The following is a 54983-nucleotide window of genomic DNA, read 5'->3' as shown; positions in this document are numbered from 1 at the left end:
CTGCTCGCGCCCAGCTAGTACGCGTCCGTGCTTCGCCCGCCCCCAGGCCCGTCGAACAGGTACGGGTAGTGCACGTTCGGGTCATTCGCGGGACGGAAGCTCGGCGGGGGTGGGCCAGTGCGCCAGGCCGCGGGCAGATGGCAGCCGGTGTCGTAGGAGTAGTCGAGCGGGCTGCCGTCTCGGCCGTTCACCAAGCTGATCGTGACACCGTCGTCGCGACCCTGCGAATAGTTGGCCGAACCCATTGGCAGCGGCGGACTTCCGGGTGCGGCGTTGTTGGGTGTGAAACCTGCTGCCGCGAAACGCGGTGCGAGCTCGGTGACGATCTGCAGCCACTCGGCGGGTGTGGGCGCGGGCTCGGCGAAGAACATGTCGCTGTTTGTCTGCCGACCGATGCTGCGGGTGAACGGGTGCTGGCAGCCGTTGGTGGAGTGGCCGGCGGGCATGGCCGAAAAGCGGCTCGGCGGTGAGTGTTTCGTGATCGCCGCCCGGATCGCGCCGTCGAGGTCGGCCAGCTGTTGCTCAACCCTCTCCAGGTCGGGACGCCCGTTCACGATCTCCTGCAGCCGGTCCAACTCGGAACGGCCGGGGTTGGCATAAGGGTCGAAGGTGTTCGGTTTGACACAGCCGCTGAGCGCAACAGCGACACCGAGCAGCGTCACTGCAATACGGTTCACGGCCGGTCGGGACAATTGTCGGTCATCCAGGGGGTAATGAGGTCGGCGGGCAGTCCTGCCAGGACTACCGCCAGGTTATAGGCACTCATACGTAGGTTGCCGTTGCTGCCCATCCGGGTGTACTCGGAATGCCCGTAGGCCCGCTCGTGCAGTTGACCGTCGCCGTACGGCCCGTCGAACGCGTACCCGGTTTCGGTGGACAGTTCCGCCATGCCCGGCACGTCTTGCGGCGGGGCGCCGAACGCACCGAACGCTGGAATCAGCTCTGAGACAACGTCGTCGGCGCCGATCATGTAGTACGCGTGTCCGGGCAGCACGCCCAGTTGCGCGGCTTCGGTGAGTTCCGTGCCAGGCGAGCCGTAGAGCACGACGTCGCTGACCGGTGCGCCCTGTTGCACGGCGAGACTGGTGGTCAGTGACCCGTAGGAATGCCCGAACGCGGCGATGTGTTGGTCCGGGAGGTTGCTGGCTGCGGCCAATCCCCGGTAGAAGTTGTTCAGGGAACGCGCGCCGTCACGGGCCAGCCAATCGTGGCTGACATCCTTGAGGCTGTCCGGCGCGTCGTAGCCGAGCCATGCGATGGAGGCGACGGCGTCGGGATGCTCGACGCCGGCGTTGCGGCGCAATAGTGCCGCCTCGTTGCGCTGAAAACCCGCCTCCCGCACCATGTTCGCTACGCTGGCGCTCACTCGGCTGTTCAAGCCGCTCACCGACACGGCGACGCGTTCTGCGTTGTCGACGTCGCCAACGCCTACCGCCGCCAGCACCTTTCCGGGTTTGCTTGTGGTGTCCAGCAGGATCAGGCCGGCACCGGGATTGTCGGTCAAAGTCTGTTGCAGCGCCTGCAAGTCGGCCAACTTGCCTGGGTTGGTGTGCCAGCCATAGGCATCGAGCCAGCCCTGCTGTAGCCGATCGATTTCGCGTTGCAGCGCAGGAACATTGAGTTGGTTGCGGACGACGACTGGGATGCCGTCCAGGTTGCGGACGGCATCGGGGAACCGTTGCTTGACCTGATCCTGTTCGTTGGGGGTCAGCGACCGCCACCACAAGTTCACTTCTTGCGCAGTGCTGTTCGCCGGCGGCAACGCCGGCAGGTGAGGTGGTTGATGGGCGAGTTGGAGCTCGACTTGCGCAGCGGAGAGGTCGCCGTCGGCACCGCGAATCGCCGCCGCCAGATCCTCGTCGGCGATCTCGGCCGATAACAACAATTGCCGCATGCTTTCAGTCAGTCGCATTGCGGCTTCGAAGATGGTCTGTTGATCGGCGACCGACCGGGAGACCAGGTCGGACGGCAGCACGACCGCGCCGGTGCGGTCGTCGATGATCAGCTGGTTCTCTCGTGCCAGTCCGCGTAGCGCCTGAAGGCGCGATTTGATGGTGGCGACCTCGTCGGCCGATTGTTCGGCCGCGTGCGCGACGGCGTCGCAGGCGTCGGCGTGTTCGTCCAACACCGTCGTGGTGTGGTGGGCCGCCGCCTGCGCGGCGTCGGCGGCGTCGCCACCGAAACTCAGCAGACGCATCGTCTCGCTGAGCGCCGCCGACGCGGTGCGGGTGCCGTGTGCGCGCCTGATCGCGGCGTCGAATACCGTGCGGATCGCCGCGGGATCCCAGCGCTCGATGTCCGCCGGACTCAGCGTCATCCAAGATCGCCGACGCCGTACCGGTCCATCATCAAGAAGGCGACGGCGGCCACCTTCAAGCCGTCGGCATGGTCGCCGAAGCGGGCCAGGTGGCTCGCGCTGCTAGCCGTCCAGCAGTCCAGCAACTGCAACAACGTTCCCGCGGAGGAACCGACCCAGCCCGGGTGGGCGCCGTCGGCGTCGCGATGACTGGACTGCTGCAAGTTCAGCAGTGAGCGGCCGTGGTCGGCCAACTGATCGCCAATCCGGGCCAGCACTTCGGGACTGACCCGTACCTCTTCTGCCATGACTACCCCTCGCCGAGAACAACTTTCGGCAAAGTGTGATCGCAGACAGCGGGGCGGGCGACTCACCATGGTCAGCGCCTGTGCATGACTTGCGGCGCTTGGCGTCAAAGCGTATTACGTATCGGGTGGTGAAGGCATATCGAGCACGGGTTCGGTTTCACTCGCGCCCGTGCATGCCGGCGACAGCGCCGTGCGTGGCGTGGTGGCCGAACACCCGAGCGGGTTGCTCCGCACCGGGTCGGCCTACGTTCCGCACGGTGCGTGAACGCCCCCCGGTCGGGCGTCGTTACTTACGGAACTTGCGCGCCTTGCGCCTGATGCCCACGCCGCCCCACAGCGAGAATCCGTGGATCCGCACGTTCGGGGCGCCCGGACTGCCCCCGTCGACTACGGCGTGGTCGAAGTTGCCCATGATCCCGCGACCCTCGATCTCGACGTTGACCTCCGGCGGCAGCAGGATGGTCTGGGCGCCCATGATCGAGTACGCCTTGATGTCGACTTCGGTCGAGGTGAAGTCGGCGTAGCGCAGGTCCACCACGCCGCTACCCCAGAACGTGAACGTCGTCAGCTTCCTCGGCACGTTCCAGCGACCGCGACGCTCGAAACCGCTCATGATGGCCAGCAGCAACGTGGACGGCGCCGGATTGCACTTACCGCCGCGACGCGCGCTCACGGCTGTGCCGGGCAGATCGGCACGCAGCTGGTCGAGCTCCCGATAGGTCGTCGCCGCGTACGCTTTCGTTAGCCGCTCTTCGTATTCGTTGGGTTGCAGGCGACCCTGCTCGGCCGCGTAGGCCAGCAACTGCGCAATCTGAATGCGATCGGTGTCGGCGGCGCGCGCCAAATCCTCGCGCGTGGCGTTCACATCACGCCGGGCTGGGTTGGTCATCTCACCCGCGAGCTTACGACGTAACAGATTTGCTGCAAGAGGTGTTGGCTAAACTGCAATCTTCGTCCGGCCCAGGCGTCCCGCTCAGGACGAAGAAGCCCAGCTCGGAGGCCTTTTTTCCAGGAACGCGAGCATGCCTTCGCGCGCTTCGCCAGAAACGAACAAGCGGGCGGACTCCTCGGCGAGCCGCTGCGCGTCGCGGTCGAATCCCTCAAGCACGGCGGCGGTCGTCAGCGCCTTGGACGCCGCCAGACCCTGCGGCGATCCGCGGCCGACGTCGGCGACCACCCCGGCCACCGCGGCTTCGACGTCCTCGGCGGCCAGGGTGATCAACCCGATCTCGGCGGCTTCGCTGGCGCCGAACGTTTCACCGGTGAGGTAGTAGCGCGCCGAGGCCCGCGCGGAGAGCTTCGGCAGCAGTGTCAGGGAGATGATCGCCGGCGCGACCCCGATCCTGGCTTCGGTCAGGGCAAAGGTGCTGCGCGGTCCGGCGACCACGATGTCGCACGCTCCCACCAGACCGAATCCGCCCGCCCGCACGTGCCCGTTGATAGCCCCGATCACCGGTCGCGGCGACGCGACGATCGCGCGCAGCAACGCCGTCATCTCCTGTGCACGCGCCACCGCCAGGTCGTACGGGCTGCCTTCGCCGGCCTCACTCAGGTCGGCGCCGGCGCAGAACGTGCCGCCGGTGTGGCCGAGCACCACCACCCGCACCGCCGGGTCGTCAGCGGCGGCCCGCAGCCCGTCGTGCAGTTGGGTGACCAGAGTGGTCGACAGCGCGTTGCGGTTGTGCGGCGAGTTCAGCGTCAGCCTGGCTACCGCGCCGTCGCGCGCGTACTCGACGAGGGTGCCCATCAGTACGAGCGGGGCAGGCCGAGCGAGGTCTGCGCGACGAAGTTCAGCACCATCTCGCGGCTGATCGGCGCGATCCGCGCCAGCCGGGACGCGGTCAGCATCGCGGCCACGCCGTACTCCTTGGTCAGCCCGTTGCCGCCCATGGACTGCACGGCCTGGTCGACCGCCCGGGTGGACGCCTCACCGGCGGCGTACTTGGCCATATTCGCGGCCTGGGCCGCGGCGCCGTCGTCGCCGCTGTCGTACAACGCGGCGGCCTTCTGCATCATCAGCTTGGCCAGTTCGACCTCGATGTGGCACTGCGCCAGCGGATGCGCCAGACCCTGGTGCGCGCCGATCGGGGTGGACCAGACTTGGCGCGTCTTGACGTAATCGACGGCTTTATTCAGCGCGAACCGGCCCATGCCGACGGCGCTGGCCGCGCCCATGATGCGCTCGGGGTTCAGGCCGGCGAACAGCTGCGCGATGGCGGCGTCCTGGGCGCCGACGAGTGCGTCGCTGGGCAGCCGGACGTCGTCGAGGAACACCTGGAACTGCCGCTCGGGGCTGATCAGCTCCATCTCGATCGGCGTGTAGGTGAAGCCGGGGGCGTCGGTGGGCACGACGAACAGCGCCGGCCGCAGCTTGCCGGTTTTCGCCTCTTCGGTGCGGCCCACCACCAGCACCGCCTGCGCCTGGTCGATCCCGGAGATATAGACCTTCTGGCCCTTGAGGATCCAGTCGCTGCCGTCGCGGCGGGCGGTCGTGGTGATCTTGTGGGAGTTGGATCCGGCGTCGGGCTCGGTGATGGCGAACGCCATCGTCAGCGAGCCGTCAGCGATGGACGGGATCCAGCGCTTCTTCTGCTCTTCGGTACCGAACTTGCTGATGATGGTGCCGTTGATGGCAGGTGAGACCACCATCAGTAGCAGCGCGCTGCCCGCGGCCGCCATCTCCTCCATCACGAGCGCCAGTTCGTACATGCCGGCGCCGCCGCCGCCGTACTCCTCGGGCAGGTTCACTCCGAGGAAGCCGAGTTTGCCTGCCTCGTGCCACAATTCGTCGGTGTGCTCCTGGGCGCGCGCCTTCTTCAGGTAGTACTCGGCGCCGTAGCCCGCCGCCCACTCCGACACGGCTTTGCGCAGCGCCTGGCGGTCTTCGTTCTCGATGAAACTGGTATCAATCATTGTGGATCTCCTTCTGATTCGGGCGCTTCCACGCGTGCCAGCACGGCGCCCACTTCGACTTGTTGACCGGTGGAGACATTGAGTTCGGCAAGCACGCCGTCGTTCGGCGCGGTGATCGTGTGTTCCATCTTCATCGCCTCCAGCCAGATGAGCGGCTGTCCGGCGGTGACGGTGTCGCCGACGTCAGCACCGACGCGGATCACGTTGCCGGGCATGGGTGCGACCAAGGAGCCTTGCGCGACGGCCGAGTCGGGCTCGGGGTACCGAGGCAACGCGACCAGGTGCACCGGACCGCGTGCGGAGTCGACGTAGACGTCGTTGTGGTAGCGCGCCACGGCGAAGCGGCGGCCAACCCCGTTTTCGGCCAGCACCACTTCGTCGGGTGTCGCCGAGACCAGCTGCACGGTCGGATCGTCGGGCAGCGCCAACGCCGTTCGGGTGTAACGGTATTGGACTCGCTGCTCGCTGTCGTCGTCGTCCCGGTAGGTCTTGACCTGGAAGCCCGACGCGAGATTGCGCCAGCCGCTGGGCAGCGATCCGAACACCTTGGCGGTGGCGCGGTTGTGGGCGGCGTCGGCCAGCGCGGCGGCGATCGCCGACAACCGAACCGTCGCCGCGTCGGCCAGTGGCGCCGACAGCTCGGCCAACCCGTGGGTGTCGAAAAACGCTGTGTCGGTGGCACCGTCGAGGAATGCCGGGTGGCGCAGCACGTTCACCAGCAGCTCACGGTTGGTGCGCAGACCGTGCACCTGGGCGCGGGCCAGCGCGTCGGCGAGCACCAGCGCCGACTGGCGCCGAGTCGGCGCATACGAGATGACCTTGGCCAACATCGGGTCGTAGAAAATCGACACGGCCGAACCGTCGACGATGCCGGAGTCGAGCCGGATCCCGGTCCGGTGGCCCAGGGTTTCGAACTGGGTGCGTACCGAGGGCACGTGGATCCTGTGCACGGTGCCGGCCTGCGGCTGCCAGCCGCGCGCCGGATCCTCGGCATAGAGCCGGACTTCGATCGAATGCCCGTGCGCAACAGACGGTTCGGCGTCCAAGCGACCGCCGTCGGCCACGTCAATCTGCAGCTCGACCAGGTCGAGCCCGGTGGTCTCCTCGGTGACCGGGTGCTCGACCTGAAGGCGGGTGTTCATCTCCAGGAAGAAGAACTCGCCCTCGTCGTCGGCGAGGAACTCCACGGTGCCGGCCCCGGTGTAGTTGATCGCGGACGCGGCCAACCGGGCCGCTTCGAACAGCTTGGCCCGCATGCCCGGTGTCCGCTCCACCAGCGGCGAGGGTGCCTCTTCAATGACTTTCTGGTGGCGACGCTGAATGGAGCATTCGCGCTCACCGACAGCCCACACGGTGCCGTGCGCGTCGGCCATCACCTGCACCTCGATGTGATGCCCGGTGGGCAGGTAGCGCTCGCAGAACACCGTCGGATCACCGAACGCGGATTGGGCTTCGCGTTGCGCGGCCTCCACTTCACCTGCCAAGGCGGACAATTCGTGCACCACCCGCATGCCGCGGCCGCCGCCGCCCGCGGACGCTTTGACGAGCACCGGCAACTGGTCCTGGGTGACGGTGTCGGGGTCGAGTTCGTCGAGCACCGGAACCCCGGCGGCGGACATCAGCTTCTTGGATTCGATCTTGGAACCCATCGCCCGCACGGCGTCCACCGGCGGTCCGATCCAGGTCAGGCCTGCCTGTTGGACGGCGGCGGCGAATTCGGCGTTCTCCGAGAGGAATCCGTAGCCGGGGTGGATGGCGTCGGCGCCGGCGGCGTGTGCGGCCGCGATCAGAGCTTCGGCGTTGAGGTAGTCGTTGGTCTGCGGCAGCCGGACCCGGGCGTCGGCCTCGGCGACATGCGGCGCGGCGACGTCTGGGTCGGTGTAGACGGCAACGGTCCCCAGGCCCAGCCTCCGGCAGCTGGCGAAGACCCGACGGGCGATCTCGCCGCGGTTGGCGACCAGCACTCGAGTGATCATGGGACTCACATCCGGAAGACGCCGAAGTTCGACGTCCCCTTGATCGGGCCATTGGCGATGGCGGACAAGCAGATTCCCAACACGGTGCGGGTGTCGCGCGGGTCGATCACCCCGTCGTCGTAGAGCATCCCGGACAGGACCAGCGGCAGCGACTCCGCCTCGATCTGGCCCTCGACCGCGGCCCGCATCGCCGCGTCGGCGTCCTCGTCGACCTGCTGGCCGCGGGCTTCGGCCGCCGCGCGGGCCACGATGGACAACACCCCGGACAGCTGGGCGCCGCCCATCACCGCCGACTTCGCGCTCGGCCAGGCGAACAGGAACCGCGGGTCGTACGCGCGCCCACACATGCCGTAGTGCCCCGCTCCGTACGACGCGCCGAGCAGCAGCGAGATGTGCGGGACCTTCGAATTGGACACGGCGTTGATCATCATCGAGCCGTGCTTGATCATCCCGCCTTCTTCGTAGTCCTTGCCCACCATGTAGCCGGTGGTGTTGTGCAAGAACAACAGTGGCGTGTCAGACCGGTTGGCCAGCTGGATGAACTGGGTGGCCTTCTGGGATTCCTCGCTGAACAGCACGCCCCGGGCGTTGGCCAGGATTCCGACCGGGTAACCATGCAGCTGGGCCCAACCGGTGACCAACGAAGAGCCGTACAGCGGCTTGAATTCGTCGAATTCGGAGCCGTCGACGATGCGGGCGATCACCTCGCGCGGATCGAATGGGATGCGCAGGTCTGCCGGCACGATGCCGATGAGTTCATCGGTGTCGAACAGCGGCTCGGTGACCTCCCGCGGCTCCGGTCCCTGCTTCTTCCAGTTCAACCGCGCCACGATGCGACGCCCGATGCGGATGGCGTCGGGCTCGTCGATCGCGAAGTAGTCGGCCAGACCCGAAATACGGGCGTGCATTTCGGCACCGCCGAGAGATTCGTCGTCGGACTCCTCGCCGGTGGCCATCTTCACCAGTGGGGGACCGGCCAGGAACACCTTGGAGCGTTCCTTGATCATCACCACGTGGTCGGACATGCCCGGCACGTACGCACCGCCCGCGGTGGAGTTGCCGAATACCAGTGCGATGGTGGGGATTCCGGCCGCCGACAGCCGGGTCAGGTCACGGAACATCCGTCCACCCGGGATGAAGATCTCTTTCTGGGTGGGCAGATCCGCGCCACCGGACTCGACCAGTGAGATCACCGGCAGCCGGTTCTCGAAGGCAATCTGATTGGCGCGCAGGATCTTCTTCAGCGTCCAGGGATTGCTGGTGCCACCTTTGACCGTGGGGTCGTTGGCGACGATCATGCACTCCACGCCTTCGACGACACCGATTCCGGTGACCGTGCTGGCACCCACCTTGAACGCACTGCCCCAGGCCGCCAGCGGGCTCAACTCCAGGAACGCCGAGTCCGGGTCGACGAGCAGCTCGACGCGCTCGCGCGCCGTCAGCTTGCCCCGGGCATGATGGCGCTCAACGTATTTCGGTCCGCCGCCCTCGACGGCGTTGGCGAATTCTGCTGCGATCTCGTCGAGTTTGGTCGTGGTGGCCGCGGCGGCGTCGTTGAAGGCCTCGGCGGACGGGTCGAGGGTGGACCTCAGCACGGTCATGATTGGTATCCCAGGAGTTTGGCGGCCAGGGCGGTGAGGATCTCGGTGGTTCCGCCGCCGATGCCGATGATTCTCATGTCGCGGTACTGGCGTTCGATCTCTGACTCCGCCATGTACCCCATGCCGCCGAACAACTGGACGCCTTGATTGGCCACCCACTCGCCGGCCTCGACGGCCGTGTTCTTGGCGAAGCACACCTCGGCGATCAGGTTGTCCTCTCCGGCCAACTGGCGTTCCACGACATGCCGGGCGTAGACACGGGCGACGTCGATGCGCCGCGCCATCTCGGCGAGCGTGTTCTGCACCGCCTGCCGCGAAATCAACGGCCGGCCAAAGGTTTCCCGGTCGCGGCACCATTGCGCGGTGATGTCCAGGCAGCGCTGCGCACTCGAATACGCTTGCGCGGCAAGGCCGATGCGTTCGGAGACGAAGGCCTGTGCGATCTGCAGGAAGCCGCTGTTCTCCGCCCCGACGAGGTTCGCGATGGGCACCCGGACGTCGGTGTACGAGAGCTCGGCGGTATCGGAGGACCGCCATCCCATCTTGTCCAGCTTTCGGCTCACCTCGAAGCCGGGCGTGTCTTTGTCGACGACGACCAGCGAAACTCCGCCCGCGCCGGGCCCGCCGGTGCGTACCGCGGTCACGACGAAGTCGGCGCGCACCCCCGAAGTGATGTAGGTCTTGGCCCCGTTGATCACGTAGTGGTCGCCTTCCCGTACGGCCGATGTCCGCAGATGCCCGACGTCGGATCCGCCGCCGGGTTCGGTGATGGCCAATGAGCCGATCTTCTCGCCGGCCAACGTCGGGCGCACGTAGGTGTCGATCAGCCGCTCATCACCGGATGCGATCATGTGCGGCACCGCGATCCCGCAGGTGAACAGCGAGGCGAACACCCCGCCCGGCGCGCCGGACTGGTGCATTTCCTCGCAGATGATCACCGCGTCGACGCCGTCCCCGCCGCCACCCCCGACCGCCTCGGGGAAGTTCGCCCCCAGCAGGCCCGCCTCACCCGCACGCCGGTGCAGGTCGCGGGGCAGTTCGCCGCTACGTTCCCACTCGTCGATGTTGGGCAGGATTTCCCGTTCGGCGAACGACCGCACGGTCTTTCGCAACTGTTCGCGTTCGGGGGTGGTCCAGATGCTCACAACAACCTCTCCGGAATGTCGACGTGGCGGCTGCGCAACCATTCACCCAGCCCCTTCGCCTGCGGGTCGAAGCGCGCCTGGTAGGCGACGCCTTGCCCGAGGATTCCCTCGATCACGAAATTCACCGCCCGCAGATTGGGCAATACGTGCCGGGTCACTTCCAGGCCGCCCGCTTCGGGAAGAAGTTCCTTGAGCAGTTCGACGGTCAAGGTGTTGGCCAGCCACCGCCACTGCTCGTCGGTGCGGACCCACACCCCCACATTGGCCGAGCCGCCCTTGTCACCACTGCGCGCGCCCGCGATCAGTCCCAGCGGCACCCGCCGGGTCGGTCCGGCCGGCAACGGCTCCGGCAGGGCCGGCGCAGCCGCCGGTTCCAGCACCAAAGTGTCTGCGGCAGGCTCGATCTCGATACGCGTACCGTCAGCGTGCACCGCGACGTGCGGCACCAGGCCGGCGTCGACATAGCCGGGAGTGAACACCCCGTACACCTGACCGTCGCCGGGCGGGGCGGTGGCGGTGAACCCCGGGTAGCTGGCCAGCGCCAATTCGACTGCGGCACCGGAGAATTTGCGTCCCACGTTGGCGGGGTCGGGATCACGCACGACGCAGCTGAGCAGCGCGCTGGCGGTTTGTTCGGTGTCCGCGTCGGGGCGGTCGGTGCGCGACAGCGTCCACTCCAACTCGGCGGGCTGCACCGTCATCGTGGCCTCGAGCTGACGTCGCACCAACTCCGCTTTCGCCTCGATGTCCAGTCCGGTCAGCACGAACGTCATGGAGTTGCGGAATCCGCCGATGCTGTTCAGCGACACCTTCAGCGTCGGCGGGGGCGGTTCGCCGACGACGCCGCTGATGCGGACCCGGTCAGGTCCGTCCTGGGCGAGCTGGACGCTGTCCATCCGGGCCGTCACGTCCGGGTTGGCGTAGCGGGCGCCGGTGATCTCGTAGAGCAGTTGGGCGGTGACGGTGTCGACGCTGACCAGGCCGCCGGTGCCGGCATGCTTGGTGATCACCGCCGATCCGTCGGCGTCGACCTCGGCCAGCGGGAAGCCGGGGTAGGTCAGGTCCGGTATGTCGGTGAAGAAGGAGAAGTTGCCGCCCGTGGCCTGGGTGCCGCACTCGATGACGTGGCCGGCGACGACGGCGCCGGCGAGCCGGTCGTAGTCGGTGCGGCCCCAACCGAAGTGCGCGGCGGCCGACCCGACGATCACCGAAGCGTCGGTGACCCGGCCGGTGACCACCACGTCGGCGCCGACGGCCAGGCAGTCCGCGATGCCCCATCCGCCCAGGTAGGCGTTGGCCGTCAGGGGTGAACCCAGTCCCAGTTCGGCGGCGCGGGGTTGCAGGTCGTCGCCCTCGACGTGGGCCACCCGGACCGGGACACCCAGCCGCTCGGCCAGGGCGCGCACCGCGTCGGCCAGTCCGGCGGGGTTGAGGCCGCCGGCGTTGGCGACGATGCGCACCCCACGCTCGTGGGCCAGGCCCAGACACTCCTCGAGCTGGGTCAGGAAGGTCTTCGCGTAGCCGCGGTCGGGATTTTTCATCCGGTCGCGGCCCAGAATCAGCATGGTCAGCTCGGCCAGATAGTCGCCGGTGAGATAGTCCACCTCACCGCCGGTGAGCATTTCGCGCATGGCTGAAAGCCGGTCACCGTAGAAACCGGAGCAGTTCGCGATACGCACGGCACCAGAACGGGCCAATGCGCGTCCTCCCTCCGTCGGGATCGATCAACCAACCAACCGGTAGGTTAGCGGGTACCGCCGGTGTCGCGTCAACCGGCTCGGACCCCCGCAAAGCCTCCGACCCGGCCCGATTTTGGCGACCAGCAGGTCCACCGACTATCCTGATCGGCAACTGTCGCCACGCGGGCGAAGGATGCCGCGCGACACACCCGACCGAAACCCCGAACGAGGAGTCAGGCCCGACCATGGCCACACCCAAGCGCAGGATGTCGCGCTCGAATACCCGCAGCCGGCGCTCGCAGTGGAAGGCCACCGCCACCGAGCTGGTGGGCGTCAACGTTGCCGGTCAAAAACACAAGGTGCCGCGGCGGCTGCTCAAGGCCGCTCGCCTGGGCCTGATCGACCTCGACAAGCGCTGACAAAGCGGCTGACAAAGGCTGGATTGACCGACCCCTCAGCGGACCACCGGGTGGCCCGCTTTGTCGTCCGGTCGGCGCGCCTCTCAGCCCGCTCTCAGGCCTTCGTACGACACTGAGCCCCGTGCGAATACTTGTCGTCGACGACGACCGTGCGGTGCGCGAGTCGCTGCGCAGGTCGCTTGCCTTCAACGGCTACTCGGTCGAACTGGCCCATGACGGCGTGGAGGCGCTCGAGCGAATTGCCAGCGACCGGCCCGATGCGGTCGTTCTGGATGTGATGATGCCGCGGCTGGACGGCCTGGAGGTGTGCCGTCAGCTCCGCAGCACCGGCGACGACCTGCCCATCCTGGTGCTGACGGCGCGCGATTCCGTCTCCGAGCGCGTGGCAGGTCTGGACGCCGGAGCCGACGACTACCTGCCCAAGCCGTTCGCCCTGGAAGAACTGCTGGCCCGGATGCGGGCGCTGCTGCGCCGCACCAAGCCCGAGGACGTCGCGGAATCGGTGGCGATGCGGTTCTCCGATCTGACCCTGGACCCGGTGACCCGCGAGGTCACCCGCGGCCAGCGCCGAATCAGCCTCACCCGAACCGAGTTCGCGTTGCTGGAGATGCTGATCGCCAATCCGCGCCGGGTGCTGACCCGCAGCCGCATCCTGGAAGAGGTATGGGGATTCGATTTCCCCACCTCAGGCAATGCTCTGGAGGTGTACGTCGGGTACCTACGGCGTAAGACCGAGGCCGACGGCGAGCCGCGGCTGATCCACACCGTGCGCGGTGTGGGTTACGTGCTACGCGAAACACCGCCCTGATGCTCGGTTTCCGCCGCAAACGGCGCGCGCCGCTGCGAGCGACGAGCTCCCTGTCGCTGCGGTGGCGGGTGATGCTGCTGGCGATGTCCATGGTGGCGATGGTGGTCGTGCTCATCTCCTTCGCCGTCTACGCGGTGATCTCGGCCGCGCTGTACACCGACCTCGACAACCAGCTGCAGAGCCGTGCCCAGCTGCTCATCGCCAGTGGTTCGCTGGCGGCCGATCCGGGCAAGGCCATCGAGGGCACCGCCTATTCGGACGTCAACGCGATGCTGGTGAACCCGGGCCGGTCCATCTACACCGCCAACCAGCCGGGCCAGACCCTGCCCGTCGGAACCCCGGAGAAGGCGGTCATCCGCGGAGACCTGTTCATGTCCCGGCGCACCGCCGCCGGCCAGCGGGTGCTTGCCATCCATCTGCCCAACGGCAGCTCGCTGCTCATCTCCAAGAGCCTCGAGCCCACCGAACACGTGATGAGCAGACTGCGTTTCGTGCTGGTGATGGTCGGCGGCGTCGGCGTGGCGGTGGCTGCGGTGGCCGGCGGGATGGTCACCCGGGCCGGCCTGCGTCCGGTCGGCCGGCTCACCGAGGCGGCCGAGCGGGTGGCCCGCACCGACGACCTGCGTCCGATCCCGGTATTCGGCAGCGACGAGCTGGCCCGGCTCACCGAAGCGTTCAACCTGATGCTGCGTGCGCTGGCCGAATCGCGGGAACGCCAGGCGCGGCTGGTCACCGATGCCGGACACGAATTGCGTACACCGCTCACGTCGTTGCGGACCAACGTCGAACTGCTGATGGCCTCGATGGCCCCCGGTGCCCCGCGGCTGCCCGAACAGGAGATGGTCGACCTGCGCGCCGACGTCCTGGGTCAGATCGAGGAATTGTCGACGCTGGTCGGCGATCTGGTCGACCTGACCCGCGGCGATGCCGGCCAAGCCGTGCACGAGCCGGTCGACATGACCGACGTCATCGACCGCAGTCTGGAACGAGTTCGTCGGCGTCGCAACGACATTCACTTCGACGTCGAGGTCGTTCCGTGGCAGGTCTACGGTGATCCGGCTGGGCTGTCGCGGGCTGCGTTGAACCTGATGGACAACGCCGCCAAGTGGAGTCCGCCGGGTGGTCGGGTGGGAGTGCGGCTGCGTCAACTCGACCCTTCCCACGCCGAACTGGTGGTCTCCGACCACGGTCCCGGCATCCCGCCGCAGGAACGGCGCCTGGTGTTCGAGCGGTTCTACCGGTCCGCCTCCGCGCGCGCGATGCCCGGCTCGGGTCTGGGACTGGCGATCGTCAAGCAGGTGGTGCTCAACCATGGTGGATCGCTGCGTGTCGAGGACACCGAACCGGGCGCCCAGCCGCCCGGGACTTCGATCTACGTGCTGCTACCCGGCCGCCCGATGCCCAGTGCGGTGTATCCGCCGACCGACAGTGACACAAATCACGGCGACCCGGAGAGCTCACGGGGTTCGGCGAATGTCATCTCAGTGGATTCTTAGTCCGCGCGCGCAGGGTGGTTGTGCAGTTAGTGTTGAAAACCAAGCCATGCAAGCAACGCATGCTCGAGTAGGCCTTGAAGCCCCAAGTAGTAGAGGAAGAGCGTCTTAGCGACATGACGAATCACCCGAGGTATTCGCCACCGCCGCAGCAGCCGGGTTACAGCGCCACGCCTAATCAGCCTGTGCCTCCCGCCTATGCCCAGGGGCAGCAAAGCTACAACCAGCAGTTCGACTGGCGCTATCAGCCGTCGCCGCAGCAGCCGTTTCGTTCCTTCGATCCGCTCAGCGGCACCGGCGCGGGCCCGATACCCCACAACACGGGTTCCGGGCCGCTGCCCGGCGCGACGGGTTCGCGCCCGATACCGACCGTCACGGGGCCCGGACCGCTCCCCGGTCCGACCATGTCGGGTCCGATCCCGGGGATGCTGCCGCCGATGGCACCGCCGCCGCGGCGGCGTCGGTCCGGAGGCCTGATCTTCGGTGCGCTGGCCATCGCGGTGGTATCGGCCGGCATCGGCGGCGCGGCCGCGACCGTCGTCGAATTGGGCCACCAATCCGGGTCCGGCAGAGGCACTTCGGCGTCGCCGGGGGCGGCGCCGAGTGTTCCGGCCGCCAACATGCCCGCAGGCTCGGTCGAGCAGGTCGCAGCCAAGGTGGTGCCCAGCGTCGTCATGCTCGAGACCGACCTGGGCCGCGCGTCCGAGGAAGGCTCCGGGGTCATCCTGTCGGCTGACGGGCTGATCCTGACCAACAACCACGTCGTCGCGGCAGCGGCCAAACCGCCCGCCAACAGTCCGCCGCCGAAGACCACCGTGACCTTCTCCGACGGCCGTACCGCGTCGTTCAGCGTGGTCGGTGCCGATCCGACCAGTGACATCGCCGTCATCCGGGTGCAGGGCGTCTCCGGCTTGACCCCGATCTCGATGGGCTCTTCGTCGGGACTGCGGGTCGGCCAACCGGTGTTGGCGATCGGGTCGCCGCTGGGACTGGCCGGCACGGTCACCACCGGCATCGTCAGCGCGCTCAACCGGCCGGTGTCCACCACGGGCGAGGCCGGCAACCAGAACACCGTGCTGGATGCGATTCAGACCGACGCCGCGATCAACCCGGGCAACTCCGGCGGGGCCCTGGTCAACATGAGCAGCCAGCTGGTCGGCATCAACTCGGCCATCGCCACGCTGGGCGCCGATTCCGGCGACGCGCAGAGCGGCTCGATCGGGCTCGGCTTCGCGATCCCGGTCGACCAGGCCAAACGGATCGCCGACGAGTTGATCAGCACCGGCAAGGCGTCGCACGCCTCGCTGGGCGTTCAGGTCACCACCGACAAGGACGCCCCGGGTGCCAAGGTGATGGAGGTGGTGGCCAACGGCGCCGCGGCCAACGCCGGTGTGCCCAAGGGTGTCATCGTCACCAAGGTCGACGACCGGCCGATCAACAGCGCCGACGCGTTGGTTGCCGCGGTGCGTTCCAAAGCGCCCGGCGACAAAGTGTCGCTGACCTATCAAGATCCCGCGGGTGGCAGCCGCACGGTGCAAGTCACGCTCGGAAAGGCGGACCAGTGATGAAGGTCGAGGGGCAGCTGTCAGACCTCGGATATACGGTGGCACCCATGGAACAGGGCGCGGAGTTGGTTGTCGGGCGGGCGCTGGTCGTCGTCGTCGACGACCGCACCGCGCACGGCGACGAGGACCACAGCGGCCCGCTGGTCACCGAATTGCTGACCGAGGCCGGGTTCGTCGTCGACGGTGTGGTGGCGGTCGAGGCCGACGAGGTCGAGATCCGCAACGCGTTGAACACCGCCGTCATCGGCGGGGTGGACCTGGTGGTGTCTGTCGGCGGGACGGGAGTCACGCCGCGCGACGTCGCACCCGAGGCCACCCGCGAGATCCTGGACCGGGAAATCCTGGGCATCGCCGAGGCCATCCGCGCCTCGGGTCTGTCGGCCGGCATCACCGATGCCGGGCTGTCACGCGGGCTGGCCGGGGTCTCCGGCAGCACGTTGGTGGTCAACCTGGCCGGGTCGCGATACGCGGTGCGCGACGGGATGGCAACGCTGAATCCGCTCGCGGCCTACATCATCGGCCAGCTGTCCAGCCTGGAGATCTGAGTCCGGCTCAAGCGTCGGCGCGGGGCCCGTGCTCGGGCCGTGGTGACAACTCGAAAGCTCCCTGAGCCCCGCCGTGCCGACCCGAGCTGCTGCCGCCGGTCTGGCTCGCGAGCAGGTCGCGGATCTCCTGGAGCAGGACGACCTGCGCGTCGTCGGCCTGCTCGACCTCGCCCTGCTTGCGCAGCTTGCTGTAGGGCAGCACCACCAGGAAATACACGACCGCCGCGAGCAGGAAGAAGTTGATCGCCGACGACAGCACGACGTTGAAGTCGATGTACTTGGCGGATTCTCCCTCGCCGGCGATGTGGATCTTCAGCAGCCCGACCTGTGACGTCTGACCGACGCCGATCGAGCTGACCAGCGGTTTGATGATGCTGTCGGTGAAGGCAGTGACCAGCGCCGTGAACGCAGTACCGATGACCACCGCGACCGACAGGTCGACGATATTGCCCCGCGACAGAAACTCCTTGAACCCTTTGAGCATCAGTACGTCCTTTCTGCAATGGGCCCACATTGATCCGGAATTCCAACCCCGAATGAAAACCTAGCTCAGTCGGCACCGTTTGCCATGATGCCGTGCTGGTCGCCACGCCCACGGATCGCGCAGTCGATCAGCGTCGAGAAGGCCTGCCGGCTCGCGGAATCGGGCAGGCCGACCAATTCCTCGCGCGCCTGATCGGCTGTCGCCGCTGCCTCGGCCGCGGCCAGGGCGTGCGAGAGGTGGGACGCCGTGCCGACCAACCTGCCCAACCGGGACAGACGCTGGACCACGTCGGCTGAGGCGCCGGCGCACAGCGCACCCAACTGACCGCACGCGGCGATGAGGGAACCGGTCCGCTCCCGCGCGACCCGCAGGTGGTGCTCGGCCGGGTCGGCGCCCGGCGAGACACCTCGCGTCTGGCGCATCTGCCCGGAGACCAACTCGGCGAAGGTCTCGGCGATCACCGCGAAGGCCTGCGGGCCCAGCCGGGAACCCAACCGCGACGCCACCGCGTACCGGTAGTCGCCTGCCAGGATTGCCAGGTTGGTGTTCCACCGGGCCGCCGCATCGTCGGCGACGGCAACGTCGTCGGCAACCGCGGAGTGACACAGCGTCGCCAGGTGGATCAACTCGAGAGCCGCGCCCACGACCGTGACCTGCCAGGAATCGGGTTCGGGACCTAGTTGCGCGGCAAGCACGGTGAAGAGCGGCCGCAGTTCGGTGTCCCCGGCGTCGAACGGATGCTGCATCGCTTCGCGGATCATCTCGTCACCGTCGCCGAGTTCGCTGCTGATCAGATCCTCGATCCGGGCGACACCGTCGCGGACGCCGGCGGCGAACCGCGTGTCGCCCAGCTGCAGACAGTCGAGCACGCTTTCTGAGGTAAGGCTCACCTGTCCAACATAGGGGCTACCGCGGCGCGGTGCCGAATTGCGTTGCCGCGGCGGGGATTCAGTGCAGGACGACGGTGACGGCCCGGCCCAGTGCCGCCGCGGCCACCCCGGCTGCGATCCGGCCCGGCAGCGCCACCAGCAGCACCCGATCGGATCCTGGGGATTTCTGCGGTGCCGAGATCAACACCACGACGGCATCAGTTGCCAGCATCCGCGAAGCGACGGGTGTGTCGGTGTCCGGCGCGGCGAGAACGTCGACGACGTCGCCGACCCGCAGCAGGTCGACCAGGGCGGTGTCCGACAGATGCAGCGGCACGATCCGGGCGCCCGGACCGGCAGTGGAATCGGCCAACCGGCTCCCCAGCAGCCGGACGTCGGTGAGGACTTCCCCGCGCCGGGCGGGACCGGCCAGCGTCACACCGAGCACGACCTCGAGGCTGGTCTGCGAGCCGTCCGGAATCGACGTCGGCGAGCGCTGTTCCAGCCGCACGTCGCCGGCGGTCAGCGCGGTGCCGGGTTTCAGATCGTGGACGGCGACCACCACGTCGACCCGGGTGCCGTCGGGGTCGGGGCGCACCGCAGCAACGCCGGCCAGCACGACGAGCCCGCCCGCGGCGATGCGCCGGGCCAGCACGGTTCGAGTCCAGTCCGGGCGGACGAATGCCGAGATCCGGCTGAGCAGTGTGGGATTGAGTGACGGTTCCCGCACGCCGTCACACGTTAAGCGGCGTTTCGCTATGACGCCGCCGGCTCAGAGGCCGACTGTGGATAACCGCGGAAGCGTCAGCTCGACGCGGCCGTTGCCGAGGCCGTGGAGGTGCTGGCTTTCTCGGTCGAACCCGACGATTTGCTGTCGCTGGAGGACTTGGTTTCTGAGGTCGAGGTCGAATCGCTCGTCGAGGAGCCGTTGGTCGCGCTCTTCTCTTTCTTGCCGGCCTCGCGGCTGTCGGTGCGGTAGAACCCGCTGCCCTTGAACACCACCCCGACCGAATTGAACAGTTTGCGCAGCCGGCCTGAGCACTTGTCGCAGGTGGTCAGCGCGTCCTCGGTGAAGGCCTGCACCTTGTCGAAGCGGTTGTCGCATTCGGTGCACGCGTAGCTGTACGTGGGCACAAAAACCTCCGGATGATAATAAGCCTGAGTTAGCACTCTACCGTCTCAAGTGCTAGAACCGCCACGTGATACCGATCATTCCCCGATCGGCAGAGCGACCATCCCCGATGCGGGTGTGAGCACGTGACTCATCGGGACATCGTGTCGTTCGGACGGCAACTCGTCGACCAGTTCCGCATCCCGCACCACCGCGACCAGCATCGCCTGCGGGTCGCGCACCGCCAGCGACCGGTCGTAGAAACCGCGGCCCCGGCCCAGCCGGGTACCGCGCCGGTCCACCGCCAGCGCCGGCAGCAGCACCACCGCGGCTTCTCCCAGGGCCGTCTCCGGTAGCCACGGCTCGGGCGGTTCGAGCAACCCCCAGCGTCCGGTCACCAGTCGGCCGGGGAAGTACTCACCCCAGCGCAGCGGCAGCGGCGTGTCGTCGGCGGCCGTTCGCGCTACCGGCAACAGCACGCGGCCCGCCCGGCGCAGCAACACGTCGAGCATGTCGACCGATCCGGGTTCCGATCCCACCGGCACATAGGCGCATACGGTGACACCGCTGCTCAGAGTGCGTTCCAGATGATCGCTGAGCATCCTGGCCTCGGCGGCGCGCACGTCGTCGGCAACGTGCCGCCGGGCCCGGGACAGTCGGTCCCGCAACGCAGCCTTGCTCGCGGTGGTCATCGCTCTAACGATGACAGACCGCCCGCGGCTGCGGCGTTCTCGCCGACCATGCGCCCGTGCCGGGCTATGGTTGTGAACGATGTCACGCCCTCAAGTCCCGGTCCCGTTCACGGCGATCGTCCCCGCTGCCGGCTTAGGAACTCGATTTCTGCCCGCGACCAAGACCGTTCCCAAGGAGCTGTTGCCCGTCGTCGACACCCCCGGCATCGAGCTGGTCGCCGCCGAGGCGGCCGACGCCGGCGCCGAACGTCTGGTGATCATCACCTCGGAAGGCAAGGACGGCGTCGTCGCCCACTTCGTCGAGGATCTGGTGCTGGAGGGGACCCTCGAGGCCCGCGGTAAGAAGGCCATGCTGGCCAAGGTTCGTCGTGCCCCGGCGCTGATCAAGGTCGAGTCCGTGGTGCAGGCCGAGCCGCTCGGGTTGGGGCATGCCATCAGTTGCGTGGAACCGACCCTGACCGCCGACGAAGACGCCGTCATGGTGCTGCTGCCCGACGACCTGGTACTGCCGACCGGGGTCTTGGAGACGATGTCGCAGGTGCGTGCGCAGTACGGCGGCACGGTGCTGTGCGCCATCGAGGTGTCGCCGGAAGAGATCAGCGCCTACGGCGTTTTCGACGTCGACCCGATACCCGAGGCCACCGACGTGTTGCGGGTCAAGGGCATGGTGGAAAAGCCCAAGACCGAACACGCGCCCTCGCTGTTCGCCGCCGCGGGCCGGTATGTGCTCGACCGCGCGATTTTCGACGCCCTGCGCCGCATCGACCGTGGGGCCGGCGGCGAAGTGCAGCTCACCGATGCCATTGCGCTTCTGATCGCCGAAGGCCACCCGGTACACGTGGTCGTGCACCGCGGATCCCGACACGACTTGGGAAATCCCGGCGGCTACCTCAAGGCTGCGGTTGACTTTGCTTTGGATCGTGACGACTACGGCCCGGAACTGCGGCGGTGGTTGGTGGCGCGATTGGGCCTGACCGAACAGTAGCCGGCAAGCCGGCGCGCGGGTTCAGGTCCGCACGGCAGGAAGGCGCGCACTGTGCGTTCTGTGGAAGAGCAACAGGCCCGGATATCGGCAGCCGCGGTGGCTCCGAGGCCGATCAGAGTTGCCATTGCCGAGGCGCAAGGACTGTTGTGCGCCGAAGAGGTCGTGACCGAGCGTCCGTTGCCCGGTTTCGACCAAGCCGCCATCGACGGGTACGCGGTGCGCAGCGTCGACGTGCTCGGTGTCGGTGATTCCGGACCGGTCGAGGCCGTCGGCGAGGACGGCAGCATCGAGGGTCGGGAAGTGGTGACCCTGCCGGTCATGGGCACCATCGAAGCCGGAGCGCGTACCCCCAGCCGGCTGCAACCACGCCAGGCTGCCCGGGTGCAGACCGGGGCGCCGCTGCCGACCCTGGCCGACGCGGTGTTGCCGCTGCGCTGGACCGACGGCGGGATGAACCGGGTACGGATTCTGCGTGGCGCGCCGTCGGGCGCCTATGTCCGTCGCACCGGCGACGACGTGCAGCCCGGCGACGTGGCGGTGCGGTCCGGGACGATCATCGGCGCTGCCCAGGTCGGCTTGCTGGCGGCCGTCGGTCGCGAACGGGTGCTGGTGCACCCGCGCCCGCGACTGTCGGTGATGGCCGTGGGCGGTGAACTCGTGGACATCTCGCGCAACCCGGGAAACGGGCAGGTCTACGACGTCAACTCCTACGCGCTGGCCGCCGCGGGCCGCGACGCCGGCGCCGAGGTGAATCGGGTCGGCATCGTCAGCAACAACCCCAAGGAACTCGGCGAGATCGTCGAAGGCCAGCTCAGTCGCGCCGAAGTGCTGGTGATCGCCGGCGGAGTGGGCGGCGCGGCGGCCGAGGCGGTGCGCTCGGTGCTGTCCGAGCTCGGTGACATGGAGGTCGTGCGGGTGGCCATGCATCCGGGCTCGGTCCAGGGGTTCGGGCAGCTCGGCCGCGACGGGGTGCCGACGTTTCTGCTGCCGGCCAATCCGGTCAGCGCGTTGGTGGTGTTCGAGGTGATGGTCCGCCCGCTGATCCGGCTGTCGCTGGGCAAGCGGCATCCGATGCGCCGGGTCGTACAGGCGCGCACGTTGTCGCCGATCACCTCGGTGGCCGGGCGCAAAGGTTATCTGCGCGGCCAACTAATGCGGGATCAGGAGAGCGGGGAGTATCTCGTCCAGGCCTTGGGCGGGGCGCCCGGCGCGTCGTCACACCTGTTGGCCACGCTTGCCGAGGCGAACTGTCTGGTGGTGGTTCCCAGCGGCGCCGAGCAGATCCGCACCGGGGAAATCGTCGACGTCGCCTTCCTGGCTCAGCACGGCTGAGCGTCGATCGGTCCCCGTGAACCTGCTGCGGTCCAGCTCCCGGCATCCTGGTTGGCCGATGAGTGTCGGTCCGCTGCGGGTGGCCGCTGGGGTGATCCGGTTACGAGCAGTGCGGATGCGCGACGGCGCGCAATGGAGCCGGATCCGGCTGGCCGACCGCGCGCAGCTCGAGCCGTGGGAACCCAGCGCCGACGGCGACTGGTCTATCCGGCACAACGTTGCGGCGTGGCCGACGGTGTGCTCGGGGCTGCGTGCCGAAGCGCGCAAGGGACGGATGCTGCCCTACGTCATCGAACTCGACGGGCAATTCTGCGGGCAGTTGACCATCGGCAACGTCACGCACGGGGCGTTGCGCTCGGCGTGGATCGGTTATTGGGTGTCCAGCGAATGCACCGGCGGCGGGGTGGCGACCGGGGCGGTGGCGCTGGGCGTCGACCACTGTTTCGGGCCGGTGATGTTGCATCGGGTAGAGGCGACCGTCCGTCCGGAAAACGGGGCGAGCCGCGCCGTGTTGGCCAAGGCCGGGTTCCGGGAAGAGGGGCTGCTGCGCCGTTATCTCGAGGTCGACCGCGCGTGGCGGGACCACATGTTGGTGGCGTTGACCGTCGAAGAGGTGTACGGATCGGTCGCATCGACGCTGGTCCGGGCCGGTCGCGCCAGCTGGGTCTAACGCCGAGCAGACGCAAAAGCACCTATTTCGTGCCGAAATCAGGGGCCTTTGCGTCTGTTCGCGAGCAATAGGTGCGCGCGATGGTGAGGCAACCGAAATAATTCTGTGGCTAACGTGACATATGTGGCGTGTGATGCTTGAAAGAGGCAAATTACAGGTGTGTAATTGCCCTGGTCACGACAGACCCGGCCGCGCAGGTCAACGAGTTGCCTCGCGGGGATCGGAACCGAAGAGAGCAGGTCAAGATGCCAAGCATCCCGCAGTCGTTGTTGTGGATCTCGCTTGTGGTGCTCTGGTTGTTCGTGCTGGTGCCGATGCTGATCAGCAAACGAGATGCGGTCCGCCGCACCAGCGACGTGGCCCTGGCGACCAGGGTGCTCAACGGCGGTGCCGGCGCGCGACTGCTCAGGCGTTCCGGGCCGGCCGCCGGTCACCGCAGCGACCCGGACTGGAAGCCCGAGGAAGAGTGGGAGACCGAGCCGATCGATGGCCCGTTCGCCGACGCCGACAAGGACCACGACCTGCCGGTACTCGAGGACGAAGACACCGACGTGGTGATGCGCCGTCGGTCCGTCGTCACGGCAATGGCCAGGGCGGACAAGGAGACCGGGGTTTCCGAGCCCGACTACCTGGACGTCGACGTGGTCGACGAGGATGCCGCCGCTCTGCCGGTGGGCGCCAGCGCAGCGGCGGCCGAGGGACCGGCGTTGCTCGCGGTCGACGGCACCGCGGACGATGAGGTCGAATCCGAGGACCACACCGAGGACACCGACGACGAACTCGCCGACGACGAGTACGAATATGTCGAGGACTCTTCGGGTTTGGAGCCCGAGGACGACGACATGGATGACGCACCGCCCGCCTACGCCGTGGGTGCGTCGCGCCGGCGTCGGTACGAGAACAAGACGGCCGCGGCCGTCAGCGCCCGCAAGTACGCCTTCCGCAAGAAGATGCTGGTGGCGATGGCGCTCGTGCTGATCGGCTCGGCCATCACCGCGTTCGAGGTGACCCCGGTGGCCTGGTGGCTGTGCGGTGCCGCCACCACGATCACGCTGAGTTACCTGTTCTATCTGCGCCGCCAGACCCGCATCGAGGAGCAGGTGCGCCGCCGCCGGATGCGCCGGATGGCGCGCGCACGCATGGGCGTGGAGAACACCGAAGACCGCGACTACGACCTGGTGCCGTCGCGGTTGCGGCGCCCGGGTGCGGTGGTCCTGGAGATCGACGACGAGGACCCCATCTTCGAACACCTGGAGTACGCCGTGTCCGCGCGCAACTACGGCTGGCCGCGGGATCTTCCGCGTGCCGTCGGCCAGTAGCCCGCGGTTCGGCTTGATGCTCTGGCGGCTGGTAGCCTGCTAGCGATCAGGGGCTATGGCGCAGTTGGTAGCGCGACTCGTTCGCATCGAGTAGGTCGGGAGTTCGAATCTCCCTAGCTCCACAGAGTTTGAGCAGCGGTTTCGTTTTTCGCGTCAGTTTGGGATTTGCGCCGGGGCCGCAGCGGGGCCGCAGGACTTCGCCGTCGCCTGTTGAATCGCAGCATCGAGGTTGACCGCACGGCGTCGAGGCCAAAGACCGGCGGTGAGCACAGCGGGCCAGCGCTGCGGGACGGGTTGCGGGCGGTTAGTCGATTCAGCGCCGAGCCGGCCGATCAGGTCATAAGGCTTCGCTGTAGTGCTGGGCGGCATGTCGCCGAACCGTTAGCCGTCCGGATTCAGGGATTCAGGTCGTCGCGCAGCTGCCCGAGCGGAATGGTTTCGCCCGCGCGCAGCAATACGCTCAGGTGGTCCTCGAGTCGCTCGATCGACACGTTGATCACGCGAGCCGGCACGCCGCGAGCCAACGCGTCCGCGACCGCAACGCGCAGCTGGCCGGCTGCCGCACTGATGGCCTGGACGTCGTACGCCCGAACCGTCGGGTCGTCAGGGTCCAATTGATCGAGCCAGCGTTCGGCCGCGTCGGTCTCGTCTGCGTCACTCACGCTGGCCAGTATCGCGGTCGCCTGCCGACCTGATCAAAGGCGCCAATAGAACGCCGACACATTCACAGTTGAGTGGCGGACGCGCCACGTGGGTTGTCAGTGCGCGTCGCTAAAGTTGCGCCATGCCTGGCCCGCGGCGTCGACCCAAGCCAAGGCGCCGCGTCGTTCGTCCGATTAATTTTGGGTACCCCGCCACCCCGACGCAGCCATACAGCCCGAGGGACTACCCAGAAAGTGAACTTCACCGCGACACCGTGGTGAGCGTGCTGGCACAACCTATCGACGGATGGTTATTCGAGTTGGTATACCGATTCGCGATCTGGAAGGGCTACAACATCGATTGGGCAATCGTGATCAACGCCCGTCGAGTCGAGGAGGGTCCAGAGGCGCAACGGCACCGGGTGCTACGCATCGACATATGCCACTCCGAGGTTCATCGTCATATCTTCAAGCAGAGCAGCGACCCTGCCGATGACCTGGGGATACGCGAGACGATCGTGTCGCTCTCTAGCGGCGACGGAGTTACAGTTAGTCAAGAGTGGGACCGCCAGTTGGCCCTGATAAGCCGTACTTGGCAACAGCGTGCGAGGGAGTGGATCGATGGTTGACCCGCACACCATCGCGACGTTTGCGTTCGCGCAAATGCGGCGTGACCCAGCCTTCGGGTCTAGATTTTCGTGGGTGCGCAACACGATTGTGTGCGTTGCATCCGACCTCATGAATGACGTGCTTAATGGCCAGATGGCGCACTATTTCGCTGAGACGGGCGGGACGATCGCGTGCTATTTTCCCGGCGACCAACGGTTCATGTTCGTCCAAGTCGGTCAGCCGGTATCACCCCCAGAGGGCGAAACGTCGCTACCGACTCCCGGTGTCAGACAGATGAGGGATAGTTACGAGAACCCGATGACAGTCGGGGAAGTCGTGAATGCGATCTATGAGCGCCAAAAGGGCGATTTCAGCCACTTGCCGGTCTGGAGCAAAGGCGCCGGATTTAAAGAACCGAGGGAGGGGCCTCTGTTCGGTGAAGCGTCAACGGTCGAGATTGAGAAGCAGCTCGCTCTCACCTAGTTGGTTGATAGGCAGCCCTCGCGGCAGCGCGTATTCGTCGTCGTCGACCGCGGTGTAGCGCTAGCGCTCGGTTGTGGCTGTCGAACTGTGGCCGAGCAGCACTTGGACGGAGCGTAGGTTGCGGCTGCCGCGGTAGGCGCGGTAGCGAAGCGATGGCACAGCTTGTGCATCGACCAGTCCCCTGAAAGTGCCGCGGAGACCAGGTCGCCGACGTGCTGCGGGGTCAGGTGCCCGCTCGGCGGGCCAGGCAGGAACAGCCAGCCGGACGCCGGCAGATACCGGGTGTGCCCGACAGCGCCTGCCCGCCTGCAGCGTTGCGGAAAGCGAGTTGCTGATCGGCACCACCCTGGTCTTGCCGCCCTTGCCGCGCACGACCAGCTGTGGCCCACCGACCCCTTCGACGACGTCGTCGGTCCGCACTTGAGCGACTCAGGCGCGTCGCAGCCCCGCCTCAGCCGCCAGCCGCATCATCGCCGTGAGAATAGGTCCCTGCGAGCACACAGGAAATGCGCAGGACGAAGGGCCTGATCGGCCCTCTGCGTTTAATGGATAATGAGACCGTCGTTCAGGACAGACGCGACGCCACTGGCCGTGTTCTGATACGGGGGCGCTCATGCCTGTGTTGCTTGATACCACCGACCTCGGCGAAGCTGAGGAGATTCTCAGTGCGAACTACACGAGACTGCACTTCGGAGCTGAGCCAGAGCGCATACCCGCACCTGGCTGAAACGCTCGCCGTTCGGTTCGATGGCTTTCGACGAGCTTCGCTACAACTACAGCTTCAGCTACGAAGGCGAACCGATGGATGGCTTCGTCTTGACCCGCGTTCGGTCAGGCACCTTCGTTCACCGGCCGCCTGGCGGCGACGTGGATGTGTGCTGCGCTGGGACGGCGACGGCCATCGCGTGGCGGGAAAGCACTCCGTTGAGGGGCGAGATTCAAAACGGCCACTTCGACACGGTCATCCTCGACAGGACCCTCCTGGATACCGTGGCTATGGCAGGACCGCGAGCGGGTAGCCCTGCGACGGTCCGACTCACCGGCTGCATGCCGGTATCGCCGATGGCCAACAAACAGATGACCGACACGATCGGCTACATCGTCGGGGATGTGGTGAATAATCCCGACGCCGCGCGAAGCCCGCTGCTAGTTGGCGCAGTGACGCACCTTCTCGCCGCGACCTTGCTGGCAACCTTCCCCAGCACCGCCCTGCTGGAACCCACGATCGAAGACCGCCGTGACACCACGCCCATCCTGCTGCGGCGCGCCATCGCCTTTATCGACGACAACGCCCACCTCGATATTTCCCTCAACGACATTGCACGCCACATCTATGTGACCCCACGTGCGTTGCAGGTGATGTTCCGCAAGCATCGCGACTGCACGCCAACGGAATACCTGCGGAGGGTGAGGCTGCACTACGCCCACCAAGACCTCGTAGTCGGCAACCACTTGAAGAACACGGTCACCCAGATCGCCACCCGCTGGGGCTTCCATCATGTCGGCCGGTTCTCGGTGTACTACCGCGAGCAATACGGCCAGAGCCCCCACCAAACTCTGCGCGGCTGAAGGTTCGGCGCCAGGGCAGAGCGCGGTGACGCGGACCCGGCGTTGGGTCACACCAGTGCGACGTGTCGTTTGAGGAAGTCGATCTGGTCGGTGACGATCCCGTCGAAGTGCGGGTCCAGGTACGGCTCGAAGTGCGCGCAGTCATAGGAGCGCACTTCACCGCGGGGGATGCGGGCCACGATCTTCTTGGCTTTGGCGTAGGGAGTGACGTCGTCACGTCTGGCTAGCTGCACCAGGGTCGGCGCGGTGATGTTTGCGACCTTGCGTCCCGGTGAGTAGAACGGGATCCGCAACACGATGCGGGCGGCGACGTCGTTCTCGGCGAGTAGTTCCTCGCGTTTGTCCCCGGCCATCCGTTCGACGAGCTCGGCGGCCCCCGCGGAGGTCATCATCGCGACGTCCCCTGGGTAGCCAATCGCTGCTGTTCGGTAGGGCGGTCGCCCGAGCCATGCGCCGACTTGATCGCGCAGGCCCGCGAGGATCAACCGCGCTACCAGTTTCGGGGATTGGGAAAAGGTCGAGGCTGGGCCGCTGACGTGGGGGACTTGGACGATGGCGGCCGCGAGATCGTGGTCGTGCGCAGCCAAGTTGAGAACGTGGCCACCGCCGAAGGAGGAACCCCATCCCACCACCCGGGCGGTGTCGACGTTGTCGAGGTTTCGGGCGTAGGCGATCGCGGCCCGCCAGTCGGCGTGCTGCTTCGCGATGTCCAGGATGCGGCGGGGTTGTCCTTCGCTGGCACCCCAGTGCCGGTAGTCGAACACCAGGGCGGCATAACCCGCCTGGGCGAATCGCGCGGCGTAGGCGTCCAGACGCAATTCGCGGAAGGCGGCAAACCCGTGGGCCAGTACGACGATGGGCGGATTCTCCACGCCTTCGGGTCGGTACAGCCACGCCGCGCAAGGCGTGCCTTCGGACATAAAGGTCACGTCGTGCCGGACGTAGCTAAGTGGTTGGTCCATGGTCCTGGCCTCCGTCGGGTATCTTGAATGCCGTTCAACAAAAACTAACAAGTTCTTGAATGGCGTTCAACATAGTGTGATCCAGTCGATGTAGAGGGAACGATGGCACGCAACAAACGCCCGCAGGCCGCCGACGAGAAGCGAGCAGAAATTGTCGCGGCAGCACGACGGCTGTTCATCGACGCTGGTTACGACGCCACCCCGATGAGTCGCCTGGCCAAGGAAGCCGGGGTGGCACCCAACACCATCTACTGGTACTTCGGGGATAAGGACGACGTGCTGATCGCTGTGCTCGACTCCGTCATGGCCGACATCTGGCCGCAGTACCAACAGGTGGCGACCGAACCGATCCCCGCTCGAGTGCTGTGGGTGGTTCGCCAGTTACGACAGATGAGCCGCCTGGTGACGACGGTGCACGCTCGCGTCGAACATTCGGCCTCCATCGCGGAGTGGCATCACAACTTCCATCTGATCACCGGGAGCATGTTCCGTCACGAATTGGAAACTGCGGGAGTCTCGACGTCGACTGTGGAAGCCGAGGTGATGATCGGCATCTTCACCGTCGAAGGACTCCTGATGCACGACCTGGATGAGACCGAGCAGCGCACCATTTGCGACACCCTGGCTTCACGCTGGACTATGACCCAGCCGCACCCTTCCTGAGCAGGGGAAGTTGAGCTCGTCGCCGATCAAGTACACCAACAAGCTTCGGTTCCGGCGGACCGTGACCGGGGCGGCATGCGTCATCCACCCTGGCGCTGGATGGCATGGCTTCGTATGGTGGGTAATGATTCAGTCGGCTCAGCAAGATGCCGTGGCAAACGTCTCCTGCCCGAAAGCCGGCGCTATGTTCAAACTTCTGCTCGACACCACTGACCTCGGCGAGGCCGAGGCCGTGCTGAGCGCCAATTACTCGAAGACACGAATCGACAAGATCACCAACGGCGATGAGCCATCGGTGCGCATCCGGCGGGCTCACGTCGGGTCGATCGGTGTCGAGGCCGTCGACTATGGCTGCGCCATCCGGTATCACATGGACCCGCCCGGCAAGATCCTGCTTTGCCGGGTGGTCTCGGGCGGGATGGAACACCTGTCGCCCGATCGTCCGGGGTCTTCGGTCAACCGCGGTGAGGTCGCGGCGGTGGGTGCGATCGAGGGGTTTTGCTACGCCGGACGGTTCGAACGCGGTCACTATGAGCAGCTCGTCATCGAACCGGGCCTGCTGACTAAGTTCGTGGGCGACCCCGGCAGCGCCGGTCCCGTACGCCTGACGGGAACGATGCCGATATCACCGCAGGCCAACAGGCACTTGTTCGAGACCATCGGTTACGTCGGCCGGGTCGCGGCCAGTCGCTACGCCTACGAAAGCCCTTTCATAATCTCCGGACTGGAGCGACTAGTCGCAAGGACGCTGCTGGCGACGCTGCCGCACACCGCGCGGCTGGAACCGACCACCGAAGACCGCAACGACAGCACCCCGTTGTTGCTTCGTCGCGCGATCGCCTACATCGACGACAACGCGCACACCGACCTGTCCCTGACCGATATCGCCGAAGCGGTGTACGTGACGCCGCGGGCGTTGCAGTACATGTTCCGCAAGCACCAGCAGTGCACTCCGATGGAGTACTTACGCCGGGTCCGTCTGCATCACGCTCATCTCGAGCTGGTGGCTGGGTACCGTCCCGGTTGCACGGTGGCGCACGTCGCGCGGCGTTGGGGATTCGGACACCTCGGACGGTTCTCCGTCTATTACCGGCAGAACTACGGCAAGAGCCCGCACGTCACGTTGCGCGAATGATTCAACTGATCGAGAACAGCTCCGGCACAATCGGTTTGGTGACATACGTGCGGGTACCCGAGGACACGGCCAGCACGATCCGGTGATTTTCGGCCCCGTTGTGGCTGTCGCCGGCGGCGGCGAAGTGGTGCGCATGCTGCAGTTCGGTGAGGAAGACGGCGCTGCCGTCCGGCGGGATGTCGTGGGGAACGTCGTCCCCGGCGATCGGTTTCTCGATCGGCACCAGTGACGTGCCGTCGGGTTCGGAGCGGATCGCCCAACCGCTCACGTGCAACGGGGCCCGTCCGGCGTTGACCACTTTGACCCCGATGATGAGCGGAACGTCCTCGACCAGCTCGGCGGCGTTGCGCAGGAATTCCCGGACGTCGCTGCTGGCGTCGTTGGTGACCAGCCCGTCGGGCGTCAGCCTGCCGATGACCGGCGTGAGTTTCGGACGCGGTCCTTGCCGCCGGACAGCGACCAGCTGCCAACCCAGCGATGCCACCGCGAGCACGGTGCCGATCAGCCCGAGCACGAAACCCGCGACACTCATTGGACGCCCCCAGCTTTGGCCATGAGGACCACGCTACTGGTCCTCGGCCGCGGCGGTCCCAGGCTCACTCGGGCTTGGCGGCGGTGACGAACTGCAGCACCCGTTGCGTCTGCTGCTCGACATCCACCAGGCCTGCCGACGCGAACAGGTCGACGAACGCCTGCCCGTCGAACATCGTCAGCCCGATCACGCGTGCTGTGGTGTGCAAGGCGAAGCTGATCGGCTGCGGCTGGCCGCCGTAGCTGGTCAGGATGGCGATCCGCCCGCCCGGCTGCAGCACCCGCACCATCTCGCGGGCCACCCGGAAGGGGTCGGGGATCAGATACAGCGCACCGAAACAGCAGACGGCGTCGAAGGTTTCGTCGTCGAACGGAAGCTCACGGGCGTCGCCGCGGACGAAGCAGGTGCGGGGGCCGCTGTTGTCCTGCACAGCGCGACTCAGCATCGGCTCGGAGATGTCGAAGCCGACCGCGAGGCTGCCGGTGGTCATTTGAGCCGCCAGCGGCGCGGTGAAGTTGCCTGGGCCGCAAGCGACATCGAGCAATCGCTTCGCTCCGCGCAAATGCAGAGAGGTCGCCGCGCGACGCTGCTCGGCGCCGGTGGTGACGCCGCTGGCGAGATAGAAGGACGTCGGTCGCCACAGCCGTTCGTAGACGGTGGCGACCAGCGGGCTGTTCATGGCCAGTTGCGCGAACGTCGGTACCGGCGCCGACGTCGACTCGCCCAACACGTCGAGGTAGCCCTGACGCAGCGCGGCGGGCTTGTTGAGCAGGCTCCGCGTCAGCTCGAGCCGATCCTGGTTTTCGATCATCGTCGGTCACGCCTCCCTCGACCAGGCTAGTGCCCGTCCTTGCCGCGATAGCAGCCTGGCACCTAACGTGAGCCGTAGCCTGGTCGCAGCAGACCGCGGAGGGATGGCCGATTTGACCGGCGTGGGGGCGCACGAACTCGCGGGAATGGACATCTTCCGGGGATGCCCCATCGAGGATTTGCTGCCGTTGGCGTCCCACCTCGCCCCGCTGCGCGCTCCGGCCGGTCAGGTGCTGATGCGCCAGGGGGAGCATGCGGTGTCGTTCCTGCTGATCGCGTCCGGCAGCGCCGAGGTCATGCACGTCGGCGACGACGACGCGGTGATCGCCGAGTTGGCGGTTCCCGGCATGCTGGTCGGCGAAATCGCTTTGCTGCGCGACATTCCGCGCACGGCCACGATCACGACGCTGGAACCGCTGACCGGGTGGATCGGCGGCAAGGACGCGCTGACCGAGATGGTGCAGATCCCCGGGATCACCGACCGGCTGGTCCGCACCGTGCGTCAGCGCCTCGCCGCGTTCATCACCCCGATTCCGGTTCGGCTCCGAGACGGCTCTGAGCTGATGCTGCGACCGGTCCTGCCCGGCGACAGCGAACGCACCGTGCACGGGCACGTCCATTTCTCCAGCGAGACCATCTATCGGCGGTTCATGTCGGCGCGGGTGCCGAGCCTGGCGATGATGCAGTACCTGGCCGAGGTCGATTACGTCGACCACTTCGTGTGGGTCATGGTCGACGGCAGCGACCCGGTGGCCGACGCCCGTTTCGTGCGCGACGAGCAGGATCCGACGGTCGCCGAGATCGCGTTCACCGTTGCCGACGCGTATCAGGGACGCGGGATCGGAACCTTTCTGCTCGACGCGCTGTCCGTGGCCGCCCGCGTGGACGGCGTCGAAAGGTTTTCTGCGCGAATGCTTTCCGACAATGTGCCGATGCGCCGCATCATGGACCGCACCGGCGCGATCTGGCAGCGCGAGGATGTCGGAGTCATCACCACGATGATCGACGTGCCCCACAAACTCAGCCTGGACCGCAAGATGACGGAGCGGATCAAGCAGGTCGCCCGCCAGGTCATCGATGTGGTCAGCTGAGTCAGAACGCCATTCGCCGCGGGGTGAACCTGGCAGTGACGTTGCCGATCAGCGACTGGTCGTAAGGGTCGACCGCGCACGTCGGCGCGCCTTCGCTGAAGTCGAGATCGTCGAGCTCGATCCAGATCACATTCGGACTGGTGGTGAGTTCGAAGAAGTAATACCGGTGGGTGAGATCGGTGACGGTGCGGTATTCGGTGTTGTAGATCCCGAATTCGCCGTAGGGCGCTCCGAACGGCACCGAGACGTTGCGCATGATCGCCATCACGCCGGCGACCCCCTGGCGGGTGGTTTCGGGCTCGGGCAGCAGCGCCAGGTAGTAGGCGGCCCGCTGGAAGCGGTCGACGGGATTGACGTTGCCGGGTAACGGCATGTCCCGGCTGGGGTGGGAGAAGTCTTGGTGCGACAGCAGTTTGAGTTGTTCGTCGTAGGCCGGATCGTTGGTCATCAGGGTGTATTGGCGGCCGTGGTGCACGACCATGCGGCCGTGGTCGAACTCGATGATCGCTGAATCCCCCGAGGCGTCCTCGAGGGCCAGGTGCAGCGTCGCCTCGCGCCCGCGGGCGCCGACCATCACCAACTGGATCTCATCCATCAAGTCCAGCGCCTCGGCGACGGTGGCCGCCTCGTCGAGCAGATATTGCGTCCACAGGCCGGTGTGCAGCCCCGGTTTCGCCGGGTCGCGCGGGCCCACATCGGTGGATTTCAAGTACAGCGCATGCGCGGCCAGGCCACGCTCGTTGACGCCGTCGACGGTGCCGATACCGTAGACGGTCGTCACCAGGCTGCCGTACCGGCTCGTCCAGCGTTTCGCGTTCTCGGCGACGACGGTCTGACCGGCCAGCGAGCCGCCGTCGCGTCGGATTCCGCGCGGAAACGCGACGATCAACGGCTCGGTGGACTCCGGCCAGTCCATGCTGCGACCGGCCAGCACCGGGTGACCGTCGGTATTCCACAGGACTCGCGTGCACACGATCGCCAAACTACCCGACCGCCGTGATATCAACGTTCATGCGGCCGTTGTGGATTGGCCTCGCGCTGGTCACACTCACAGCTGCCTGCGGTCGATCCCAGCCGCCGGCGCCGCCGTCGTCCTCGTCGTCGCCGACAGTGCGCACCGCTGCGGTCAACCCGGCCAACATCAGGCGGGTGGCCCGCGAGCTGCCAGCCGGCTACGAGGTGTCCCAGGTTCCGCGCGCACCGTCGCCCGCGGCGATCTGGGGACTCGGCGGCGACACCACGGCCAATCCACCGGAGTGCAGGACGCTGGCCGACCCCGCGGCCGGATCCGACCCGGCCGCCCAGGGCGTGTCCGGGTCGGGTTCGGGCGGCATCGTGGACGCTGTCGTCGTGGCGTTGCCGGCGGACCGAGTGTCGTTGGACCGCAACGTCGTAACGAGTTGCGCGCGCTGGGATCTGAGCTCGGGCCGCACGATTGTCAGTGTCGGACTCCTCGACGCGCCGCACATCGACGAGGCGCAAACCGTCGGCATGGTCGCAGACATCCGCGCGGCGGTCGAATCCGGCAGCGAAATCGATTCGCGGGCATACACATTCGGTGCGTACCTGGGGGAATTCTATGTATTCACCACGCTGACCAACGACCCGGGTTCGATGCTGGCGCCGCTGCCGGCTCAGTACGCGGCCGATCTGTTGGTCAAAACCGTGTCGGCGTTGCGCGGTTGAGCGAACCGGGTTGGGTAGATTGGCCACGGTGTTCAAGGTCGTGCTCGCCCTCGGTCCGGTGTGCGTGCTCATGGGCTGCTCCTCGGGCGCGGATTCCTCGCAGCCGGCCACGGGCGACATCGCCAAGATCACCGGGGTCAAATCCAGCTTCGGGCCAGAATTCAAGGTCACCGAGGTGGCCCCCCGCGCCATCGACCCCCAGTTCTTCGCCGGCCGCAAGCTGCCCGAGGGGCTGACTTTCGACCCGCCGAGCTGCGCCAAAGCTGCCGTCGGGCCGGACATGCCGCCAGGGTTGCAGGGCAACATGGCGGCGATTTCGGCCGAAGGCAACGGGAACCGGTTCGTGGCGATGGCAGTGGAGACCTCCAAGGAACTGCCGGTCAACGATCCCGGCAAGGACTGCGCGAAAGTCGGTTTTTCCGGTGCGCAACTGCGCGGCGCCATCGAGGTGATCGACGCCCCGCACATCGACGGGGTGCACACCCAGGCCGTGCACCGGGTGCTGCAACAGCTGGTCGACGGCGGCGCCCGAACCGGCGAACTGTATGACTACGCCGCCCAGTTCGGCGATTACCAGGTGATCGTGATCGCCAATCCGCTGGTGGTACCCGGGCAGCCGCTGGCCAAGGTCGACACCGAGCGCGCTCGTGACTTGCTGGTGAAAGCGGTTGCCGCCGTTCGCGGTTAACGCACGTTGCGCGGGCGGAACTGGATGCTCACCCGAGGACCCGCCGACGCCGACGTCTTGGGAACCGCATGCTCCCAGGTGCGTTGGCACGATCCGCCCATCACCAGCAGATCGCCGTGCGCCAGCGGCAATCGCAGCGACGGCCCGCCGCCGCGCCGCCGCATCGCGAACGTACGGGTCGCGCCCAGGCTGACGATCGCCACCATGGTGTCCTCGGAGCTGCTGCGACCGATGGTGTCGCCGTGCCAGGCCACGCTGTCGTTGCCGTCGCGGTAACAGCACAACCCGACGCTGGTGAACGGCTCGCCCAGTTCGCCGCCGTAGATGTCGTTGAGGCGCCGCCGTAGTCGCGCCAGCTCGGGGTGCGGCGGGTCTTCGACGGTCAGGTCGTGGAAGCTGACCAGCCGCGGCACGTCGACCACCCGGTCGTACATCTGGCGGCGCTCGGCCCGCCACGGCACGCAGGTCAGCAGTTCCCCGAGCAGCTCGTCGCTGCCGCGCAGCCAGTTCGCCCGGACGTCGACGAAAGCGCCGTCGCCGAGGTCTCTGCGCTCGTTGTACTCGAATAGCGAGCCCTGAACCGCGATCGCCACGCTGACGAGTTTATCGCACATCAGTTCGATGACGCGCCGGGCGGGCGGGGCGCGGCTACCGTTTGAGGCGTGGGCGTCACATGGGGGACCGACTCGGAGGTCGGTACGCTGCGGGTCGCGATCCTGCACCGCCCTGGCGACGAACTGCGTCGACTCAACCCGCGCAACAACGACCAGTTGCTCTTCGACGGGCTGCCGTGGGTGTCGCGGGCGCAGGACGAACACGATCAGTTCGCCGAGTTGCTGCGGTCGCGCGGCGTGCAGGTGCTGCTGTTGTCCGAACTGCTGACCGAGGCGCTGCAGCACAGCGGCGCCGCCCGGATGCAGGGTGTCGCCGCGGCCGTCGATACGCGCCGGCTCGGAAGTCCTCTGGCACAGTCACTTTCGGCGCACCTGCGCAGCCTGGCACCCGCGGCGCTGGCTCAGGTGCTGATCGCCGGCATGACCTTCGACGAGCTGCCGCCCGACACCCGTCCCGAGGTATCGTTGGTGCTGCGCATGCACCACGGCACCGATTTCGTGATCGACCCGCTGCCCAACCTGGTGTTCACCCGAGACTCGTCGATCTGGATCGGGCCGAAGGTGGTGATCCCGTCGCTGGCGCTGCGGGCGCGGGTCCGCGAGGCGTCGCTGACCGACATCATCTATGCCCACCACCCGAGGTTCACCGGGGTGCGGCGCGCCTACGAATCGCGCACCGCCCCGGTCGAGGGCGGCGACGTGTTGCTGCTCGCCCCGGGCGTGATAGCGGTGGGGGTTGGGGAGCGGACCACCCCCGCCGGTGCGGAAGCGTTGGCGCGCAGCCTTTTCGACGACGACCTCGCGCACACCGTGCTGGCGGTGCCGATCGTCCAGAAGCGCGCGCAGATGCACCTGGATACGGTGTGCACGATGGTCGACGTCGACACGGCGGTGATGTACGCCAACGTCGTCGACACGCTTTCGGCCTTCACCATCACGCGCCGGCCGCACGGTGTGACGATCGGCGACGCGGCGCCGTTCGTCCAGGCGGCGGCCGAGGCGATGGAGATCGACAAGTTGCGCGTCGTCGACACCGGAGGCGATCCCGACGTCGCCGAACGCGAGCAGTGGGACGACGGCAATAACACCCTGGCGTTGGCGCCCGGCGTCGTGGTGGCCTACGAACGCAACGTGGTCACCAACGCAGGCCTGCAGGACGCCGGCGTCGAGGTGCTCACCATCGCCGGCTCGGAGTTGGGGACGGGCCGCGGCGGACCTCGATGCATGTCGTGTCCGGCCGCGCGGGACCCGCTCTGACCGGGCTCTCTGACGGGGCCCGTCACTATAGCGTGACGCTCGGCGTCGAATGCCACGCTGGCGTGACGCTCGGCGTCAAAGGCCCAGAACGCTAGCGCCAGCTGGGCAGCCAGATCTGCATGTCCCAGGTCTGCTGGGAAATCGGTAGACCGGTCAGGATCGGGAACAGCCAGGCGAAGTTGGTCACCACCAACGCCACGTAGCAGGACACCAGGATCAGCCCCAGCGTGCGGCGCTCCTTGTGCTGGCCGGGTTGGTGCAGGATGTCGCCGAGAATCAGCGCGATGCCCATCACCAGGAAAGGGCCCATCGTCGCCGCGTAGAAGAAATACATCTGCCGGTCGATCTCGGCGAACCACGGCAGCCACCCGGCGCAGTAGCCCACCCACACCACGGCGTAGCGCCAGTCCCGGCGTGCGAACATCCGCCACGAGGCATACACCAGGACCGGCACCGCCAGCCACCACAGTGCCGGGGTGCCGACCAACATCACCGCTTTGACGCAGGACTGGGCACCGCAGCCGGGCACGTTGTTCTGGTCGATGGCATAGAGGACCGGCCGCAACGACATCGGCCAGCTCCACGGTTTGGACTCCCACGGGTGGTAGTTGCCCGCCGAGTTCGTCAGTGTCGAATGGAAGTGGAACGCCTTGGTCGTGTACCACCACAAGGAGCGGATGGCGTCGGGCAGCGGCACGACGCTGTGCGGACCGATCGTCTGGCCGACCTGGTGGCGGTCGATTCCCGTCTCGGACGCGAACCACGCCGCGTAGCTGGCCAGATACACGGCGAACGGGATGGCCAACAGCGCGTATGTGGTGGAGACGACGTCGCGGCGCACGGTCCCCAGCCACGGTCGCGGCACCTGGTACTGACGCCGGGCGGCGACGTCGAAGGCCAACGACATGACACCGAAGAACGCGACGAAGTACAGGCCGGACCACTTTGTGCCGCAAGCCAAGCCGAGCAAAACCCCGGCGCCGAACCGCCACCAACGCACCCCGAGCCGCGGACCCCACACCGTCTGGGCGCAACGTCCTTCGACGAACGCGACGTGCATCCGTTGCCGAACCTGATCGCGGTCGACGATCAGCGCACCGAACGCCGCCACCACGAAGAACGTCAGGATGCCGTCCAGCAGGGCGGTCCGCGCCGTGACAAAGCTGACGCCGTCGCAGATCAGCAGGATCCCGGCGATCGCGCCCACTAACGTCGAGCGGCTGATCCGGCGCACGATCCGGGTCACCAGCACCACCAGGATCACTCCCAGCAACGCGCCGGTGAACCGCCAACCGATCCCGCTGTAGCCGAACAGCGCCTCGCCGATCGCGATCAGCTGCTTGCCGACGGGCGGGTGCACCACCAGGCCGAACCCTGGATTGTCTTCTACGCCATGGTTGTTGAGCACTTGCCAGGCCTGCGGCGCGTAGTGCTTCTCATCGAAGATGGGGGTGCCGGCATCGGTCGGCGAGCCCAGGTTGAGAAATCGGGTGAACGCGGCGAGGACGGCGATCACCCCGGTGGTGAGCCAGCCGCGAGACCGATCCAGCGGGCCGAAGTCGGCGACCGGAATCGGTGGCGCCGGACTGGTGAGGGGTGCCGCACGGTCCTCGACGGGGTCCTCCTGCAGGGCGGAGGTTTCTCGGGGCGGGGCGGTCATCACGTCGATCGTAGGCTGTCGGGCATGACCTCTGGGCGACTGTTGCTAGGCGCCACCCCGTTGGGCCAGCCATCGGATGCCTCGCCACGCCTGATCGAAGCCTTGGCCGACGCCGACGTGGTGGCCGCCGAGGACACCCGCCGCGTGCGCAATCTCGCCAAGGCGCTCGATGTCCAGATCGGCGGCCGGGTGCTGAGCCTGTTCGACCGGGTGGAGGCCACCCGGGTGGGCGCCCTGGTCGAAGCCGTCAGCTCCGGAGCCACCGTGCTGGTGGTCAGTGACGCCGGCATGCCGATCATCAGCGACCCCGGCTACCGGTTGACCGCGGCCTGCATCGAAGCCGGACTGCCCGTGCAGTGCCTGCCGGGGCCGTCGGCGGTGACCACCGCGCTGGTCGTCTCCGGGCTGCCGGCCGAGAAGTTCTGCTTCGAAGGTTTCGCGCCGCGCAAGGGTTCGGCGCGCCGCAGCTGGTTGGCCTCGCTGGCCGACGAGCGGCGCACCTGTGTGTTCTTCGAGTCGCCGCGCCGGTTGGCTGCCTGCCTGCGCGACGCGGTCGAGCAACTCGGCGGGGCCCGTCAGGCCGCGGTCTGCCGCGAGCTGACCAAGGTGCACGAGGAGGTGGTGCGCGGATCGCTGGAGGAGTTGGCGGCCTGGACGTCAGGCGGCGTGCTGGGCGAGATCACCGTCGTGCTGGCCGGGGCGACCCCGCGCGCCGACCTGTCCGCTCTGATGACCGAATTGGTCACCGAGGTGGAGAACCTGGTCGAGGGCGGCATCCGGATCAAGGACGCGTGCAGCCACGTGGCCGCCGGCTATCCGGAGGTGCGGCCGCGCCAACTCTACGAAGCGGTACTGCAGTCCCGCCGCGACGAGGCCGACGACGAGGTGTAGTCCGGCGCGGTCAGATGCAGGGCCCGAACGGCACGCACAACGGCGGGTGCGGCGGCGGACCGGGCAGGGCAGGCAGCGGCGGCAACGCGGGTAGCGGTGGCAGCGCGGGCAGGGGCGGCAGGCCGGTCGGTATACCGGCCGCGGCCGCCATCGCCGGCAGCGCCGCAGCCAGCACGGCGGGATCCACGTTGGGCAGGCCCGGCACGCCCGCGGCGAGGGCCGGCAGGGCGGCCGCCAGCATCGCCGGGTCCACACCGGGCAGGGCGCCGCCGGCCAGGGCGGGCAGCACCTGGGCCAGCATCGCCGGGTTCAGCGCCGGCAGGGCCGAGGCCAGCGCGGGCAGCGCGGCTGCCAGCATCGCCGGGTCGACGCCGGGGATCGCGGGCAGGCCGGGGATGCCGGCCGTCAGCGCGGGCAGCGCGGCGGCGAGGACGCCCGGGTTCACGCCGGAAAGAGCCGGCAGGCCCGGGATTCCGCCGGCGGAGGCCAGCGCGAGCAGGTCGGTCGGCGACACGGCCGGCAGCCCGGGCAGGGCGTTGGCCGCGAGCGACATCAGGCTCGCCGGCGACACGCCGGGAATCTCGGGCAGGCTCAGGTTGGGCAGACCGCCCGCTCCGGCCAGCCCGATCAAGCCCGCCGGAGAAATGCCCGGCAGCCCGGGCAGGCTCAGGTTGGGCAGGCCCGGAAGACCCAGGGCCGGCAGCGCCGCGGCGGGCAGGGCGGCCGCGGCCGACGGCAACAGCATGTTGGTGACCGAGTTGACCGCGTTCTGCGCCACCGGAAGCAGGCCCGAGGATTGCAGGGTGTTGTAGGCGAGTACGACGTAGGTGACCGCCAGCGCGCCGGTGGTGACGACGCTGGCGACCGTGTTTCCGACGCCCAGTACGCCGTTGACGACGGCGGACGCGGCGTTCACCCCGTAGGGGACGCCGGCCAGACCGGCCATGCCGCCGGCGTATCCGTACAGGTCGGGGATGCCGGGGACGCCGACACCCGGGATGGGGCCGATGCCGGGCAGGCCGTCGTCGTAGCCCGGTGGCAACGCGGCAGCCGGAGGCAGGGGTGAATTGGCGGCGCTGGATGCGTCGGGCAGCAGGCTGGGGCCGCCGCTGCCGCCGTTCGGGTTGCTGTAGGCGGCAGGTTCCGGGCCGGCGGGGCGCGGCGCAGCTGCCGGTGCCGGGTTCTGCGGCGGGTCGATCACCGACGGCGACACCCTCGGCGCCACCGCGCCGGACGGGTTGCCGGTCTCGGGCATCAGGACCGAGGCGAGCTTGTCGCACTGCTTGCCGGCGGTGCATGTTCCGCCTGAGAGCACCTTGCTCTGGTTCGAGACGGTCAACGGCGCAACCGCCAGCGCGCCACCCAACACGGCGGCAGCCGCAGCGCCAACGATGGCAACTCTCATGACAGACCTTTCGCACCCGCTCGCGTTCTGATGCGCACAACGACACATCGCTGGCTGCAGCTTATGCTCACCCGGCGACACGTGTGGGCTTTCTGCGAAATCACCCGGTGGTACCCCCGCGGCCGGAATTTGCTGAGCTAACTCACGCGGGTAGAGGTCGCCGGGGCCGGCAGGCCCACGATCGGCGCCGCCTTGTGCAGGCATTCGGCCCATTCGGCCTCCGGGTCCGAATCGGCGGTGATCCCGCCGCCGACCCCCAGCACCGCATGGCCGGCGGTGTCGAATTCGACGGTGCGGATTGCCACGTTCAGTTCGCATCCGGCCACTGGCGACGCCAAACCGACTGTCCCACAATAGATGCCACGGCGAGGCCGCTCCCATTGCGAAATAAGCTGCCGGGCACGGATTTTGGGAGTGCCGGTCACCGATGCGGGCGGGAACGCGGCGTCCAGCAGCGCCGACGTCGGCAACTCCGGTGGCACCCGCGCCGACACCGTCGACACCAGGTGCCACACGCCGGGCGCGCGCCGGACCACCAACAGCTCGGGTACCGTCACGCTGCCGGTAATCGCCACTCGGCCAAGGTCATTGCGAACCAGATCCACGATCATGATGTTCTCGGCCACCTCTTTGGGCGACGCACGCAGCGCCGACGGCCAAGCCTCCAGCGGGAGGGTGCCTTTGATCGGGCTGGATGTCACGACGTCGCCGCGCCGGCGTAGGAAGAGTTCGGGGGACAACGAGGCGACCGCGCCCCACCGTCCGGCGACATAGGCCGCCCGCGCCGGAGCGGTGCGGGCGATGCCGTCTATGAAGAAATCCAGCGAGGAACCGGTCACCGTGCCGGTGAATTGGGTGCAGACACAGGCTTGGTAGACCTCGCCTGCCCGTATTGCTTCCAGGCACGCCAGCACACCGTCGTAGTGTGCTGAGCGGTCTGCGGAGTCCCACTCGATCTGGCACATGGGTGCCGTTCTGGGCGCCGGCCCCGCCAGCGAGTCGGACAGCCAGGCCGGCATCAGGGCGCCGGAGAGGCTCTCGTACCACCACAGTCCGTCCCGGTCCCGGCGTAGCACGCAATCGGTCCAGCCGCCGGCGGCCTCGGGGATCCGGTGCGGTCGGCCGTCGGCGCCGGTGTCGGGATAGGACAGGTATCCGATCCAGCCGCCGCCCACAGCGCCGACCTGCGACGTTACCGTCCGGCGGGCGTCGACCGGGCGGGAGAACGCGTCGCCGGCGGCGACGGGCCGCACCGGCACGCTCGGGGCGATCACGGCGAGCGCGCCGAACCACTCACCGGTCAGCGCGGCCGGCGGGGGCAGGCCGAGGCGAGCGGTGGCCTGGCCGACGGCGCGCAGCACCTGCGGTGCGCCGCCTAGATCGCCGAGCCGCTCGATTCGCACCGCCCTAGCTTGACAGAACGGCGGATTTCCGCACGCCAGAGGCCCATCAGACGCGGCTGATCGCGCGTGCGGTCGTCAGGGCGGTCAGCTTGTCCGGGTTGCGCATGACGTAGAAGTTGGAGATCTTGTCGCCGGCGACCTCCACCGAGATCACGCCTTCCAGGCGCTCGTCCAGGTAGAGCAGCACCGCTGGGGCGCTGTTGCAGGTCACCATGTCCACCCGCGCTTGCCCCGCTGCCCGGCCCAGGATGCCCACGATGGCCCTGGCCACCCGGTCCGCCCCGACGATGGGCCGGCGAGCCGCGCTCACCTTGCCGCCGCTGTCGGCCATCCAGGTGGCGTCCGGGGCGAGCATCGCCATCAGCGCGTCCACGTCGCCGGAGGCCGCCGTGGCCAGGAACTGCGCGGTGATCTCGGCGTGGCTCTGGGGGTCGGTGGCCACGTCGAACCGCCTGCGGCGCGCGTGTACGTGTTCGCGCGCCCGGTGCGCGACCTGACGCACGGCCGGCGCGGATTTGCCCACCGCGTCGGCGATCTCGTCGTAGTCGAACCCGAACACCTCGCGCAGCACGAACACCGCCCGCTCGTCCGGGCTGAGCGTTTCCAGCAGCACCAGCATGGCCATCGACACCGATTCCGCCAGCACGACGTCGGCCGAAGCGTCCTGCTCGTCGTGCAGCAGCGGCTCGGGCAGCCACGGCCCCACGTACTCCTCCCGGCGCCGGGTCTGGGCCCGCAACGCGTTCAGCGCCTGCCGGGTGACCAGCCGGGCCAGGAAGGACTTGGTGTCGCGCACACCGGACAGATCGACCTCCGCCCAGCGCAGGTAGCTGTCCTGCAGCACGTCGTCGGCTTCTGTCGCCGAACCCAGGATCTCGTAGGAGATGGTGAACAGCAGCGGGCGCAGCAGGGTGAAGCGCTCCGCGTGCCCGCTGCTGTCACCGGACTCCGATGTCACCGCGCCGCGACCGGCTCGTCGGAGGCGGGTTGCACCGGTCGCTGGCCGCCCTTGAGCCAGCGGTACCAACCCGGCTTTGCCGCTTCCTTGCGCAGGCCCCAGACAGTGCCCTTGCACACCACCTCTTTGATCGACGCCGCCGCGCGGCCACCGATGTACAGGTTGACAGGGGTGTCGTCACGGCGGGCCAGTTGGATGGTGCCGTAGCTGCGGCCCACGCTGACGCACTGCCCGGTGAACGCCTGATTCAGCGCTGCCGGGACGGTCCCGGCGAGGCGGGCCAGCACGGTGTTGGCGGCCTGCGCGGCCAGCGGGATGGCGGCCTGGCAGCTCATCCGCAGCGGCTGGTTCGACGGCGCCGCGGCGTCACCGGCGGCCACGATGTGCTGGTCGGTGACGCTGGTCAGCGTCTCGTCGGTGAGCAGCCGGCCCAGCCCGTCGGTGCGCAGTCCGCTGCGGGTGGCGAGGTCCGGCACCGCGAATCCCGCGGTCCAGACCGTCACCGCGCTGGGCAAGACGGTGCCGTCGGCCAGTACGACAGAGTTCCAGCGGACCTCGTCGACGGTGGCGGACTCCAGCACGGTCACGCCGAGCTTGCGCAGCTGCTTGGCGACCGAACGCCGGCCCGGACCGCTCAGCGACGGCCCCAGGACCCCACCGCAGACCAGGGTCACCGCGCGTCCCTGCTCGCCCAGTTCGCCGGCGGCTTCGATGCCCGTCAGGCCGCCACCGACCACGGTGATGGGCGCGTCGGCGGCCAGATCGGCCAGGGCGTAGTGCAGTCGCTGCGCGCCTTCCAATTCGGCCAGCCCATAGGCGTACTCGGCCGCGCCGGGCACCGCGACGGGCGTCGCGCCGGTGCTGCCGACGGCGTAGATCAGGTAGTCGTAGTCCAGCGCGGCACCCGAGGACAGCCAGACCCGCCGGGCCGGAGCGTCGATGCGCTCGGCGTTGTCGACGACCAACCGGATGCTGTGCCCGAGCAACGTGCCGTAGTCGACGGTGGCGGTTCCGGTGCCGGCGGCCAGTTGGTGCAGCCGGATCCGCTCCACGAACTGGGGCCGCGGGTTCACCAGCGTGATGTCGACGTCGGCGCGCAACCGCAAGTGGTTGGCGGCCATCGTGCCGGCGTAGCCGCCGCCGACGACGACGACGCGGGTCTTGGACTGCAGTTGCTCGGACATCGTTGGTTGCTCGGACATCGTTGGTTGCTCGGACATCGTTGTCTCCTCTTGCCGAAGTGGGTTACACCCTCAAGACACCGGAGCCGGACCATCCGTGACAGCGAAGACCGAAATGTGAGCTGTCTCACGCATCCTTCGGCAGGAACACGAAATTGTTGACGTACACCCCACGCGGTGCCCAGTCGTCCTCGGCGCCACCGATGTTCACCGGATTCTGGTGTTCGGCGGCGTCGAATTCCTCGACCGGCCGGCGCTGCCCGTCCAACGTGAAGTGGCCCTGGTAACCCAGCCCGCCCAGCAGCCGGGTGATCTCGGCGACGGCGTTGGCGTGGTGGCGGTCCTCGGCCTCCACCACGATCGCCGGACGGTTGCGCTGCAGTGTGTCCACCGCACCGCGCAACACCGCCAACTCGTGGCCCTCGACGTCGATCTTGACCAGGCCGACGTCGTCCAGCCCCAGGTCGTCCAGGCGCTTGACGGTGACGTCGATGGTCGCGACCGGTCCGCCGACCGCCGTGTCCAGGACGTTGTCGCTGTCGATGGTGCTGCGGCCCGGATCGGACTCCACCACCCGCATCGCGACCACCCCGGGCTCGTCGGAGAGCGCCACCGCTTCGACGCGCACCGCGGCCCCGACGGCGGCGAACATCGCAGCCAGGTCGCGGGCTTGCGCCGGCCGGGGTTCGAAGGCGATCACCGACCGCGACGACGACGCCATCGCGATGGCGAACTCACCGACATCGGCGCCGATGTCGAGGGATACCCGAGCGGGATCGCACAGCGATCGCACCAGCGTCACGTCCGCGCGGGATTCGCCGAGGTTCTGCAGGATTCGGTACTTGCGCCGCCAGAACAACCGCGGGGCGAGGGCTCTTGCCGCAGGCGCCAGCCAACGCTTGGCCGTGCGCGCGACAGACACCGTCACGACCTTAGTGCACCATCGCCGTCGGGCCGCCGGACAGCCCAGTGCGCCAAACAATCCGGAGGGCCGGATCGGCGCCGCATGATAGTCTCACTTGACTGACAAACCATCCGTGACCTGCGCCGGTCCGGGTACTTCCCAGGGCTATCAGGCCGACTCCGGCCACGACACCGCGGGCCGCTGATACAGCCGCTGACTGGGTTAGCCGCCCGTACTCGGTGCAGTCATCTCGCCACGTGCACAAATCGGAGGACCGGTGCCGCGCAGCTTGGACCTCGTGGTCACCTCCGTGGCCACCCAGCTGATGGAGGCGACCGCGTCCACCGCCACGCAGGTCAGCGAAAAGGTCCTCGCCCAGCTCGTCGAACAGTTCGACGTGGACGCCAGTTTCCTGCGCCACCACGATCACGACATCCGCGCTTCGGTGCTGGTCGCGGAATGGCCACCGCGGCCCGACGTCCCCGACCCCGACCCGCAAGCCGTCGTGCACTTCACCAGCGCCGACCCGGTGCTCGCGCAGTGCGAACACGGCCGCAAGCCGGTGGTGATCCGCCCCGATCAGAACAACCGGACGTTGCCGCGTTGGGTCGGCGGCGCCAAGCAGGCGGCGTCGCCGTCGGTCGCTGCCGCGCCGCTGGTGTCCGGGGACAAGACCACCGGGGTACTGGGTTTCGTCAAGTTCGGCGCCCGCAAGTGGAAGCAGGAGGAGATCAACACCCTCGAGGCCGTGGCGGCGCTGTTCGCGCAGCTGCAGGCCCGGATCGCCGCCGAGGAGAAGCTGCGCTACCTGGCCGAGCACGACGACCTGACCGGCCTGTACAACCGCCGGGCGCTGGTCGCGCACCTGTCCGACCGGCTCGCGGCCGGCAACCCCGGACCGGTCGCGGTGCTCTACATGGACCTGGACCGGCTCAAGTCGATCAACGACTACCTCGGGCACACCGCGGGCGACTGGTTCATCCGGGTCTTCGCCCAGCGGCTGCGGGTGTGCGCGGGCAGCCAGAGCATGATCGCCCGCCTGGGCGGCGACGAGTTCGTCGTCATCCCGGACCAGACCATGTCCAGCGGCGCCGCCGAATCGTTCGCCCGCCGGCTGGGCACGATGCTGCGCGAGCGGCTGGCGATCGGCGGCCACCAGATCACCCGCACGGTCAGCATCGGGCTGGCCGTGGGCATGCCGGGCCGCGACAACAGCACCGACCTGCTGCGTCGCGCCGACGAGGCGGTGCTGACGGCCAAGCGCGCCGGCGGCAACCAGGTCGCGCTGTCCACCGACGACATGTCGCTGAAGAGCGCCTTCCGCAACGACATCGAGTTGCACCTGCAGGGCGACATCGACAGCGAAGCCCTGCTGTTGCACTACCTGCCCGAGGTCGACCTGTGGACCGGCGCCATCGTGGCGGCCGAGGCGCTGGTGCGGTGGCGGCACCCGATCTGGGGTCTGCTGCTGCCGGACTCGTTCATCGGCGTCGCCGAGTCGACCAACCTGGCCGGTGAGCTCGGCCGTTGGGTGATGCGCAGCGCCTGCTCGGAGTTCAGCCGGTGGCGCTCCAACGGTGTGGGGCAGAGCGCGATCCTGCGGATCAACGTCTCGCCGGTGCAGCTGATCACCCGCGGGTTCGTGCGCACGGTCGCCGACACCATCGAGGAGTTCGGCATCGACGGCGGGTCGGTCTGCCTGGAGATCACCGAGCGTGCCGTGGTGCATGACATCGAAGCCACCCGCAAGACGTTGCACGAGCTCAAAGAGGTCGGGGTGCAGATCGCCATCGACGACTTCGGCACCGGCTACGCTGTGCTGTCGCATCTGAAGTCGTTGCCGGTCGACATGCTCAAGATCGACACCGGGTTCGTCCGCGACCTGGGCACCAACGCCGGTGACCTGGCAATCGTGCGCGCCATCATCGGCCTGGCGGAGGCGTTCGGACTGCAACTGGTCGCCGAAGGCGTCGAGACCCCGGCCGCCGCACTGACGTTGATGCAGCACGGCTGCCACCGGGCGCAGGGATTCCTGTTGTCGCGCCCCGTCCCGGGCAACGCCATGGAGGCGTTGCTGTCCGCGCGCTGGATGCCGATGCCGTTCCTCGCCGACCGCGAGGCGCTGACGCTCGGCGCGATTTAGCTCGAGATTGGTTTGAACGATTAAGAAATTCGCGTTAATCGCTGCCGCGTGCGTGTCTGTCCTGATCGCGGCCGCTTCGCTGCTCATCGGCGGCTGCAGCCGCACCCACAACGACCCGGGTCCGTTGGCGGCGATGGTCAGCCCGGCCATCCCGGCGGCCAGCCAGGAGATACCCAACCCGCTGCGCGGGCAGTACGAAGACCTGCTCGAGCCGCTCTTCCCGCAGGGCCGCCCGGCGCAGCAGCGCTACCCCGCCTGGCCGGCATCGTATGACGCCAGCCTGCGGGTGACGTGGCGGCAATTGCAGCCCGTCGACCCCGCCACGTTGCCGCCCGGCGCCCCGGACGATCTCAAGTTCGACTTCAGCGTCATCGACGACGCGCTGACCAAGCTGGCCGAGCGGCATATGCGGCTGACCCTGCGGATCCAGGCCTACAACTCCTGCTGCAACGCGACCTACCCGGACAACACCAACATCGAGATCCCTGACTGGGTGCGCGCCAAGCCGTCCACCAACACCAGCTATTCGAACGCGCCGAACGGTGTGACGCAGGTGGTGCCCAACTTCAACGACCCCACCTACCTGCAGGACTTCGGTCAGCTCCTGGCCGCCCTGGGCCGCCGCTACGACACCGATGAACGCCTGTCCGTCTTCGAGTTCTCCGGCTACGGCGACTTCAGCGAGAACCACGTGGCGTTCCAGCGTGACGCGCTGAACGCCCCCGGTCCCGGGCCCGACGAGAGCGTCGGCGCGCTCGGTTACTACAGCCAATTCCGGGACCAGACCATCACCAAGGCATCCGTCGAGCAGTTGGTCGCGGCCAACGTCAGTGCCTTCCCGCACACCCAGCTGGTGGTCACACCCAACAATCCCGAGATCGTGCGGCAGCTGCTCGCCGACGACGTCACCAGGAAACTGGCCGCGCCGGTCGGGGTCCGGTCGGACTGCCTGGGCGTCTACGCACCGCTGCCGACCTGGGCCGAGTCCAGCACGTCGCACTACGTGCAAACCCAGGATCCGTTGGTCGGCAAACTCAAGGAACGGCTCGCCAAGGCGCCGGTGATCACCGAGTGGTGTCAGTTACCCAACGGAACCTCACCGCAGGCCTACTACGACAAGGGCCTGCACGACGTCATCCGCTACCACGTCTCGATGACGTCGAGCATCAACTTCCCGGATCAGGACGCGACCTCGCCGATGGACCCCAAGCTGTACGTGTTGTGGGCGCAGGCCAACGCCACCGCCGGTTACCGGTACTCGGTGGAAGCCCGGCCGGGATCGCAGTCGCTGCAGGACCAGGTGGCGTCGATCGCGGTCAACTGGACCAATTACGGCGCGGCCGCTACCACCGAGAAGTGGGTTGCGGGCTACCGCGTGGTCGACTTCAGCGGCCAGACCGTGCGCGCGATACCGGGCACCGTCGACCTCAAGGCGCTGGTTTCGGACGTATCCGGGGACCGCAGCATCGACCATCCGCCGCCGGCTTCGGCGACCGAGACGGTGAAGGTCGACCTCAAAGGGTTGCCGCCGGGCCACTACACGCTGCGCGCCGCCGTGGAGTGGCAACAGCACAAACCCAATGGTTCGCATGTGGTGACCTACCCGCCCATGCGGCTGGCGCGCGACGGCCGCGACGACTTCGGCTTCTACCCGATTGCCACCCTGGACGTGTCCCGCGAGACCCTCGCCACGCCCGGTGCCTCGTGACCGAACCAGATAGCCACTTGCGGCGGCGGGCCTGTGGCCGGTATGCAGACAGAACCGACGCTATATGGCTGGCGTCCGCTCAGGAGGTTTAGTGGGGGATGGATTTCCGTACCTTTGTTCGGACTCTCCTGCTGCACTGGAAGCTGTTCCTAGGGGCGGTGCTGGCGTGTTTGGCTGGGGCCGCGGCCATTACGGCGTTTCAGACGAAAAGCTACGAGTCCACTGCCACCGTTTTGGTGTCGTTCTCCGGTGAGACCGACCTGATGCAGGTGTACCAGGGCACGCAGGCCGCCCAGGAACGGCTGTCGTCGTACGCGGCGATCGCCGGAGGGCACGCGGTGGCCGAACGCGCGGTCGACAAATTCCATCTACCCATCAGCGCCGACGCCCTGGCCAACCAGACCAAGGTGGCGTTCACGCCGAAGTCCACGTTGTTCACCATCACCGTCACCGATACCGACCCGGAGCGGGCGGCGAAGCTGGCCAAGGCGGTCGCCGACGAGTTCACCCTGATGGTCGGCACGCTCGGGGTCGACCCGAAGGCGCCGGGCGCACCGGTGACGACCACCACCGCGGCGCCGCCGCCCCAGACGGTTTCGGCTCCGGCGCCGGACGGGGAGCAGCCCGGCACCCAGGCGACCGAGACCACGACTCCAGCCGGGACGACGCCGACGCAGACATCGCCGACCGGGCAGCCGTTGCCGCAAGCCCGCGCGACCGTCATCGAGCAGCCCGGCGTGCCCGACAAACCGGTGAAGCCGGTGCCGGTGCGCAACATGGCGATGGGTCTGGTCGCCGGATTGTTGTTGGGGACCGGGGTGGCGCTGACGCGGGAGGCCGCCGACCGCACGGTGCGCGACCGCGCGAAGCTGGAAAACCTGACCGGGCTGCCGACGTTGGCCGAGCTGCCGGGGCACCGTGGCAATGCGCCGCGATTCGGCACCGACATCTCGTTCGACGATGCGGTCCGTGGCTTGCGCGCCCGGCTGCTGCGGGCGATGGGTCCGGGCGCCAATCGGGTGTTGCTGACCGCGCCGTTCGGTGGCGAGGGGACCACGACGACGGCGATCAACCTGTCGCGCTCCTTCGCCGAACTCGGCGAGGACGTGCTGCTCATCGAGGGCGACACCCGGCGCCCGGTGATCGCCGGGCTGCTCAAGGTCGAGTCGGGCGAGGGCCTGTCGAATGCGTTGTCCAACCCCGAGATCGCGACGGAGGCGACCAAGCCGACGTCTATCCCGAAGCTGTTCGTGTTGGCGGCACGTTCGGTGCGCCGCGAGACCCTGCCCACCAGCGCCTACCTGCCCGAGGTGCTGGACAAGGTGCTCAAGGACGTGGCCAAGACGTTCGAGCGGACGGTCGTGGACGGACCGCCGGTGCTGGCGACGGCTGACTCCGGTCTGCTCGGCGGCGCGGTGGACGCCACCGTGTTGGTAGCTCGGGCCGGGCGAACCACTGAGGACGAGCTGTCCGACGCGCTGAGCGCGTTGCGCGCCGCCGGAGCCAACGTGGTGGGCACCGTGCTGACCGACGCGCGGATCGCCCGTCATACCAGGGCTTCCACCCGGACCTACCGTGCCAAGGTCAGTGGACCGACGTGATCCTGTACCTGCGGAGTCGTCATCGCCTGGCGGTGACCGCAGTTATGTTGACGCTGTTCGCTTTCGGCTGTTTCGTCTACGGCGCGCTGTCGGTACGTAACACCACTCAAGGCATCCTGCTGGTCGGCCTGACGTTCTTCCTGATCGTCTATTGGGCCAAGCCGGAACTGATGATCGGGTTGGCGTTGTTCCTGGGCTGCGCGGCCCTGCCGCAGGGTCTGCACGTCGGCAAAGTCATTGGGCCGGTGTCCATTTACGCCTCGCACGTGGTGCTGATCCTGGCGATCTGTTTCGTGCTGCCGGTTGTGCGGTTGCGCATGTCCGAGTACCTGTTGCCGGGGATGTTCGCGCTGACGGTGATTTACTTTGCCGCGGTTGGGTTTTCGACGGGTCACAATGCCGCGGTGGTGGTGCGCGAGGCCACGTTTTTGTTGGAGATGGTCGCCGGCTTCGTGCTGGCGCTGGTGATCGTGTACGGCGAATACGTGGTGCTGTCGATCCATGCGATGGCCGTGACACTGTGGTTTTCGGCGGGTATGGCTGTCCTGGGATCGTCCGGGGGCGTCCGGCTGGCCGGCCGGACCGAGAGCCTGCAGATGGACACCGGCGACGCCGCCAACCGTGTGATCACCTCTACCTTGATCCCGGCGATCGCGGTGTTGACCACGTTGGTGGCGGCGCAGATCGCCGGGCGGGTGAAGCCGGTCTACTACCTGACGCTGGGTCTGCCCGCGTTGGTGATCGCCGTTCTGGCGTTCTCCCGCAACACGATCCTGTCGGTGGGGGTCGCCGCCATCGTCGCGTTCTTCGCCAGCTTGGGCTGGTCCGCGGTGCGCCGGGCCGCGCGACTGACGCTGACCGGTGCCGGGATCTTGGCGGTGACGATCCCCGGAGCGCTGTTCCTGCTGGGCGACTCGTCGGCCGGGGTGTGGTTGGCCAATCAGATCACCGGGTTCAGTCACCGGGTGCTGGGCCGGTCCACCGGCACCGCGCTGACCACCGACCCCTCGACACTGGCCCGATTCGCCGAGGACCGGCACCTCAACGAGGCGATCGCGGCCGCGCCGGTGTTCGGGCACGGCCTGGGCTATGCCTATCAGTTGCCGTTCGGCGGCGACGACCCGAACGAATTCACCCAGACGCTGGGCACCACGTATGCGCACAACTTCTACCTGTGGTGGCTGGCCAAGTCGGGTGCGGTTGGTATGACGGCGTTCGCGGTGTTCGCGTTGACACCGTTGGTGCGGGCGCTGCGCAGCGCGTCGGTGCCGGCGAAGATCGCCGCGTCAACCAGCACCGGGCTACTGGTCATGTGCGTCATCGACCCGTTGCCGGAAGACCCGGCCAACGCGATGACGCTCGGTATCGCGTTGGGAGCTGCGTTGGCATTCGGGAAAGTCGGTCGCCGCGAAGTGGATTCGCCGGATCATTCCGCGGGCGACCTGGCGCCGGCGGCGAAGGCGGCTCAGTGACGGCCGATCCGCTTCGGGTCCTGGTGGTCGGCCCGGCGCCGGCGCAGGCGGCCAGCCGGGGCGGCATGGCCACGGTGATCACGTTGATGGCAGCACATCCCGACTCGCGGGTCGAGATCACCATGGTCCCGACGTACATCGAAGGCTCGTTCTGGTATCGGCGCTGGGTCGGGGTGTCGGGAATGCTGCGCGCCACTTGGGTTGTGCTGCGTCACCGCGCCGACATCCTGCACGTCCATCTGGCGCACGGTGGCAGCGTGGTGCGCAAAGCGTTGCCGTTGACGGCGGCACGCTTGGCGAAAGTGCCTGCCGTGGTGCACGCGCACAGCTACGACTTCGGCGGGTGGTTCGACGGGTTGCCGTCGGCGGTGCAGCAAGTGGTGCGGCGGGTGCTGGTTGCCGATCAGTGGTTGGTGCTGGGCACGCGGCACGTCTCGGAATATGCCGAGCGGTTGGGGCTGGCCGACGACCGGATCCGGGTACTCAACAACGCCGTCCCGATCCCGCAGCGGCCGGTGGTCCATTCCGATAGCGTTGTGGTGCAAGCTGTTTCGCTCGGTCGGCTGGGTGCGCGTAAGGGCAGCTATGACCTGATCGACGCGGTGGCGGCGTTGGACTCCGACATTCGCGGTCGGCTACGACTGACCCTGGCCGGTGACGGCGAGGTGGACGACGTGCGCGCGGCCGTGGCGGCGGCCGGACTCACGGACACGATTCATGTTGCGGGATGGCTGGATCCGGCTGCCCGCGACGACTTGCTGAGCGCCGCACACATTTTGGTGCTGCCCAGCTACGACGAAGGCCTGCCGATGGCGCTGCTGGAGGCGATGGCCTACGGTCTGGCGCCGGTTACCACGTTGGTAGGCAGCATCGGCGAGGCGATCACCGACCGGGTGACCGGTCTGGCGGTCGAACCCGGTCGGCCCGACCAGATTGCCGCTGCGCTGTCCGAACTGGTCAAAGACGATGCACTGCGGGCAGAGCTGGGCGCGGCGGCCCGTCGCCGCGCCGCGGACTTCGGGTTGGATCGCTGGTATCAACGATTGGATCAGGTGTGGGCGGAGGTGCGCACGGTCGCACAGGAAGGTGAGACATTGTCAGCAAAAGACCGCCTGCTGCACAGCGACGCCGCCAACTGGGCGGCGAAATACGCCACGGTGCGCAACGTCGGACGGGTGTTCGGCCGCAGAGCCATGGCCGCGGCGACCGAGGCGCTGTGGCGTCGCCGGTCGGCCCAGGATCTGGCCATGTCCGTGGCAGATCACTTCGCGCCCAACGGCGCAACGGTTGTCGACGTGGGCGCCAGCTGGGGTTTGTTCACCTATCACTTGGCTCGGCGGGTCGGAAAGTCGGGCCGCGTCTACAGTTTCGAACCGCACCCCGACAACGCGCCGATGTTGCGCAAACTCGACCAGGCGATGCCGTACGTCCATTTCAGCCAGGTCGCGGCGTCCGACGAACCCGGGACAGCGCAACTGCTGGTGCCCGAGCGGCACAACCGGCAGGTGACAGCGCAGGGCAGCCTGGCGCACGGCTTCGACGGGCAAGGCGTGGACGTGCGGAAGATCGACGTGCCGTTGGTGCGGTTGGACGATGTGCTGGGCTCCGTCGTCGACGTGGACTTCGTCAAGATCGACGTCGAGGGACACGAAATGTCTGTTCTGCGTGGCGGTTCGGCGATGTTGCGTCGGTGCCGGCCGGCCATTTTGATCGAAATAGAACAACGTCATCTGTCGCAGCCCATAGCCGACGTGTTCGGGCTGATCGAGGATCTGGGCTATCAATTGTTCTACGTCAGCGACACCGCGCTGCGACCGATCGCCGACTTCGACGTGGAACGCGACCAGATGTCGATGGTGAACTCGGGAGAGTTCCATCCCTTCGCGATGCCGAAGGGATATGTGCACGACTTCGTGGCGGTCTCGTCGCCGGATCTGGTGTCGGGGTTCCTGCGCTGAGGCGCGATTGGCTATTGGGCGCTGGGCTCGAGTGTCGGGTGTGAATCTCTCGCCTGTCACACCCGTATCAACGTGATATCGCATGTGCTACCAACCGTTTTGGAGCTAGTGCCGATGCTTCAGCCCAAGACTTGTCGGTGCCCCTTCGTAGAATCATGGCATGCCGGCCAGCACGTACGCGGAGATCGAGGAGGTCCTCGTCGCGTATGGTGATGCTTTGGATCGGTTGTGTGAGTTGAGTTTTGATGCGCAGGACAATTCGCGGCGGATGGAGATCATGGACCGCATCGAGCGGGGGATCCGTCGGGCGCGGGTGCCTCAGCACGCGTTGATCAATCAACTCGGTGCCGAAGCCACCGCCGGGGAGCTGGGGGGTTCGTTGCGCGAGGCGTTGGCGAATCGGTTGCGCATCACCAAGGCCGAGGCCGCTCAGCGCATCGCCCACGCCGCCGATTTGGGTCCGCGCCGCGCGCTCACGGGGGAGCCGCTGGCACCGGTGTTGCCGGCGGTGGCTGCCGCCGAGCGCGAGGGGCTGCTCGGCGGCGAGCAGGTGGGGATCGTCCAGAAGTTCTTCAAGAAGCTCCCTGAGGCGGTCGATGTGGCCACCCGTGCTGATGCCGAAGCCAAGCTGGTGTTGGTGGGCACCGGGTTTCGCCCCGACGAGCTGGCCGAATACGCCCGGGTCCTCAAGGACTGCCTCAAACCCGACGGCGACTTCGTGCCCGACGAAGCCGACGAGGCCGAGCGGG

Annotated in this window: 52 protein-coding genes and 1 tRNA gene; 26 read left to right on the top strand and 27 right to left on the bottom strand. The window is 67.7% G+C overall.

Translation table 11 applies throughout. From position 1 onward, the window contains the following. Nucleotides 1-14 precede the first annotated feature (14 nt). The 10 genes from AC5Y46_RS22810 to AC5Y46_RS22765 all read right to left on the bottom strand — a co-directional run bounded on the left by AC5Y46_RS22810 (nt 15) and on the right by AC5Y46_RS22765 (nt 11918). Nucleotides 15-668 (bottom strand): LppA family lipoprotein, encoded by a 654-nt coding sequence (locus tag AC5Y46_RS22810; protein ID WP_499946596.1) that lies wholly within the window; start codon nt 666-668, stop codon nt 15-17. Between the two features lie 5 nt (nt 669-673). Continuing rightward, on the bottom strand, nt 674-2317 hold the full coding sequence (locus tag AC5Y46_RS22805; RefSeq protein ID WP_499946583.1) for an alpha/beta hydrolase: 1644 nt from the start codon (nt 2315-2317) through the stop codon (nt 674-676). Then, a complete protein-coding gene (locus tag AC5Y46_RS22800) occupies nt 2314-2604 on the bottom strand; it encodes a hypothetical protein (protein WP_499946582.1) in 291 nt (96 codons plus the stop codon). The genes AC5Y46_RS22805 and AC5Y46_RS22800 overlap by 4 nt, the downstream gene beginning before the upstream one ends. A 286-nt stretch (nt 2605-2890) precedes the next feature. After that, on the bottom strand, nt 2891-3493 hold the full coding sequence (locus tag AC5Y46_RS22795) for a DUF1707 SHOCT-like domain-containing protein (RefSeq protein ID WP_499946581.1): 603 nt from the start codon (nt 3491-3493) through the stop codon (nt 2891-2893). A gap of 84 nt (nt 3494-3577) precedes the next feature. Continuing rightward, nucleotides 3578-4351, bottom strand: a complete 774-nt coding sequence (locus AC5Y46_RS22790) for an enoyl-CoA hydratase family protein (RefSeq protein WP_499946580.1) — start codon at nt 4349-4351, stop codon at nt 3578-3580. After that, nucleotides 4351-5517 (bottom strand): acyl-CoA dehydrogenase family protein, encoded by a 1167-nt coding sequence (locus AC5Y46_RS22785; RefSeq protein WP_499946579.1) that lies wholly within the window; start codon nt 5515-5517, stop codon nt 4351-4353. Before AC5Y46_RS22785 ends, AC5Y46_RS22790 begins: the two co-directional genes overlap by 1 nt. After that, a complete protein-coding gene (locus AC5Y46_RS22780) occupies nt 5514-7493 on the bottom strand; it encodes an acetyl/propionyl/methylcrotonyl-CoA carboxylase subunit alpha (protein WP_499993197.1) in 1980 nt (659 codons plus the stop codon). Before AC5Y46_RS22780 ends, AC5Y46_RS22785 begins: the two co-directional genes overlap by 4 nt. 5 nt (nt 7494-7498) lie before the next feature. Further along, complete coding sequence (locus AC5Y46_RS22775) at nt 7499-9088, bottom strand: acyl-CoA carboxylase subunit beta (protein WP_499993211.1); 1590 nt, start codon at nt 9086-9088, stop codon at nt 7499-7501. A 2-nt stretch (nt 9089-9090) separates the two neighbouring features. Then, on the bottom strand, nt 9091-10239 hold the full coding sequence (locus AC5Y46_RS22770) for an acyl-CoA dehydrogenase family protein (protein WP_499993194.1): 1149 nt from the start codon (nt 10237-10239) through the stop codon (nt 9091-9093). Next, nucleotides 10236-11918 carry an acyclic terpene utilization AtuA family protein gene (locus AC5Y46_RS22765; RefSeq protein ID WP_499993209.1) on the bottom strand — a complete coding sequence of 561 codons (1683 nt, stop codon included), beginning with the start codon at nt 11916-11918 and terminating at the stop codon, nt 10236-10238. Before AC5Y46_RS22765 ends, AC5Y46_RS22770 begins: the two co-directional genes overlap by 4 nt. A 245-nt stretch (nt 11919-12163) precedes the next feature. On the opposite strand from AC5Y46_RS22765, the gene rpmF reads away from it, so the two are divergent. The 5 genes from rpmF (at nt 12164) to AC5Y46_RS22740 (ending at nt 16748) form a co-directional block, all read left to right on the top strand. Further along, on the top strand, nt 12164-12337 hold the full coding sequence (gene rpmF / locus AC5Y46_RS22760; RefSeq protein WP_499946575.1) for a 50S ribosomal protein L32: 174 nt from the start codon (nt 12164-12166) through the stop codon (nt 12335-12337). Between the two features lie 121 nt (nt 12338-12458). Then, nucleotides 12459-13145, top strand: a complete 687-nt coding sequence (gene mprA / locus AC5Y46_RS22755) for a two-component system response regulator MprA (RefSeq protein ID WP_499946574.1) — start codon at nt 12459-12461, stop codon at nt 13143-13145. Further along, a complete protein-coding gene (locus tag AC5Y46_RS22750) occupies nt 13145-14641 on the top strand; it encodes a HAMP domain-containing sensor histidine kinase (protein WP_499946573.1) in 1497 nt (498 codons plus the stop codon). Before mprA ends, AC5Y46_RS22750 begins: the two co-directional genes overlap by 1 nt. Before the next feature lie 113 nt (nt 14642-14754). Continuing rightward, the gene (locus AC5Y46_RS22745; protein WP_499946572.1) at nt 14755-16203 is read left to right on the top strand and encodes a S1C family serine protease; all 1449 of its coding nucleotides are present in this window, start codon (nt 14755-14757) and stop codon (nt 16201-16203) included. Further along, entirely contained in the window at nt 16203-16748 is a 546-nt protein-coding gene (locus tag AC5Y46_RS22740; RefSeq protein WP_499946594.1) for a MogA/MoaB family molybdenum cofactor biosynthesis protein, read from the top strand. Before AC5Y46_RS22745 ends, AC5Y46_RS22740 begins: the two co-directional genes overlap by 1 nt. Before the next feature lie 7 nt (nt 16749-16755). Here the strand turns inward: AC5Y46_RS22740 and mscL are convergent, their stop codons facing one another. The 5 genes from mscL to AC5Y46_RS22715 form a co-directional block, all read right to left on the bottom strand. After that, nucleotides 16756-17232, bottom strand: a complete 477-nt coding sequence (gene mscL, locus AC5Y46_RS22735; protein ID WP_499993188.1) for a large-conductance mechanosensitive channel protein MscL — start codon at nt 17230-17232, stop codon at nt 16756-16758. A gap of 65 nt (nt 17233-17297) precedes the next feature. Then, the gene (locus tag AC5Y46_RS22730; RefSeq protein ID WP_499946593.1) at nt 17298-18101 is read right to left on the bottom strand and encodes a polyprenyl synthetase family protein; all 804 of its coding nucleotides are present in this window, start codon (nt 18099-18101) and stop codon (nt 17298-17300) included. A gap of 79 nt (nt 18102-18180) precedes the next feature. Continuing rightward, on the bottom strand, nt 18181-18831 hold the full coding sequence (locus AC5Y46_RS22725; protein ID WP_499946570.1) for an SAF domain-containing protein: 651 nt from the start codon (nt 18829-18831) through the stop codon (nt 18181-18183). A 74-nt stretch (nt 18832-18905) separates the two neighbouring features. Beyond that, nucleotides 18906-19235: an FmdB family zinc ribbon protein gene (locus AC5Y46_RS22720; protein ID WP_499946592.1), complete on the bottom strand. Its 330-nt coding sequence runs from the start codon at nt 19233-19235 to the stop codon at nt 18906-18908. 75 nt (nt 19236-19310) lie between these two features. Further along, the gene (locus AC5Y46_RS22715) at nt 19311-19904 is read right to left on the bottom strand and encodes a 5-formyltetrahydrofolate cyclo-ligase (RefSeq protein ID WP_499946569.1); all 594 of its coding nucleotides are present in this window, start codon (nt 19902-19904) and stop codon (nt 19311-19313) included. A 79-nt stretch (nt 19905-19983) separates the two neighbouring features. Between AC5Y46_RS22715 and AC5Y46_RS22710 the strand changes: the two genes are divergently transcribed. The 5 genes from AC5Y46_RS22710 (at nt 19984) to AC5Y46_RS22690 (ending at nt 24332) form a co-directional block, all read left to right on the top strand. Then, nucleotides 19984-20889 carry a UTP--glucose-1-phosphate uridylyltransferase gene (locus AC5Y46_RS22710; RefSeq protein WP_499946568.1) on the top strand — a complete coding sequence of 302 codons (906 nt, stop codon included), beginning with the start codon at nt 19984-19986 and terminating at the stop codon, nt 20887-20889. 51 nt (nt 20890-20940) lie between these two features. Then, nucleotides 20941-22221 carry a molybdotransferase-like divisome protein Glp gene (gene glp, locus AC5Y46_RS22705; protein WP_499946567.1) on the top strand — a complete coding sequence of 427 codons (1281 nt, stop codon included), beginning with the start codon at nt 20941-20943 and terminating at the stop codon, nt 22219-22221. 16 nt (nt 22222-22237) lie between these two features. Beyond that, nucleotides 22238-22891 (top strand): GNAT family N-acetyltransferase, encoded by a 654-nt coding sequence (locus AC5Y46_RS22700; protein ID WP_499946566.1) that lies wholly within the window; start codon nt 22238-22240, stop codon nt 22889-22891. A gap of 245 nt (nt 22892-23136) precedes the next feature. Next, a complete protein-coding gene (gene sepX / locus AC5Y46_RS22695; RefSeq protein ID WP_499946565.1) occupies nt 23137-24210 on the top strand; it encodes a divisome protein SepX/GlpR in 1074 nt (357 codons plus the stop codon). A gap of 49 nt (nt 24211-24259) precedes the next feature. Then, nucleotides 24260-24332 (top strand) — tRNA-Ala (locus AC5Y46_RS22690). A gap of 273 nt (nt 24333-24605) precedes the next feature. Here AC5Y46_RS22690 and AC5Y46_RS22685 read toward each other — a convergent pair. Beyond that, a complete protein-coding gene (locus AC5Y46_RS22685; RefSeq protein ID WP_499946564.1) occupies nt 24606-24872 on the bottom strand; it encodes a hypothetical protein in 267 nt (88 codons plus the stop codon). Nucleotides 24873-25135: 263 nt separating this feature from the next. Here AC5Y46_RS22685 and AC5Y46_RS22680 point away from each other — a divergent pair, with 263 nt between their 5' ends. The 3 genes from AC5Y46_RS22680 to AC5Y46_RS22670 all read left to right on the top strand — a co-directional run bounded on the left by AC5Y46_RS22680 (nt 25136) and on the right by AC5Y46_RS22670 (nt 27512). Beyond that, complete coding sequence (locus tag AC5Y46_RS22680; RefSeq protein WP_499993184.1) at nt 25136-25480, top strand: hypothetical protein; 345 nt, start codon at nt 25136-25138, stop codon at nt 25478-25480. Continuing rightward, the gene (locus AC5Y46_RS22675) at nt 25473-25943 is read left to right on the top strand and encodes a hypothetical protein (protein WP_499946562.1); all 471 of its coding nucleotides are present in this window, start codon (nt 25473-25475) and stop codon (nt 25941-25943) included. Before AC5Y46_RS22680 ends, AC5Y46_RS22675 begins: the two co-directional genes overlap by 8 nt. A 747-nt stretch (nt 25944-26690) precedes the next feature. After that, nucleotides 26691-27512 (top strand): helix-turn-helix transcriptional regulator, encoded by an 822-nt coding sequence (locus AC5Y46_RS22670; protein ID WP_499945977.1) that lies wholly within the window; start codon nt 26691-26693, stop codon nt 27510-27512. A gap of 47 nt (nt 27513-27559) precedes the next feature. Here the strand turns inward: AC5Y46_RS22670 and AC5Y46_RS22665 are convergent, their stop codons facing one another. Beyond that, entirely contained in the window at nt 27560-28474 is a 915-nt protein-coding gene (locus AC5Y46_RS22665; RefSeq protein ID WP_499945978.1) for an alpha/beta hydrolase, read from the bottom strand. 102 nt (nt 28475-28576) lie between these two features. On the opposite strand from AC5Y46_RS22665, the gene AC5Y46_RS22660 reads away from it, so the two are divergent. Next, complete coding sequence (locus AC5Y46_RS22660) at nt 28577-29137, top strand: TetR/AcrR family transcriptional regulator (RefSeq protein ID WP_499945979.1); 561 nt, start codon at nt 28577-28579, stop codon at nt 29135-29137. Between the two features lie 184 nt (nt 29138-29321). Then, a complete protein-coding gene (locus tag AC5Y46_RS22655; RefSeq protein ID WP_499945980.1) occupies nt 29322-30272 on the top strand; it encodes a helix-turn-helix transcriptional regulator in 951 nt (316 codons plus the stop codon). Between the two features lies 1 nt (nt 30273). On the opposite strand, the gene AC5Y46_RS22650 is transcribed toward AC5Y46_RS22655, so the two are convergent. Together AC5Y46_RS22650 and AC5Y46_RS22645 are read right to left on the bottom strand one after the other, a co-directional pair. After that, nucleotides 30274-30804 carry a hypothetical protein gene (locus tag AC5Y46_RS22650; RefSeq protein WP_499945981.1) on the bottom strand — a complete coding sequence of 177 codons (531 nt, stop codon included), beginning with the start codon at nt 30802-30804 and terminating at the stop codon, nt 30274-30276. Nucleotides 30805-30868: 64 nt separating this feature from the next. Further along, nucleotides 30869-31615, bottom strand: coding sequence for a class I SAM-dependent methyltransferase (locus AC5Y46_RS22645; protein WP_499945982.1), 747 nt, complete (start codon nt 31613-31615; stop codon nt 30869-30871). A gap of 103 nt (nt 31616-31718) precedes the next feature. Between AC5Y46_RS22645 and pat the strand changes: the two genes are divergently transcribed. Continuing rightward, the gene (pat, locus tag AC5Y46_RS22640) at nt 31719-32705 is read left to right on the top strand and encodes an acetyltransferase Pat (RefSeq protein WP_499945983.1); all 987 of its coding nucleotides are present in this window, start codon (nt 31719-31721) and stop codon (nt 32703-32705) included. A 1-nt stretch (nt 32706) separates the two neighbouring features. Here pat and AC5Y46_RS22635 read toward each other — a convergent pair whose 3' ends face one another. Next, nucleotides 32707-33678, bottom strand: a complete 972-nt coding sequence (locus AC5Y46_RS22635) for a linear amide C-N hydrolase (protein ID WP_499993179.1) — start codon at nt 33676-33678, stop codon at nt 32707-32709. Nucleotides 33679-33716: 38 nt separating this feature from the next. Between AC5Y46_RS22635 and AC5Y46_RS22630 the strand changes: the two genes are divergently transcribed. Together AC5Y46_RS22630 and AC5Y46_RS22625 are read left to right on the top strand one after the other, a co-directional pair. Further along, entirely contained in the window at nt 33717-34391 is a 675-nt protein-coding gene (locus tag AC5Y46_RS22630) for a DUF5642 family protein (RefSeq protein WP_499993207.1), read from the top strand. A 28-nt stretch (nt 34392-34419) separates the two neighbouring features. After that, nucleotides 34420-35079 (top strand): DUF5642 family protein, encoded by a 660-nt coding sequence (locus AC5Y46_RS22625; protein ID WP_499993177.1) that lies wholly within the window; start codon nt 34420-34422, stop codon nt 35077-35079. On the opposite strand, the gene AC5Y46_RS22620 is transcribed toward AC5Y46_RS22625, so the two are convergent. After that, nucleotides 35076-35672, bottom strand: a complete 597-nt coding sequence (locus AC5Y46_RS22620; protein ID WP_499945986.1) for an alpha-ketoglutarate-dependent dioxygenase AlkB family protein — start codon at nt 35670-35672, stop codon at nt 35076-35078. The two genes, AC5Y46_RS22625 and AC5Y46_RS22620, sit on opposite strands and share 4 nt — an antisense overlap. Before the next feature lie 69 nt (nt 35673-35741). On the opposite strand from AC5Y46_RS22620, the gene arcA reads away from it, so the two are divergent. Then, nucleotides 35742-36950: an arginine deiminase gene (arcA, locus tag AC5Y46_RS22615; protein WP_499993174.1), complete on the top strand. Its 1209-nt coding sequence runs from the start codon at nt 35742-35744 to the stop codon at nt 36948-36950. 91 nt (nt 36951-37041) lie between these two features. Here the strand turns inward: arcA and AC5Y46_RS22610 are convergent, their stop codons facing one another. After that, nucleotides 37042-38610, bottom strand: coding sequence for a dolichyl-phosphate-mannose--protein mannosyltransferase (locus AC5Y46_RS22610; RefSeq protein WP_499993172.1), 1569 nt, complete (start codon nt 38608-38610; stop codon nt 37042-37044). Nucleotides 38611-38634: 24 nt separating this feature from the next. Here AC5Y46_RS22610 and rsmI point away from each other — a divergent pair, with 24 nt between their 5' ends. Next, complete coding sequence (gene rsmI / locus AC5Y46_RS22605; protein WP_499993170.1) at nt 38635-39501, top strand: 16S rRNA (cytidine(1402)-2'-O)-methyltransferase; 867 nt, start codon at nt 38635-38637, stop codon at nt 39499-39501. Nucleotides 39502-39511: 10 nt separating this feature from the next. Here the strand turns inward: rsmI and AC5Y46_RS22600 are convergent, their stop codons facing one another. From AC5Y46_RS22600 to AC5Y46_RS22580, 5 genes are all read right to left on the bottom strand, one after another. Then, a complete protein-coding gene (locus tag AC5Y46_RS22600) occupies nt 39512-40906 on the bottom strand; it encodes a hypothetical protein (protein WP_499993168.1) in 1395 nt (464 codons plus the stop codon). A 137-nt stretch (nt 40907-41043) separates the two neighbouring features. Next, on the bottom strand, nt 41044-42309 hold the full coding sequence (locus tag AC5Y46_RS22595) for an aminodeoxychorismate synthase component I (RefSeq protein ID WP_499945991.1): 1266 nt from the start codon (nt 42307-42309) through the stop codon (nt 41044-41046). Between the two features lie 46 nt (nt 42310-42355). Further along, nucleotides 42356-43267, bottom strand: coding sequence for an RNA polymerase sigma-70 factor (locus tag AC5Y46_RS22590; RefSeq protein WP_499993162.1), 912 nt, complete (start codon nt 43265-43267; stop codon nt 42356-42358). Then, on the bottom strand, nt 43264-44451 hold the full coding sequence (locus tag AC5Y46_RS22585; protein ID WP_499993205.1) for an NAD(P)/FAD-dependent oxidoreductase: 1188 nt from the start codon (nt 44449-44451) through the stop codon (nt 43264-43266). Before AC5Y46_RS22585 ends, AC5Y46_RS22590 begins: the two co-directional genes overlap by 4 nt. 124 nt (nt 44452-44575) lie before the next feature. Continuing rightward, on the bottom strand, nt 44576-45370 hold the full coding sequence (locus tag AC5Y46_RS22580; protein WP_499993160.1) for an FkbM family methyltransferase: 795 nt from the start codon (nt 45368-45370) through the stop codon (nt 44576-44578). Nucleotides 45371-45629: 259 nt separating this feature from the next. Between AC5Y46_RS22580 and AC5Y46_RS22575 the strand changes: the two genes are divergently transcribed. From AC5Y46_RS22575 to AC5Y46_RS22550, 6 genes are all read left to right on the top strand, one after another. Next, nucleotides 45630-47495 (top strand): putative bifunctional diguanylate cyclase/phosphodiesterase, encoded by a 1866-nt coding sequence (locus AC5Y46_RS22575; RefSeq protein WP_499945994.1) that lies wholly within the window; start codon nt 45630-45632, stop codon nt 47493-47495. Between the two features lie 133 nt (nt 47496-47628). After that, complete coding sequence (locus tag AC5Y46_RS22570) at nt 47629-49203, top strand: hypothetical protein (RefSeq protein WP_499993203.1); 1575 nt, start codon at nt 47629-47631, stop codon at nt 49201-49203. A 98-nt stretch (nt 49204-49301) separates the two neighbouring features. Continuing rightward, complete coding sequence (locus AC5Y46_RS22565; RefSeq protein WP_499993159.1) at nt 49302-50804, top strand: tyrosine-protein kinase domain-containing protein; 1503 nt, start codon at nt 49302-49304, stop codon at nt 50802-50804. Nucleotides 50805-50848: 44 nt separating this feature from the next. Beyond that, nucleotides 50849-52276 carry an O-antigen ligase family protein gene (locus tag AC5Y46_RS22560; RefSeq protein WP_499993202.1) on the top strand — a complete coding sequence of 476 codons (1428 nt, stop codon included), beginning with the start codon at nt 50849-50851 and terminating at the stop codon, nt 52274-52276. Continuing rightward, on the top strand, nt 52273-54234 hold the full coding sequence (locus AC5Y46_RS22555) for an FkbM family methyltransferase (RefSeq protein ID WP_499993158.1): 1962 nt from the start codon (nt 52273-52275) through the stop codon (nt 54232-54234). Before AC5Y46_RS22560 ends, AC5Y46_RS22555 begins: the two co-directional genes overlap by 4 nt. Nucleotides 54235-54394: 160 nt before the next feature. After that, nucleotides 54395-54983: DUF222 domain-containing protein (locus AC5Y46_RS22550; RefSeq protein ID WP_499993157.1), on the top strand; the 589-nt coding region annotated here is incomplete at its 3' end.

Source organism: Mycobacterium sp. NGS59 (genome assembly GCF_059812345.1).
This window is presented reverse-complemented; position numbering and strand designations above follow the sequence as displayed.

Coding starts and splice junctions, on each gene's coding strand:
- AC5Y46_RS22560 (WP_499993202.1), top strand. CDS start 50,849: ATGTTGACGCTGTTCGCTTTCGGCTGTTTCGTCTACGGCGCGCTGTCG.
- AC5Y46_RS22660 (WP_499945979.1), top strand. CDS start 28,577: ATGGCACGCAACAAACGCCCGCAGGCCGCCGACGAGAAGCGAGCAGAA.
- AC5Y46_RS22780 (WP_499993197.1), bottom strand. CDS start 7,493: ATGATCACTCGAGTGCTGGTCGCCAACCGCGGCGAGATCGCCCGTCGG.
- AC5Y46_RS22795 (WP_499946581.1), bottom strand. CDS start 3,493: ATGACCAACCCAGCCCGGCGTGATGTGAACGCCACGCGCGAGGATTTG.
- AC5Y46_RS22630 (WP_499993207.1), top strand. CDS start 33,717: ATGCGGCCGTTGTGGATTGGCCTCGCGCTGGTCACACTCACAGCTGCC.
- AC5Y46_RS22710 (WP_499946568.1), top strand. CDS start 19,984: ATGTCACGCCCTCAAGTCCCGGTCCCGTTCACGGCGATCGTCCCCGCT.
- AC5Y46_RS22670 (WP_499945977.1), top strand. CDS start 26,691: ATGGCTTTCGACGAGCTTCGCTACAACTACAGCTTCAGCTACGAAGGC.
- AC5Y46_RS22715 (WP_499946569.1), bottom strand. CDS start 19,904: ATGACCACCGCGAGCAAGGCTGCGTTGCGGGACCGACTGTCCCGGGCC.
- AC5Y46_RS22790 (WP_499946580.1), bottom strand. CDS start 4,351: ATGGGCACCCTCGTCGAGTACGCGCGCGACGGCGCGGTAGCCAGGCTG.
- AC5Y46_RS22610 (WP_499993172.1), bottom strand. CDS start 38,610: ATGACCGCCCCGCCCCGAGAAACCTCCGCCCTGCAGGAGGACCCCGTC.
- sepX (WP_499946565.1), top strand. CDS start 23,137: ATGCCAAGCATCCCGCAGTCGTTGTTGTGGATCTCGCTTGTGGTGCTC.
- AC5Y46_RS22585 (WP_499993205.1), bottom strand. CDS start 44,451: ATGTCCGAGCAACTGCAGTCCAAGACCCGCGTCGTCGTCGTCGGCGGC.
- AC5Y46_RS22570 (WP_499993203.1), top strand. CDS start 47,629: ATGGTCAGCCCGGCCATCCCGGCGGCCAGCCAGGAGATACCCAACCCG.
- pat (WP_499945983.1), top strand. CDS start 31,719: ATGGCCGATTTGACCGGCGTGGGGGCGCACGAACTCGCGGGAATGGAC.
- AC5Y46_RS22600 (WP_499993168.1), bottom strand. CDS start 40,906: ATGAGAGTTGCCATCGTTGGCGCTGCGGCTGCCGCCGTGTTGGGTGGC.
- AC5Y46_RS22655 (WP_499945980.1), top strand. CDS start 29,322: ATGTTCAAACTTCTGCTCGACACCACTGACCTCGGCGAGGCCGAGGCC.
- AC5Y46_RS22745 (WP_499946572.1), top strand. CDS start 14,755: ATGACGAATCACCCGAGGTATTCGCCACCGCCGCAGCAGCCGGGTTAC.
- rsmI (WP_499993170.1), top strand. CDS start 38,635: ATGACCTCTGGGCGACTGTTGCTAGGCGCCACCCCGTTGGGCCAGCCA.
- AC5Y46_RS22665 (WP_499945978.1), bottom strand. CDS start 28,474: ATGGACCAACCACTTAGCTACGTCCGGCACGACGTGACCTTTATGTCC.
- AC5Y46_RS22800 (WP_499946582.1), bottom strand. CDS start 2,604: ATGGCAGAAGAGGTACGGGTCAGTCCCGAAGTGCTGGCCCGGATTGGC.
- AC5Y46_RS22645 (WP_499945982.1), bottom strand. CDS start 31,615: ATGATCGAAAACCAGGATCGGCTCGAGCTGACGCGGAGCCTGCTCAAC.
- AC5Y46_RS22785 (WP_499946579.1), bottom strand. CDS start 5,517: ATGATTGATACCAGTTTCATCGAGAACGAAGACCGCCAGGCGCTGCGC.
- AC5Y46_RS22650 (WP_499945981.1), bottom strand. CDS start 30,804: ATGAGTGTCGCGGGTTTCGTGCTCGGGCTGATCGGCACCGTGCTCGCG.
- AC5Y46_RS22565 (WP_499993159.1), top strand. CDS start 49,302: ATGGATTTCCGTACCTTTGTTCGGACTCTCCTGCTGCACTGGAAGCTG.
- mscL (WP_499993188.1), bottom strand. CDS start 17,232: ATGCTCAAAGGGTTCAAGGAGTTTCTGTCGCGGGGCAATATCGTCGAC.
- rpmF (WP_499946575.1), top strand. CDS start 12,164: ATGGCCACACCCAAGCGCAGGATGTCGCGCTCGAATACCCGCAGCCGG.
- AC5Y46_RS22805 (WP_499946583.1), bottom strand. CDS start 2,317: ATGACGCTGAGTCCGGCGGACATCGAGCGCTGGGATCCCGCGGCGATC.
- AC5Y46_RS22740 (WP_499946594.1), top strand. CDS start 16,203: ATGAAGGTCGAGGGGCAGCTGTCAGACCTCGGATATACGGTGGCACCC.
- AC5Y46_RS22750 (WP_499946573.1), top strand. CDS start 13,145: ATGCTCGGTTTCCGCCGCAAACGGCGCGCGCCGCTGCGAGCGACGAGC.
- AC5Y46_RS22675 (WP_499946562.1), top strand. CDS start 25,473: ATGGTTGACCCGCACACCATCGCGACGTTTGCGTTCGCGCAAATGCGG.